Source organism: Psychrobacter sp. TB67 (assembly GCF_000511065.1).
Lineage (GTDB): Bacteria > Pseudomonadota > Gammaproteobacteria > Pseudomonadales > Moraxellaceae > Psychrobacter > Psychrobacter okhotskensis.
This window is the reverse complement of record NZ_AYYA01000057.1, coordinates 57,672-98,976: the sequence shown is the minus strand read 5'-3', so window position 1 is coordinate 98,976 and position 41,305 is coordinate 57,672. Positions and strand designations below refer to the sequence as shown.

Genomic DNA, 41,305 nt, shown 5'->3' with positions numbered 1-41,305 from the left:
AGAGATACCATCTTAAAAAAGCCAAATCAAGTGCTAATTAGCTCAACTCTTGCTTGGTAAGGTTGCTGATGTTTAACCACGCCGAAACAAATATGCACAAGCTTACGCATCGCCGCACAGACAGCCTGCATTTTGCACTTACCGTTAGCAAGCAGTCGCTCATACTGCGCCTTAATGTCGGGATTATGCTTAATGGCGACTAGCGCCGGCATATACAATTTAGCTCTTACGGCACTTGAGCCATTCTTTGCTAAGCGAGACTTGCCCTTAAATAGCCCTGATTCACTATGCTTGGGAACTAGACCTAAAAAGGCTGCCATTTGCGACGCTTGACTAAACTGCTTATTATGCATCAGCGACATCATCTGCTTTGAGACAACAGGGCCGACGCCTTTAATAGTTTGTAGCAGATATTGGTCTTGCTTTAAATTGGGATGACCATCGATATGGTCATCAATATCACCATTGAGCTTAACAATGGCGGCTTGCAAAGAGACTATCATCTGCTCAATAGACGCTTTAACGATAGGAGCGGTGTCTGTGGCCTCCGTTTTTTCCAATCGATTCAGCTCACGTTGTAAGTCTTCTTGTAGCGCGTCTAAGCGCGACAGTAAAGACTTGAGGTGACGCGCCTCTGCTGGCGGCGGTGTCCACAATTTAGGCTTAGCACTATAGGTGTAGCGGGCTAATAACATACTATCTTTCTTATCCGTCTTGTTGCGACTTCCTAAACTAGCAGCATAGCTTTTGACGTAAGCAGGATTGATGATGCTAACGTTAAGCTTTTTATCAAATAGGTAGTAGGCGATGTTCTCGTGATAGACGCCTGTAGCTTCAAGGGTTATGTGGATGTTGTTTAAGTCATCAGTAATGTTAGCAATTAGCCAGTTGATAAGAGCAGCATAGTCACTGTGATCATTTTTAAAGACTTTAGTTTTGAATTTTAGTTTGTCAGTGTCTTTGAGCCATGCAATATCTAGCTTATTTTTACTAACGTCTATGCCTATATAATGTGTCATCTTATTGTCTTCCCTTGTTTATGCAGTGTCACTCATGGCATCTGATAAGATGTCGAGGCACTTGGATACCATTCAGAATATTAAGATGATAGGATGAGCATTGGGCATAATCTCTTACACAGTGTCTAGGCACTAAGGTTATACTCATACTCTCAATGCTCATGAATAACTGCTTTATTTTATCAACTTTCATCGATAGTATTAAGCGATTATTCAAGATACAAGGTTATACACCACGTTTGCTCATGATCATCTCATAGATGAAGAGCAAGATAATGGCACCGATTACTGAGAATATTAGACCAGTAAAGCCACCATCAGCATTTATGCCGATAACGCTAGCAATGACACCGCCCAATAAAGCACCAACGATACCCAAGACAATGGTCATAATCCAACCCATAGGGTCGCTACCTGGCTTAATTGCTCGTGCTAATAGACCAGCGACCAAACCTACGATAATCATCCAAATAAAGCCCATTTCATTCTCCTAATTTATTGTAATTTAAATGTATTATTAATTATTAATGGTTTTGATAAATACATTGTAAGGACTCTATAGGAATAAGAGTAAGCACAAAATGTTACCAGTGTACGGGCTATGTGAGAAAAAACCTCAAATTGCTATCGCACAGGTGCAATAGGTAAACGAAAGGTTAAAAAGGTAGCAATGTCGCTAATATTTGAATATTCAACAGACCCTAGTCTGAGTTGATTATAATTTATAAAAGATGAGCATAAAAATAGCGCCGTTTATGATTAATAAGCGACGCTATCATTCTGACAGTAGTTTTGATTGGTCGGTTGAACTATTGCTCGCGCAAGGCCGTTAATAGGCGCTGATGAATATTCTCAAAGCCGCCATTAGACATAATGACAATCGCATCACCAGCTTTTGCATGGCTAGTGATATGTTCAATAATAGCATCGACGCTAGAGAGTACCTGTTGGTTGTCGATATTAGGATTGGCAGTATTGGCATTGTCGATGACGTCTTTTAGACCCCATTCGAGACCAGTAGGCTCATACCAAAGTGTATAGTCGGCAAGGGCGGCAGACTCAGCCAAACTGTCTTGATGAATGCCCATTTTCATGGTGTTACTACGTGGCTCAATGATTGCCCAAATGCGTCTATCAGCCAGTTTCTTTTTGGCACCATCCAACGTGGTGGTGATGGCAGTCGGATGGTGGGCAAAGTCATCAAACACTAAAATATTATTTACATCACCGATGAGTTCCATACGACGCTTGATACCAGCAAATGCTGATAACGCTGCGCAAGCGGTTTTGACATCGACGCCAACATTATAGGCAGCGGCGACAGCAACCAGTGCATTATTGACGTTGTGAATACCGCTCATCGACCAATCGATGAGCGCTGTGGCTTCTTTATCAGCTACGAAACTAACCTTGAATTGACCGCCGTCTTTGCTAATAAGTTCGGCTTGCCAGTCGCTACTGTTTTTTAGAGTCGTATTATTGTCGCCGTCATTAGCATTAGCATTAGCCTCTGTTGAGTCAATCACTGCCGTGCGCCAAATAGGCGTCCAAACGCCTTTTGCCAAGGTATCTTCTAAGCTAATAGTTGCTGCCGGCATGATAATTTTACCCGTGCTCGGAATCATGCGTACCATGTGATGGAACTGGGTCTGGATAGCATCGAGATCTGCAAAAATATCAGCATGATCAAATTCAAGGTTGTTTAAAATAGCGGTACGCGGGCGATAATGAACGAATTTTGAACGCTTATCAAAAAATGCCGAATCATACTCATCAGCTTCAATCACGAAATAGCCAGTTTTTTCTGCTGCATCATTGGTTTTTTCAGCACCCAAATAGCTGCTATGTGCAAAAACTTGCTGCAAATGCTCGTCAGTGGTATCGACTAGCGGCACACCACCAATCAAAAACCCCGCATCAATACCTGCATAATGCAGTATCCAGGCAAGCATGGTCGTCGTCGTGGTTTTACCATGAGTACCGGCAACGGCGATGACGTGACGCGACTGCAACACTTTTTCAGACAAAAATTGTGGCCCTGAAGTATAGCGTAGACCTGTGTCTAGCATATATTCGATGACATCCATCCCGCGCTTCATGGCGTTACCAACGACGACTAAATCTGGCGCTGGCTGCAAGTGCTCTATCAGATAGCCTTGCTCAATCGTCACGCCCGCATCTTCAAGTTGGGTAGACATCGGTGGATAGACATTGGCATCTGAGCCCGTGACCGTATGTCCAAGCTCGCGTGCCAATAAGGCCAATGAGCCCATAAAAGTACCACAAATACCAAGAATATGAATATGCATAGACGTTCCGTACGAGCTTGAATAAGAAAATGAAATTGTAGAGTTATCCGAAAAGGTAGCAACATCAAAGCGCTGCGTATTTTAGGACGTACCCAACCTATTGGTCACGAGTGCTGGCTATATCAGAGCATTGATAAATGGTTACGGCGCAAACCTCGCTTGCTATACTAAACGACCTATTTGCGCTCGGTTGTTCTATAGCCAGCAGGCACTTATTGTAAAGTAAACACTGTTGGATGACCAATAAAAAACGCCCAATAGATAGGCGTTATGCGACTGCTTATTTGGCATCATTAGATTGAGTGTATTCAATCTTTTATACTGCTGCACTTTTATCTGCGTGACAAGGTATAGTCGCCGTTGGGATTTTTGTACTCATCCATCATCACCAGATGGTTGTCTTGGATATGATAGGTTTCGATATGCTTACTTTCATAAACAATCGTAATTGTATCATTGTCTTGACGATAAATACCCGACTCGAGCAATGGCTGGCGCGGCGGCTCAGCACTATTATAGAGGCTGGTTTTTAACACTGAACCATCGGCGAATAAGTTCAGAGTAATATCGATATTGTCGCAAGATGCGCAAGGAACCATACCACCATAATCGCCCATTAACGTAGCCTGTAATGCACTATTATCATGTGGCTCTGAGATCATGGGTGAGTGACGTGTATGCGTGTCATCATCGGGTTGGGCGGCGTTAATGAGCGATTGACCTGTATCTGCATTGGCCGATATATCAGTATCCGTTTGCTGATTGTCTTGCGCAGCATCTTGCAGAGCAGCGTTTTCCGTATTATCGACGGGGGCAACTTTAGTGCTTATGCCTTTATTGGTCGTCGACGAAGAGCTGTCGCAACCAATAAGCAGTAAGCAGATAGGCACGGCTAATAAGGGTCGACGAGCGCGTCTTATGATATTAGAACTGGTAGAAAAAATAGACGTAAGATATATCATGGCATACCAAAAACAGTTTTTAAATAGATTCTAGAAACGTTACGAGTATTGTCAATTATGACCGAGCCAGCGCGATCGCCGAAGCTCAATGGCTGTTATCAGAGATAAAAGCGGACGAGCTTACTGAGTCCGTATTAGGCGTCTGACGGCATTGTTTTATCGGTTGGTATCGATTAATAATAAGGCTGAGCTATAGATATTGAACATTGTGCTTGTTCATTAATGGCTAGTAGCTAATGGCTGGTAGCTAATGGTTGATAGTTAACGAATGTATAATTAAAACACATCATTATACCAGTTAAGTATACAAGCTGTCTCACCATATCAAAGCTCAAAGATATCTATGTGGACTTTTTGTTATAATCAACTCGATGGGAGAACAGATAGGGTAGCACTTATAACGACACTTATAATAAATAATAGCGATTCAATAACAGCAATAAATACAGCGCATAAAAAAGAAAGCGCATAAAAAAATGGCAAATCCCTTTGTGTTAGAGATTTGCCATTGTATAAAAGTATAAAGCGTTATCTTGCTTGGTAGTTAGCCGCGCCGATTGCTGTTAAGCACGACGAATAGGGGTAGCAGGGCGTACGATGCGCCATAATATTATTACATGCACTATCAATAGAATGCTAAAAAGAATCAGTGATTGCTCAGGAATACTCAAGCCCATAAATCGCCAAGCAATCTCAGCACACTCACCAGAACCAGCAAACACTTCATTCAAGACTTGCTTCATTGGTAAGGTGTCGAGCCAATAGTCTAATCCCGGACCACAAGAAGGGACTTGGTCAGCGGGCAAGTGTTGTAACCAGACATGACGCGCAGCAACCGCAGTAGCCCAGCCGATACCTGCTAAGCTACCAAGCCATAATATAAGTCTTACCACTTTAGATTTCGGATTAAACAGTGCTGCTATTAAGGCAAAGCCACCCATAACCATCAGGCCGATACGCTGAAAAACACAAAGTGGGCAAGGTGATAGACCCAGATGGCGCTGTAAATAAAACAGCGCAAAGCTCATTCCTATCACTGCCATTAATACCAAAAAGACTTGCAAGTTACGGTAGGTGGTTAGCTTTAGCATTGGTCAAATACTCTTATAAAATAATCAATAAAACACTAGGGCGTGTTGAACATTCACAAATAGGCACTGCTGATTGCTAAAATGGTTTCATACAAGGCGCAAGTCGACGATAATGTTAATACCTTAGCTAGACTTGCAACGCAGTATGGGGCGATTTTAGCATCAGCCCGTAGGGACAGGACTGTTTTTTGCCGCTTCTGTGTTAAAAATAGACGTTTAGAAAGACTAAACTTAAGATTTTTAACGTTGAATCGCCTAAAAAATAGTCTCTGTCAGTGCCATGGTCGAATGTTCAACACGCCCTATAAACAATAAAATACCATGAACAATAGAAAACGTTAATTAGCGATACTGTTGTAAGAAGTCCATAAAGTCTTCGGTCTCGGCGGCTTCAATTTCTGCTTGCTGAAGTATTGATTTTTCAGCCAATACTTCATATTTGGCTTGGTTATTGGGGCTAAGAGTTTGTTGCAAGAGAGAATCGCGATGCTGCTGCGCTAAGGTAAAGCCCAGCTGCCATAAACTGCCTAGACGTTTGCTATCAGAGTTTACTTGCGCCGATATGGTCGATTCAGAATGTCCCGCTTTGCCTTGCATCAATGCTACCGCCGCACGGTAGTCATTACCACCATAGTGCGCATCGAGTAGGGCGGCTAGAGGTTGCATACGATCTAGGTGTATCAACATCCAGCTTTCTAGTGATTGCTCCGCACCATTATTAATGATGTGCAAATTGTCACGGCGACCTTCATTGACCACGCGCTCAAGATTGATGGCCAGCGCTTCTTCTTCCTCAGGCATCAATTCAGGCGAATCATTTAGCAAGCAATAAAGCGCCATCACTTCTAAAAAACAAGCGCTCGATAGACGGATACCGATATCGCTATAAGGATCGAGATCAATAGCGCGGAACTCAACGTAAGCGATGCCGCGACGCTCCAGCGCTTCGGTAGGCGTCTCGCCACTCATCGCAATTTGTTTGGGGCGGATAGGGCTATAGTATTCATTTTCTATTTGTAGAATATGGTTATTGATCTGGATAGGATGACCCTCAGCATCATCCAAACCAAGCTTTTCAAAGCTCTCGTGCGGCGTTTGAATCGCGCGGCGTAGGCCAGCGACATACTCTGGTAGATAGTTATAGCGAATATCCAGCTGCTCTTGCACACTATTGGTATAGCCAAGCTTGCCCATACGTAGGCTGGTCGCTGCAGGCTTGTAATAAGTTGAATCGTTGAGCAGCTCTAAATCGTGCTCACGTCCTGCTATAAAACAAGGACAGACACTGGGACTGGCGCCTAGCAAATACAGTACCAGACTGGTCAGACGCTTAAAGTTGCGAATCAGACCTAGGTACTTCTCATTCTTAAATTCTGTCAACGTTTGGCTTTGCGCAGCTGGTACTTTTGCTTGCCACGCTTCGAATAGGTTGTCACCGAAAGATAAGTTGTAATGCAAACCAGCAATCGTCTGCATGCGGCGACCATAACGAATACCCAGACCACTACGATATAACGTTTTTAGCTTACCCGTGTTAGAGCTACCATAATCCGCCAAAGGGATGTCTTCGTCTTTGGATGACAGCATGCATGGCATCGATAGTGGCCACATGAGCTCACCTTCAGGCATACCTTGGTACACTAAAAGATGGAGCTGACGCAGCATATTTAGCGTCTCTTTGGGGCTGGTTTTTGGGTCAGTGATGAGCTCAAGCAAGCTCTCAGAATAATCAGTTGTAATAAAGGGATGCGTGAGCTTGGAGCCAAGTTTGATTGGGTGCGGCGTTTGCGCCAAATAGCCATCGGGCTTGACGCGCAGACCTTCTTTTTCGATACCGCGCAGCATACCCGCTAAGTGCTGGGTATCAAACCAATTAGGGATTTCAAAACTAACAAAGCTAGGCGCAAAATTACTCATAATAGTCATCTATTGTTATTTGTTATGGCGGCTCAAAACACGACAGGTGTATGACCATAAAAGAGGTAGGTATTTAGATTAATAATGACGTCAGTTTAGCTCAAAGCCACCCTGAAAACCACGGACAATTACAAATACAATAAGCTTTGCTTAAAGTCGGTCGATGACTATTTGGCTAATAAACTTGGCGTATTTACGTCGGTATTACACGTTTTATAGTTACTCATGAATACTTTAGGTCAGTAAGTGATTGTTGTCTATATCATTGATAATAAAAAATTTATTGCCAAAAACAAGGGATTGGCTAAACTAAAAAAAGCACCTACCAAGTGGGTAGATGCTTTAGAACGCTACGAGTAATCAAGCTCAGTGCGGGTATTGTCACGAGCAAATGATTGAGTTATAACGGGCTCATTACTGACTTAAGTAAAATCTAATTCAGTTTCAAAGCTTTTTAGGTTATGACGTGCCATCGCTAGGTTTGACTTTTGACGATCAAGCACAAGATATAAGAACAAGTTGTCGTTGCGTACTAATGGACGTAGCAAGTGATACTGCTTGCTTAGGGTAATCAGGATATCTTCGATGCTCTCATTCAGACCTAGTGCTGCGGCAACCTTACGTTTAGAGCGCAATACTTCCGTGTTACCAGCAGCGGCAAGCTCAAGATCGATGCCAGAACCAAGCGTGGCCATTGCAAGACCAGATTCGCTGTCTACTAGCGCGGCTGCAATAAAGCCGTCGATGTCATTTAGTGCGTCAAGTGTTAACTTAGCCATTGTCATGTACCTTAATTGTTTGGGATATAAAGAGAGTTTCTCAAAAATGTCATCAATTAATAGCTTCGATTAATCAGCTTACATTCGAATTGATTAATATAGCTACTCAAACTGTGGTGATATTTAAGCATATCCTTATAATAAAACAATAAAAAACCGACCAAATAGGCTTTTAGTCGGATTATCGGCGCGCAATATAATATTAAGTATACAACCGTACACTTAATTTATCACAATAGTTTCCTATTTATTTGGCATTGATTAATAATAGTTATCAATCAAAAGCCTAAATCCACTATTTAACTTAGATGGAAAATGACGAGCCGCAACCACAAGTAGTCGTAGCGTTCGGGTTGGTGACGATAAAGCGCGCGCCTTCTAGTCCTTCGGTATAATCAACGGTAGAGCCTTGCAGATACTGATAGCTTAAAGAGTCTACCACTAGAGTGACGTCGCCATTGTCAAAGTTGGCATCGTCCTCATTTAGGTCATTGGCAAAGTTAAAGCCGTAAGAAAAACCTGAGCAGCCGCCGCCAGTCACATAGACGCGCAGCATAAGATCGCTGTCACCTTCTTCTTCGCGCAAGCGCCGCACTTTTTGTGCTGCACTGTCGGTTAGGCTTAATACGGTAGGATCTACCGGCTGGCTTGAGCTTGGGTTAAATTGGTTGGCTGATTCGTTCATATCTACCTCAGTTGCTAGGATCAAATGCTGTCGTCGTCCTGTTTGGGTTTGCAACTTATATGGTTGCAAATAAAGATACGCGCGGCGTTTGATTCAATTGGGTGCTGTCGTTATAGCAATGTCGTTTGGTTATTATAAGGTTGGTAGTTGCGCCATCACAACCCTTTAGTTGTCTGCGGGCATTACGCTTTTGGCAGTATATCATAATGGGGGTCACGATTAGTTTGTCAAGAGGGATCATCGTCCATACGGGTTTTAAGACTGGCTTTTTTAGCACAATAACTGCTTGGTTTTGAAATAGTTATTTAATCGTTTGCCTATGGGGCAAGCGTTTGAAATAATAGCCGCCAGTTAACATGCAAGATGTGTGTTTTTTATTGCCTTATATTTTATATTACTGTTGAGATGAAGAAATTATATGATCGAATTTAAAGACGTTGGTGTTCGCCGTGATGGTCGTGAGTTGTTTGCAGGGGCAAGCTTCCAGCTACATCCGGGCCACAAAGTTGGCTTAACGGGCAATAACGGCACTGGTAAATCGACCTTGTTTGCCTTATTACTGACGCGAATGGGCACAGGCGATACCGAGGTTACCCTTGATAGGGGCGAAGTGAGCATTCCTGATAGCTGGCATGTGGCGCATATGGCGCAGGAAGTGGGTGCGAGTGCGCAAACGGCGATTGATTATGTATTAAGTGGTGACGAGCAGTGGTATGAGATTAACGCGGCTTTAAATGATTTGAGCAGTGTCAGTGATGAGCAGATTGGGGTGTTGCATCAGCAGTTTGATGAGATCGATGGCTATCGTACACCGACTAAAGCCGCGCAAATCATGGCGGGTCTTGGTTTTAATACCAATCAGCATGAGCTGCCCGTAGAAGGGTTTTCGGGTGGTTGGCGTATGCGTTTAAACCTCGCCAAAACCTTGATGAGCCGTGCTGACTTAATGCTACTCGATGAGCCAACCAACCATTTGGACTTGGATGCCATTCTGTGGCTTGAGACTTGGATTAATGCCTTTACCGGTCTGGTCATCGTGATCTCACATGACCAAACCTTCTTAGACAATACTGTCGGTCATATCTTGCACGTTGAGCAGCAAAAAATCACCCTTTATACGGGTAACTATCAGCAGTTTATCCGTACCCGTCATGAGCGTATGGCGCAGCAGCAGCAAGCGTTTGAAAAGCAAGAAGCGACTAAGGCACATTTGGATGACTTTATTCGTCGCTTCCGTGCCAAGGCCAGTAAGGCCAAACAAGCACAGAGCCGTATCAAGCAGCTTGAGCGCATGGCAGAGCTATCACCAATGATGGCAGACAACCCGTTTTCGTTCCGCTTTTATGAGCCAGCGAATATGAGCTCGCCATTGATTGAGCTAACCGATGCCGATATTGGTTATAGCGATACGCCCCTACTTTATAATGCCAATGTGCAAGTAACCCCTGATACTCGTATCGGGCTGCTTGGGATGAATGGCGCGGGTAAATCGACGTTGGTTAAAGCCTTGGTCGGTGAGCTTAGTGTATTAAAAGGCAGTTACAAGGTTTCAGATACGCTCAAACTTGGCTACTTTAATCAGCATCAAATGGATATCCTTGATCCTAAGGCAACCCCAATCGAGATGTTACGTCGCCTAGCAGGTAAAACGTCTGATGCGATGCTGCGCTCGTTTTTAGGTAGCTTTGATTTCCGTGGCGACCGTATCGATACCATCAGTGAGCTATTCTCTGGTGGCGAGCGTGCGCGCTTAACGCTAGCTTTGATCGTTTGGCAACGTCCGAATGTCCTTGTACTCGATGAGCCAACCAACCATTTAGACTTACAAATGCGCCAAGCATTGACCATCGCCTTGCAAGGGTTTGAAGGGGCAGTGGTACTGGTCTCGCATGATCGCGAGTTGATTGCCAACGTCTGTGATGAGCTGTTTTTGGTTCATGACGGTATAATCGAAGAATTCGACGGCGACATCAGCGACTATGGTAAGTGGCTGGCAGAAAAGCGCAAGCAAGAGAACTCGACAGACAAAAGTAGCAGTAAGAAAAAGAATAAAAAAGCGAATAAGAAGTTTGTTTCACGTGAAACAGTAGAGGGAGCATCTAATAATTCTTCCTCTACTAACAAAGCACCAGCAAAAAGCGAAGCCACTCAGCCAACGCTTAGTAAAGATGCGCTGCGCAAAATGGCCGCTGAACAACGTAAATTGACCGCGCCGATTCGTCGTGATATTGAAAATATCGAAAAGGCATTGGCTAACATTGATGAGCAGCTAGTGGCTCTAGAAGAAAAGCTGGCCAATACAGATCTGTATGAAGACAGTCGTAAGTCGGATTTACTGATTTTGCTCAATGAGCAAACGGCGTTACAGCAGCAGCACAGCGACAATGAAGAGAAACTATTGCTGTCTATGACGACGCTAGAGGAAATGGAAGCTGGTTTTGAATAAATAGGTTTCATGATGGGTGAAGTGGTTATTCACTGATAATAACAAGCATAAAAAAAGGGAGAGCGTTAGCTCTCCCTTTTTATTACATTATTGCAGACGGTATTTACCATCACCATAAGAGAGTATTTTCATTGTGGTCGTACAAAGCTCGCAGTTTATTTGACTAGCAGCAGCTTTAGATAAATCAAGAATGCGTCCTCGAATGAAAGGCCCTCTATCCGTAATTTTTACGATCACGCTCTGCTTGGTCTTTTTATTGGTCACTTGTACCTTCGTACCGAATGGCAAGGTTTTATGCGCAGCGGTCAAAGAGTTCATGTTAAAGATACTGCCACTGGCTGTACGCTTACCGTGAAACTTACTACCGTAATAGCTGGTATTACCAGCGAACACTGTGGTACTTAACAGTAGTGATAAAGTGATAACTAAAGACTTGATGAAATAAGACATTTAATACCTTTAAGCGATTTATAAAATAGACAGGTAGGCTTGCCTATATCGTCCATACTCCCTATGAGCATGAACACTATATCCATTTTAACGTACATAGCTTGTCATATCCTTACTGCTCTGTAAAAGAACGCTAGAGGTCAAATATTTCCATAGTAATAATCAACTAATGACCAGTAAAAATGTAGAATAAAGCATTGATTTAAAAGAAAAATTAATTGCCCTCAGACGAGGTTAGGAGCAGTTTAAACAAGGTTCTTGTAAGGCTCAGCCCTTATAATAAGACGCTTGCAGTATTATTTTTAATCAGTATGTTAGAGTAACTCAACGCTATCATATTTGAGATAAGAAACTAGGTACAAACTAATGTAAAAAAAACTTGCTATATTATTACTGTTTTGTAAGGTGTAAGAAGTCGGGTATCATCAAAAGCATCTAGCAATAATATTTTCATCGTTTTGATTAAACGGTTTTTGAATTTTGTAATACCAAGTGTTTACCAGTGCAATGCTTTGAAAAAACATATTCTGCCGTCTAAAAGTAAGTAGACAGATAAAGCCTCACTGGTAGTGAGCCATAAAAGCATGTAAACCAAATTGACATTACGCCAACAGTTGTCAAAGAAAAATGATGCCAGAATCATAGTGATAAACGCTAATACAGTGACACACATCAATATAGTGACACATGCGAATAATGAGGGATTAGGTCATTCAGATAACCCAACGTCGAGCCTCGCTTGTCATCATTACTGTATTACTAATACTCCCTTATTAATGGCAGCAGCAAGCGAAAAAATGAAATATTGACTCATTATCCCCATATTATGTATTAACTGAATAATTAGAAATATATACGATAAGGAAAAACAATATGGCAGAAAAAAACTATTACGACATTTTAGGGGTCAAAAAAGACGCCTCAGACGCTGATATCAAGAAAAAATACCGTAAGCTCGTTCGTCAATTTCATCCAGATGTCAGTGACGATCCGGACGCGGATAACAAGATTGCTGAAATCAATAACGCTTACGAAACCATTCGAGATAAAGACAAGCGTGCTGAATATGACGCGATGCTAAACAACCCGTTTGCTGGTCAAGCTGGCACTGGCGGTTTTGGTGGCTTCGGCGGTCAATCAGCAGGCGCTGGGCAGGGTGGCTTTCGCTGGGAAGATATCAAAGACCAGTTTGGTGATGGCGCAGCCTACGGCGATGGTGGCTTTCGCTTCGATGATATATTCTCGGCATTTGGTCGTGGCGCACGTGGCTCAACCAATGGGCAGGCAGGTAGCCGCTCTCAAAGTGCTGGCTTCGATCAATTTGGTGGTGGTTTTGGCGCACAAGATAGCAAGGGTCAAGACCAACATGCAGAGATTACCGTTGATTTGTCTTCGGTATATAGCGGTGATGACTATAGTATTAAGCTAAACGTCCCTGTGCGTCAGCCCAACGGCAGCGTCGATTATGACAATAAAACCCTAAAAATTAAAATCCCCAAAGGTATCACTGATGGCAAGCAAATTCGCTTAACAGGACAAGGTGCTGCTGGCGGTGGTAGTGGTAAAAATGGCGATTTATTCTTAAAAGTTAAGATTCGCCATGCAGCCAATATCCGTATCGAAGGCGCGAATGTTTATCAGACGGTAAATATAGCCCCGTGGGAAGCGGCATTGGGAGAGAAGATAAACGTCAGCACGCCAGCAGGTACGCTTGGTGTGACGATTCCTAAAAACAGTAAATCTGGTAGCAACTTACGCTTAAAAGGTAAGGGTATCCCTGCTAAGCAAGCGGGTGATTTATACTTAACCTTAAACATCGTCAACCCTGAGATTAGCAGCGAGGCTGCAACCCAAGCTTACGAGCAGTTAAAGCAAGCCTTTGCTGATACCGCTATTGAGCGTTAAATAGAATGTTAAATAGAGTGTTAATAACAATGGCTCATTACTGCAATAAGCAACAACGAACAGAGATGAATACGATAACGATGAAATAAAGAGCATACGAGGATAATAATTATGAAAAACTCGCCTGAATTTACCGACATTATCATGAGCTTAGATGAGCTGGTATCCGCCTGTGGTCAAGAGCGCCAATGGGTCATCGAACTGATTGAAGAAAACATCATTGAATATGATGTGCCAGAGCATCAGCAATTTACCGGTTATCAGCTGACGACTGTGCGCCGTGCTTCGCGTCTAAGTCGCGACTTTGAAGCCAGCGTACCAGCGATTGGCTTGATACTGGAGCTATTAGACGAGGTGGAACAACTACGTCAACTAAAACGTCAGATAGATCTACAGACGCCAGTCATTGAAGTGGATATTGAACACTTGAAGCAGTAGTAAACAGCAGACAATAAAAAGGGCCTCACTGATTAAATGAGGCCCTTTTCTGTTTGTGGTTCTTAATTTATCAATCTGAATATCTATCAATTAACGCGAATATTTAGGATCAGCTGCTGCGGTAAATAGTACGTCAGTCGATGAGTTCAGTGCTGTTTCTGCAGAGTCTTGAATAACACCGATGATAAAGCCAATTGCCACCACTTGCATGGCGATTTCGTTTGGAATACTAAACAAGCTCGCCGCCAATGGAATCAGTAACAATGAACCACCAGCGACACCAGACGCACCGCAAGCACTAATGGTTGCCACCAGACTGAGTAGCAGCGCTGAAGCGAACGTCACTTCGATACCCAAGGTATGAGCTGCAGCCAGCGTTAAGACGTTAATCGTAATCGCCGCGCCTGCCATATTAATGGTCGCGCCCAGTGGAATCGTTACTGAATAAGTGTCTTCATGCAGACCCAGTTTATGTGCAAGGTTCATATTGACGGGAATATTGGCCGCCGAACTACGGGTAAAGAAGGCGGTAATACCAGATTCGCGCAGGCAAGTGAATACCAGTGGGTAAGGGTTTTTGCCCGTCTTAATCAGCACGATAATGGGGTTGGCGACCAAGGCGATAAATAGCATACAACCGACCAGTACCATTAAGATACGCGCATAACCCGCTAATGCACCAAAGCCTGTCTCCGCGACGGTATTGGCAACTAGACCTAAGATACCAAAGGGCGCTAGAGCAATGACCCATTTCACAACTTGCGAGATAGCATCCGCAAAATCACCGACGACAGTACGAGCCGTATCACTGGCTTGACGCAGCGCAAAGCCAATGATGATTGCCCACGCTAATATACCGATATAGTTGGCTTCAGCGATGGCGTTGATAGGGTTGGCAACCAAATTCATCAGCAAATTGGTCAACACCTCTTTGAGGTTCGCCGGTGGTACTTGCTCGATAGTAGCATTTACTAACGTCAGCTCGGTCGGGAATAAGAAGCTTGCGCCCACCGCAGTGAGGGCGGCCAAAAAAGTGCCGAACATATACATAATGAGCACGGGCTTGACGAAGACTTCATTGCCACTACGATGCTGACTAATCGCTGCGATGACCAAAATAAATACCAGTATCGGCGCCACCGCTTTTAGTGCACCCACAAATAGCGTACCCAATAAGCCTAGTGCTATACCGGTATCTGGTGCCAACCAACCAATTAATACCCCTAATATTAAACCAATAATAATGAGCGGCACCAGCCCTATACGCTGGTACATCGCAATCAATGAACGCATCTATACAACCTCGAGTTAGTCGATATGGTCGAAGCATTTGTAAATGGTTACGGCGTTACCCTCGCTTCCTGTACCTAAGTGTACGATTTGCGCTCGGTTGCCTTGTAGCCACTTAAAACAGTTTCGACGATAAATAAGACATTTATAATGAAAACGGAAAACTAATCGAAGGATGGTAGCATTTTTTAAGATAAGCGCCTACCTTTAACCCATACCTGTCTAAGCAGATAGGAGGGTATATAGAGCTAAGAGCATAGCGTTGTATGAGGAAGATGGAAGCATTTTTATCATGAAAAAATAGAAGAGATATTAAAGGTTAGACTTTAAAATGAGTCAGCTCATAGCCTAATTGTTGATAGTGCTTATATTTGTCACGACCTTGTTGCACACTCGTCGCGTCAGGTTTAATCAGCTCAAGAATACGGGTCGGTTGAGCATTACTGGTCGCTTGCATAAAGGTATTCACAGGCTGTGCCGTTGTATTAATGACGATACCATTGAAATCTGCTGGCATATAGCTGCCAAGCAGAACAGGCGCTAACTGTTCATTGGTAGCAACCTCAGTGTTATCGCTTTTAGCATTAGCACTTTCATCACTTTTAGCGAACAGGCGTTGATGCGGTATAAAACTCGTCGCCTCTTGTGCCCATAGTGCTTCATCAAGCGAGGATGATAATTCATCGTCTTTTTCAATAAGAATTAGCAACGACTGATTGCTTTTATTGAGCGCCGTTTGGGTCAACTGACAAATAAAGCCCAAGAAATCTTGGGCTTTACTGTCGCTTAATACATAAAAGCTAACTTTCATAAACTGATTTTCATAAAGTAGTTTTCATAAGTTGGTTTTCGTCAACGGATTAGACCATATTCGCGCTGTTTTTTAAGTATTGCATAAATAGCGGTACAGGGCGACCAGTGGCTGCTTTATCTTTACCCGAGTTCCATGCCGTGCCAGCGATGTCTAGATGCGCCCATGCTTGACCTTCTTCGACGAAGCGCGACAAGAAGCATGCAGCAGTCACTGCACCTGCACCTTTACCACCGATGTTTTGCATATCAGCGATAGGCGAGTCGATTAATGACTGATATTCATCATCCAACGGCATATGCCAAATGAGATCACCAGATAGGTTACTGGCATTTTCTAAATCAAACAAGACATCTTCATCATTACTGAATACAGCTGAGCGTACATGACCTAAAGCAACGACACAAGCACCCGTCAATGTGGCCACATCGATAATGGCTTTTGGCTGATAGCGTTGCACATAGCATAAAGTATCTGCCAGTACTAATCGACCTTCCGCATCGGTATTTAAAATTTCAACCGATTTGCCGTTCATGGCTTTTACGATATCACCTGGGCGCGTTGCATCACCTGATGGCATGTTTTCCGCACAGGCGAGCGCACCCACAACGTTAATCGGTAGACGCGCTTCACATAGCGCCTTAATCGTACCGAGTACCGACGCTGAACCACCCATATCAAATTTCATCTCATCCATCGCCGCACCGGGCTTGATTGAGATACCACCTGAGTCAAAGGTTACGCCTTTACCGACCAATACGATAGGTGCGTCATCATTGGCAGCTTGCATGTCATCGTTGTTTTTAGCGGCTTTTTTGTTAGCCGCTTTGGTTGGTAGTTTATCCGCCAAAGCTTTGAGACCGCCCGTTACTTTTGCGCTGCTAAGGGTAGATTTACCAGTGTTGGCACTGAATTTTGACTTGCCATAGTATTCCATGATGACCAGCTTACCTTCTTTAGCAGAGCCTTGTGCCACAGCTAAGAAGCAACCCATGCCTAGCGCTGACATTTCTTCTTCACCCAATACCGTAACTTTTAATAAGTCAGGATAGGTTTTTGCCAACGCTTCTGCTTGCTCTGCCATATAGGCAGGGAAGCAGATATTGCCGGGTTCGTTAGCCACGTCGCGAGTCAAACTTTGACCGGCAAAAACTGACTGAGCAAAGTCCAATGCTGGCTGTAGTGATTCATCAGCCACTAAATAGATATCGGTTAATTCTGGTATGTTTTTCTCAGATTTATATTTATCAAAACGATAAGTCGCTGCCAACAAGTTAAGCGCGAATTGACCAAACTGGTTTTCTTCCAGCGCGTCACCTAAGGCAACAGTAATAGAGGCTACCCGTTTTTGTGTGCTGCTATAGATGGTTTTGGTGATTTTTTGCAGGATGGTATTGTTGAGTTTATCAACGTTACCGACACCGACCAACAATAGCTGGACAGGGTTTTGCTTGGTGGTTTTTTTATCACCCGCTAAGGCATAGTCGATAACCGTTTCACCAACTTTACCGTTGAAGTGAGAGACTTCAATCAATTGCTCAATACGAGCGCTATAGTCTGCCAACACTGATTCAGCAAGGATGTTCTTTTTATCATCCACTAAGACTACCAAACAGGCTTCGTCTTTGCTTTTGGCTTCTTTTTTTAGAATTTTTTGAGTATGAGTTTTTGGTAGGTGCTGAGATAATTTAATATTCATATAGTTATCCTTATTAGAGTTATAAATTTAGAAGTATAGTCAATCCTCTATAAATCAGCTACGGCGTTAGGCTCGCTCAGTCTACTATTTGTAGTACTTTCACTCGCCTTCCTTGTATCTAAATTATAGTGAACCGACTATACAAATAAGTGATGAAGATAATATCGGCATTTTGCTACTTTCATAGCACATCGCTATTTTTAAAATAAAATTGTCAATGATGACTTTTCGTCATTGATCTTATATTGACCTTATGCAAAAAACTGGTCAATCAAAATAACGAACGTCAGTTAGGGTGTTGTTGTCCGCGATGAAACGGATTAGCCCATTGATTATTATTGTAGTGTAGCATATCAGCTAATTGCTGCGCAGTTGGCAAGGGTTAGGTAATGTTTTCTTATTTTTTTGCTGCACTATCTTACTAGGGCATATAGAATATTCGACTACGCCGTCATCAATAATTGACACTGAATCGGATGTAGGCAATCGTCATGCTATTGCTAGTATGACGATTAGACAGGGTAAAAAAGCAATGTAAATAGTGCTCTCACTATACTGTAACTTAGCGGTTTGCTACTTATCTGATCTATTGGTCAGTCATTAATAGAATTAATGGTTAACCAAATCGTCAGTCGTTACCAAGGCTGCAAATCTATCTTGCAGCGCTGCCATAGCCGTATCATGCATCACTTCCGCGCTAATTGTCTCTCTTTTATAATCAGGCAGCGCGCGCGTGGCACAAGCATCATGACAAACAAAATTATCAAAGCCTAGATCAAATGCCGCTCTGACGCTAGAGCTGACACACATATGGCTCATAAAGCCCGCAAAAATCACCTGCTGCTTACCGCTAGCAGAGATAAGCGCCTGTAGCTGAGTATCATAAAAGGCATTAGGATGCTTTTTGGTAATAATTTTTTCACCGTCTAGCGGTTTTAGACCGTCAACGATCTCGACGTTGGTGGATAACGGGTCAAAGACCTTGCCATTGTCTTCGCCGTGGTGAGCGATATGAAAAATAGGGATGTCTTGCTTACGAGCTTTATCAAGCAAGCGCTGCGCATTTGCCAGCGCCCTGCTGCCCGCCTGACCTAACGGCATAGCGCCATCAATATATTCGTTCTGATAATCAATAAAGACAACTGCGCAATTTGACCAATCAAGGGTATCAAATTGACCGCCAGCCAGCTCAAGTAGGGTAGAGGGAGTAGACATTATATTTATGCTCCAATGGGTGTGATACATGTATGAGTTTTGACAATCAATCAGTCTAGCAATTAATCTTGCTCATATTGGCGACTTGATACGAATGACAAACAAACCTTTCCAAAAATAAAAATACCGTTTAATTAAACTGACGTAAGCCCGCGTCCAGAGAAGTCTTGGTCTTTTGTGTTTATTGACTGCTGGATACGGCTCATTGGCTATTGGCAACGTCTACCAATGTTTATCAATATCTATTAGTGATGAACCACGTGTCGCCAGTAAGGGTTGGGTGATTTTTTAGCACACATTTCACAGCCATTTTTTATCAAAATATGCTAGCATTAGCGGTTATCTTTATCGCTTATATTGATAGGTTCTGACTTATAAGTGGTACCGTTACGTTTATATTTATTTAAGTGTTGGTTTGCTTATATATTGGGGTAGCCTTACGTTGGTAGCGCCTCCTATTACGCTTGCCTCTGTTACCCAGCACGCGATACATCGTCCGCATATTCATTATTAAAGAGTACCTATTGTGATATTACGCCGCTACATGACCCAACAAGTTGCCTCAACCACCGCTTTGGTATTGGGGTTTTTGGTGGTGATGATGCTTGGCGGTCGCCTGATACGTTACTTTGGTATTGCGGCTGAAGGTAATCTGGACGTCAGCTTATTATTTACCATTATTGGTTATAACTTACCGTACTTTTTAGAGCTGATCTTACCGTTGGCATTTTTTATCGCCTTAATGCTAGTGTTTGGGCGTTTATATGTCGATCAAGAAATGGCAGTTATCAATGCCAGTGGTGTCTCGCGTGGTAAGCTGGCTCGGCTGATGACGCCATTAATATTGGCCTTATTCGTTGGTGAGGCAGCATTGTCAGTGGTCGGTAAGCCGTGGGGTGTGCGCTCATCTGAGGCGGTGTGGCAGCAGCAGGCCTTTACCAGCGCCTTTGATTTGATTCGCCCCAATGAGTTTATCAGTAGTGGCAATTATCATCTGTATGTCGGCAGTCTTAGCGACGATAAAAAACAGCTGCAAGATGTGATACTCATTCAGTCTGAGCCAGAAGCAAAAGGCAGCAGCAAAAAAGCCGCCGCGATGGATGTTGATAATAAGATTGATCCTGCCACCGCAGAACAACTAGACATTCCAGATGTGCCGCAAGCGCTGATAAGCAAAAGCAATAAAAATATCACTAAAGACACCATTACTTTGGCCAAAAGAGCCGAACAAGTGCAGACGGGCGACAAGGGTGTGACCCAATTGGATTTATTCCAAGGTCGGCGTTACGAAGTCGGCGCGGGCAGTCTCAAGTATAACCAAGTCGGCTTTGATCGCTACCGCATTACCTTGACGGAATCGGCACAAGAAGTCATCACCGAAGACAATATCGAAACCCAAGCAATTGGCCCCTTATGGCAAGCGGCAAGCGGCAGTGCTCAACTCGGTGGTGAGAGTGCGCTGCGTGCAGCACAAAGTGAGCTTGGCTACCGTTTTGCTCTGCCGTGGCTGATGATTATCGCTCCAATGCTCGCCGTCCCACTGGCGCAAGTACGTCCGCGTCAAGGACGTTGGCTGCGTTTGTTTCCTGCCATCTTGTTATTCGTCAGCTGTGCTTTAGGTATTATCTCGCTAAAGAGTGCAGTGAGCAAAGGCACGGTTAGCGTCTGGGCTTATACTTGGCTCATCCTAGGATTTATGGCACTGGCGCTCTATATGAACTGGGGCAGTCGGGTGCAGCATCGTCTGCGCTTTCGCCTAAAAAACCATGCACCAGTCGCGCTGATTGACTCTCAAAGTAATGGCTCACAAGGAGGGCAGTCCTAATGAGCGCTTTATTCTCTAAATTATCATCGTCTAATTCATCAAAGCCGAATTCGCCAAATACTAAACTGAAACTTGCGTCAAAACCGACTAACTTAAAAGTACTCAGCCGTTACGTAAAATTGAATGCCTTGTTGGCCATTATCGGCGCAGTCATCGGTTTGTGGGCGCTACAAATTATTTTTTCTTACTTGTCAGAGCTGGATTCGTTAGACGAGAGCTATACGATGGGCGAGGCGATTAAGTATATCTTTTATCGCTCGCCTTACTTTTTAGAAGAGTTTATACCGACTGGCGCTCTACTCGGTGCGGTCGTTGGACTAGGGTTGCTGGCGAATAAAAGTGAGCTGGTCGTCATGCGTGCCGCTGGGGTCAGCGTCTATCGTATCGTTGGCTGGGTATTGCAGCCCGCTTTGATTTTTGTGTTACTCGCTTTGCTCATCAACCAGTTTGTCTTGCCGCATTCCAACCAATTGGCGCAAGAAATTAACGATGAAGACAACAGCTCATTGATTACCTCGGTACGTGGTTATTGGACGGTGCAGCCACGCTTTGAGAGTTCGGGGACTGGTAATACAAAGCCAGATGGCAGTGATATTCTGTATATTGATTATGCTGATGTAGAAGGGAATATTGGCACCGTTAAGCGTTGGCATTTGGACAATAATGGCAACTTACAAACGGCTGTCCATGCTGAGGGCGGACAATATACGGGCCGAGAGCCGATAAGTACGAATACCGCCAGCGACAAGCCCAGCGAGCAATATCGCTATGAGTGGCAGCTCAACAACATGACCAAGCTCAGTATCAATCAAGGCTTTGAGAGTAGCCAAGCCACCTCGCCGTCGGATACCTTAAGCCTGCCTTTCGCTCCCGAATCGGTCTATTTGTTGACCCGTGATGCCGAAGATTTATCGCTGACTCAGCTTTACGATCACCGCCAGTTTATGCGCCAACAAGGCCAACGTTCTTTGAATCATGAGCTGGCATTTTGGCAAAAGCTGCTGTCACCGCTGTCGATATTGTCGCTGGTGATTGTCGCTTGTTCATTCGTCTTTGGCTCGCTACGCACCCATAGCTTGGGCTTGCGTATCGTCGTGGCATTATTATTTGGTTTGCTGTTTAGTTACCTTCAGGATTTGGTTGGCTTTATCTCACTAGCCACTGGGTTTTCGCCATTAGTGATGGTGATATTACCAATTATCGCCAGTGCGGCATTAGGTGGGTATTTACTTAAGCGGCAAATGTAATCCTACAAATGTAATTTTAAAAATATAACGTCAAAAATACAGTTCTAAGAATTTAGCCATAAAAAATCCCGCTAACACATCATCATGCTAGCGGGATTTTTGTTTGTTTTACTCTGGCAGTTAATCTTTGGTCGCCATGGTAATCGTATAGGTCTTACCTTGCTTGACCTTGTCGCTATTGCCAAATACTTCGGTAAACGAACGCTTCACGAATTGACGCAAACCATTGATTGTCACCACATAAAAACGTCCACCTTGACGCATGCGTGCATAGGCATCGAGGAAATATAGATAATGCTGCTCTTTACCTACCTTCGCTGGTAAGTTCGACATCACCAAGCTAAAGTCTTTGTCCTTTGCCACATGGTTAAAGCCGTTCGATAAATGCACATCGACATTTTTTAGACCATTCTTCTCACAATTAAGGCGGGCATATTCTACTGCCATAAAGTCTTTATCAATCAAGGTATGCAGACCATTCGGGCATTCACGCGCCGCCGTCATACCAAGCACGCCATAGCCACAGCCCAAATCGATCGAATCATCATCCGCTTGAAAATCCACATAATCAAGCAGCATCAAGCTGCCATCATCGAGCTTTTGCGGTGAAAAAATACCCCACGTCGTCGCAAAATCAAACGGCTTGCCCAGCACATCTTGGCGAAAGTTAATATCTTCGCGCCAGTGTCGAGCATTTTTCAATAATTCAGCAGAGGGTTTATGACTCATAGGATTCTCGGATATTGGATAAATAAAATGGAGGTGCGCTGCTCAATCAGACAACTTGCCAATCATGACGCGCTTTATTGAGGCTATTGTAACGACAAAAGGGCAGGTTTGCAGCTATCGATTGATAGAATTATATCGTGGGAAGTCGTTATTGCAAAAGTTGTGATGGGAGCTGATCGCGCCTTCTGCTTGTATCTGTACCTCCGAGCGGGGCGGTCACTATTGGCTGATGGTATTCCTGCTCAGCGATACTACCCTCAGCCAAGTGACGCAGCCCGCTCAGATGCACAGGATACCGCGACAGTCACGGCTAAAAAACCTAGTTTGATTCAGGTTTAGATTGTTGTTGAGATAACAAGTTATTATAGGTAGGCTGTGCCATGCGCACCTTAATCAAGATAATATCAAACATCGGTGCGCGAGGCGCACCCTACGGCTCATTGAGCATCAATCCCAATGATTTGTGATAAATGTCCAGTTTTTAGATACACCGTGGCGCCATTTGCTCCTGCTGTTATTTGCGATGTCGCATCGACGGGCAGACGTATCCAACCACCGCTCTGATAGGTTTGTCCAGCGTCTATCAGCGTACCCTCTAGCACCAATATCTCAGCACCTCCTGCGATGGCATCTGCAAACAATACCTCACCTACATTGATACGTTGCAAGCTCACTTCTTCTCTTATATCTGAGTATAAATGACAAATCTCACGACCGCCTTGTGCTTGCCAGTTAGCTGCATCGTTGGTATTGATAGCGACATGCTCAGTCTCGTCGACTGTCATCTGCCAAAGTTTAACAAAAATAATAGCACCTTCATGACTATAAGGCTGGTGCCCTGAGGTCGGTGGGTTGCGTAAATACCAACCAGCAGGATAATGGTTGTTATCAGCTGAAAAAGTGCCTGATAGTACCAAAATCTCCTCGCCACCTGGGTGCAGGTGATGCGGAAAATTTGACTCAGGGGCATAGCGTACGATACTGGTCGCACGCGCTTTTTCAGCACCAACGCGGTCAAGCATCACGCGCTCGACGCCGTTTTGTGGTGACTGAACCCATTGATAGTGTTCAGCTGCTAAGGCAGCACGGCAGGAGAAATCTGCATTGATGAGCATAATGTAACTTCTCATTAATTATGATATTGCTTGGAATTATCCTCTGATTTTTCAAAATAGACAAACCAGATAAACCTATTATCAACGTAAGTATTTATCATTAAAAAGCTTATTGTGTCTAGCGCTGTTGCTCTTGCGTCGGGATACCGCTACCGAATTTGCGAAAATGCGAATTCCCTTGAGCTCGGACGAAGCAGTACTTCGTTATTTCCTCGCTCAGGTTAAACCGCACCGCAAGTCAAAGCGTTGTATGATTACGAAATTTGAAGAGGATTAGGGTGTGCCTATCGAGCCACAGATAAGATAATACTTAATTAAAACTTTTATTACTAATATGGCAAATATAGCAACGTATGCCATCTGACATCATTTCTAGACTATAATTCACAGTTCTGAACATTGGAGGTTGTAGTTCAACAGGCACGATAATAAAGGTAGAATCGTAATCAGCTATAGCCTCCATATTAACGTTGAGAGGTAGAAGGATGTTTAAAACATGTAAAGCTGCAAATGCTTCAAGTAAATTTCCTAAATTAGCTTGGTTAAATTTTTCGTATCTTTGATGCTTTACACCGTTATATTCGCGCCACCAACTGCTCAATCTTTCACGATTTTTCATAGATTGAACATCTTCATCCATTTTTACTTCCCCTGTTTTCTTACTTTTTTCTTCTATTTCTATTTCATGATTATAAAACATATTTTCAAAAGGCTTAAACAGCAGACTTTCACCAGTGATATTTAAAGTAACAGCAGTATTTCTCACCTCGGGAAAGTGGTCAAATAACATATCCATATTTCTACTAATACTAGAGCTTTTAGACTTACCTTTATTAATAAATTTATATATTTGCTCAAAGACGCTCTCTGTTTCAACACAGATAGCGAAATACAACTGCATGTTTTTAAGTGAGTAAGTATGAAAATTCGATTGAGTTATAGCAACGTAATCACTTATTTCTATGAGAGACTTTTCTAAGGATAAATAGTGTAGCCAAAATGGATTCAAATGATTGAGTTTCGTACTACCGCTTACTTTTTCCTTCATGTTTTATTCCATATAAAATTAATAACTATTAAAAATAATTTTTTATTTGAAACTTTAACCTCTCGGATGATGCTCCGCATGCAGCTTCTGCAATCTCGCCGTCGCCACATGGGTATAAATCTGCGTGGTAGATAAGTCACTATGCCCAAGCAACAACTGTACGCTACGCAAGTCCGCACCATGATTTAGCAAATGCGTGGCGAAAGCGTGGCGTAGGGTATGCGGCGATAGCTCTTTATCTATACTGGCAATTTTGGCGTACTTCTTTAATAAATACCAAAAGTTCTGCCGCGTCATATAGCCGCCTTGTGCGGTCAAAAACACCGCTTGGCAATTCCCCGATTTCAGGTGAGCAATCAAATCACCACGAGCATGCGTTAGATAATCTTCCAGCGCATCCGCTGCATATTCACCTAATGGAACCAATCGGGTTTTATTACCTTTACCGGTGATTTGTAGCCAGCCTGAATTTAGATTCACTTGTTCCAGTGACAGATTAATCAACTCACTGACCCGTAGACCGCAGGCATAGAGCACTTCTAGCATGGCTTTATCACGCAGTCCGAGCGCCGTGCTGGTATCAGGAGATGCTAGGAGATTATCAACATCGCCCTCGCTCAAATCCTTTGGTAATGGACGCCCAAGCTTTGGACTTTTAATACGCTCACAAGGGTTGTCTTCACGCAGGTTGCTAGCAATCATCCATAGATAAAACTGACGCAAGCTTGAGAGCATACGCGCTTGAGTACGTGGCGTTTTGCCGTCTTGGGTAAGCGTTGATAAGCAGTGCAGCACATCGTCGGGTTGCCAGCGTGTTAGAGCGATAGGATTGGTCAGCTCGCAAGAGCGCAGGTCGCGCACATAGGCATTACGCGTCCGCGTGGCTAGACCACGAGCCAGCATCGCTTGACGAAACTCGGTGATATAAGTAGGTTCATCATCAACGGCTAGCGCTTTAGGTTGGCGCTGTTGTACAGCACGGTCGCGGCTCATAATTTGATACTCAATGATTAATTATCAATTATTAAAGATTAGGCAGGTACTAAACACCATAATGAGGTAATTTCCGCACTACGCGCCGCATAGAGAGGATCAGTATCATCTTGGCTGCGACCATGCTTAGGTTTTGTATCGAGGCGGTATTTTACTTTTAAATCGCTATCTGCAAACCAACCTAATAATTCCTCACGAGTACGCAGCTGCAAATGCTCAGCCAAATCTGACAGAATTAACCAGACTTCTCCTTGCTCAGCTAAATGAGTTTTCGCGCTCTGCAAAAACCCACGCAGCATGGTGCTATTGGCATCATAAACAGCGTACTCTAAAGGCGAGCTAGGCTTGGCAGGTAACCAAGGCGGATTACAGACAATTAAATTAGCGAGTGGCGCATCAGTCGGATACAAATCAGCTTGCTGCAACTGTACGTTAGTGAGTTTTAATCGCGTAAAATTTTCGCTAGCGCAGGCTAAAGCCCGTGGATTTAAATCGGTGGCAATCACCTGATTTACACCGCGCTGCGCTAAGATAATGGCAAGCAAGCCTGTGCCTGTGCCGATGTCATAAGCGATCTCATGAATGGTCGGCAGCGTCGCATCGAGCAGTAGCTGCACATACTCATGGCGGGTTGGTGCAAAAACGCCATAATGCGGGTAAATCGATAGACCTAAGCTTTCAACTGGCACGCCTTTTTCGCGCCACTGCGCTGCACCTAACGCCCCTTGCAAGTCACGAAATGAAAGTACACATGATTCATCAGCCGCGTTGTCTAACTGGCCAAAAGCTGCTGTACAGGCCGCGCTGACATCAGGGGCGCGACGCAGATGGCTGACATAATTGGCATCAAGCTCTAGTAGCAAACGACTTAATATACGCGCACGCTGTGCTTGCATTTGCCGTTGTTGATGAAACAAGTTAGGTAGTTCTTTAGAGTTGACCGAATCAGACTCTGCGTTAGACTTAGCAGATTTATTAGCCGCTTTCTTTATTTTGCGCTGCTCAGAGCGCTCATTGGTACGCTCGATACGTCGGTTGAGCGCTTGTAGCAATTGCTTGGCATTATGAAAGTCACCGCGCCACAGCAGTGACGTGCCTTCGCAAGCCAAGCGGTACGCCTCATCAGCGGTTGTTTTGTCATCGACCAATACAATACGCGCAGGCGCTGCATGATTGCTCTCCGATAACCAGCGGGCACGACGTAAGGTTTCATTGCCATTTTCGTGCCACTGTACGTACTGCTGTTGGGTTGCTAACACGTTATCTACCTTTAATTTGTGAATGATATGTTTTGTACAAAGCAAAGATATCTTTGTGTTTTTGATGCTCTTAAATTATTAGTGCAAGGTCAACCGCATGCGTTCAAGCTTTCAAGCGCTCTTTTTCTTCACCAAATAACGATAAAGCGTGGCGCTGATAGGCGCGTTGTCATCGCTCACAATAGTGATTTCATCGGGATCGACATTTAAAGGTACATTTTCAGCAAGGGTTTCTTGCTGGACAAGCTCATGCCCTAAATGACGGCAAAAATTAGGAATATCGCGAGTGGTGGCTGGATCAGTGGCGAGGATCTCAATCACCTCGCCCGCATCAGCCTTACGGATGGTTCGATGCAGCATCATCACTGGCTCAGGGCAAATAAGCCCTTGGGTATCTAGATAATGTTGAATCGTGCTATCAGATATTGAAGTAGTCATAGTCGTCGTTTTAAATTAATAAAGTATGGTTAAAAAAGTTCTTTGCTAGCTATTGCTTAGCGTTATTTTCTGTTCAGCTGTTTTACACTTCTTCGGCGATTTCGGCTTCCTCAGCGTCTAAAAAGTTAAAAAAACGCTTAAAGCTCACCTTAAACAAAAATGCCACGCCAAGCCAGCAGGACAGCCCTAACCAAGCGGTATCGGCAAATAATAGCCCGCCAAGTAATATCACCGTGGATACGCCAATACTCATGGCAATCATCGACGGTTGGTTTAAGCGATAACGATAAATAACCAACGCATCGTAAATGGTAATGGGAATGGTCAACGCCACTAAAACGTAGGGCAAGTTATAGAAGAGTTGATAAAGCAGCTGATTGTCATGAAAGGCTTTGATACTGGCAATGGTACCAAAGACCATAAAGGCGAAGATAGCGGCATAAATAAGATAAATCGCTATTTGATTCGCTCGCTGAGCGCCTTTGATACGAGCAATCGCAAGCGGCGCAAAGCCATGTTGCGATTTGTTTTGCAGAGACTGGTCTGAGACAGTGGTCATAATAATCAGGCATTTATCCGTGTAGAGTGACGATATGTCAAAAATTAGCGCTATTGTAACAGCAAGCTAGTCGCTAATTTAGTCTGCTTTGATGGCATCGATGGCGATACTGCTACTGGGATCAGCAAAATAAGTCGACATCAGGATACAAGCAGAGATGTCATCGATGGGGTCGCGCTCATGCTTAATCCAGCCATTATCCCACGCGATCTCACGCGCCGCCACTGAAGTTAGGCGTTCATCGCAGAGGCTTACTACAACTGGCAGGTGCTGTTCCATGACTCGATGCGCTAGGCGACGGGCAAATTTGTGCGCGCGCTTCGACAGCATTGAGCTGCTACCATCCATATTAAGCGGCAACCCCACCACCACTTTTGTCACGCCCCATACCTTGATAATACCCAGTAGATTATCCCAATCAGGCTGGCCATTATTCATCGCTAAGATATCAAAAGCACGCGCGGTTTCGGTGATAGTGTTACCTAGCGCCATGCCCATTTTTTTGACGCCATAATCAAGCGCCAAAATAAGATGCGGCTTAATAACTGGTTCCACCATAGTCGTATCGGCAGTTTCGATTTCAGTGCTAGTTTCAGACTCTACCATCATTATGCATACTTCCTATTTTCATACTTATTGAGCTTCTGACTCAAGCGTGACCAATATCGCTACTTAAATAGTCAAAATTAACCCCAATCTTATCGGCAGCGATTTGCCAGCGTTCTTCAAATGGCGTATTAAACAATAAATTCAGATCAGCAGGACAGACGAGCCAGTCGCCACTAGCAAGCTCTTGATCGAGCTGTTTTTTGCCCCAGCTGGCATGACCTAAGCACAGCTGATAATGACCAACGCCTTGACCGGCGGCGATACGCTTCAGGATATCTTGACTGGTAGTGATACAGACGTTTTCTGAGATGGCAAAAGACGATGCCCATTCTGGTTGACCTGTATGCAGGACAAAGCCGACCTCGGGATACATTGGACCACCTTCTAATGCCACATCTTCCATCACTTGCGGATCGGTTACCTCAATGTCTAAATCCTCTAGCAGTTTGCCCACGCGCGACTGCTCTAATGGACGATTGACCATCAGACCGAGGGCGCCATGTTTGTCATGACGACAGATATAAATCAGCGCCTGCTCAAACCGTGGGTCTGAAAGCTCGGGTGCCGCGATTAAGAAATGATGGGTCAAATTGGCTTTAGACATAGCAACAAACGCAACCTAATAATAAAGGTGAAATAATAGAGAAGACACACCACTATATGGTGATAATGAGGGGGAAATCAACCGAGGCCAACAATCGCCATACGTTAGCCAGCAGTTATCTTTTTATAAATGATGGATACTTATAATCAAAATATCCTAAAAACGCTATGGTATTGCTGATATCAATTTTTTGCAGCCTCTGTCTGCGTAGGCACAGCAAGCAAGCAAGCAAGAAAAATTGATATCAGCAGTGCGCGATGTATCGATATGACTTTTCACTGACTATATTTTACATCAGACAATAGACTACGGGCATGATCACGGGTGACGTCAGTGATGGTCACACCGCCCGACATACGAGCCAACTCATCGACTTGCGCGCTGTCAGTCAATATTAACAGCTCACTTTCAGTCTGTTCGTCATGGTGTTTTTGTACCAAGATATGCTGATGCGCTTGCGCTGCGACTTGCGCCTGATGGGTAATGGCAAGTAGTTGCTGCGTCTGCCCAAGCTCGCGTAAGAGCTCACCGACCACTTGTGCGGTGCCGCCACTGATACCGACATCGACTTCATCAAATACTAGCATTGGCTTGGCGGCATTATTATCGGCATTGGTCGCTTGCAATACTTGCATGACCAGCGCCATCCGCGACAGCTCACCGCCTGAGGCAATCTTATGTAGCGGCTGCATCGGCATACCAACGTTGGCGCTAAATAATAAATCAATATCATAGCAACCTTGCGCACTATATTGGCTTGGATCTGCTTTCTTAGTAAAGACAAACTCGCAGCGGGCGTTGGGCAGGGCAAGCGGTTTTAATTGCTTAATCAGCTGCTTACTGACAGTTGGCGCCGCTTTTGTTCTTTCTTTATTTAGTTGGGTTGCTAGCGTCAGATACTCTTGCCATGCCTGTTCAATTTGCGCTGCCATGGCATCACTGCTTGGCTCGTTTTCAAGCTGCTCTAATTGCGCTTCCCAGCCTTTGGCCTCGTTAATCAAGTCGCTTGCTGGCAAGCTATGCTTACGTGACAAGCGGTGACCTAAGCTGATTAAATTGTCTAATGCTTGCAAGCGCTCTGGGTCAGGCAGTTGCTGCTCGGCATAATCTGAGAGTAGAGCGGTCACCTCAGTGATTTGCTGCTGTGCTAAATGTAGCTGCTCGGAAGCTTGCTCAAAGGTTTGACTAACCCCCAGCTGATGATCACAGAGCTTGATGGCCTGTCCTAATAAGGTCATGACGTCAGGCTCATCGGTATCATTGTCGAGTAGATGAAGACCGTGACTGGCCTCTTGCATTAACGCTTCGATATTAGACAGCTCTTCGTGCTCCGCTTCGACTTCCGCATAATCAACCGCCAGTAATGGGGCAATATCAGCCAGCTGACTTTGCAATAGTTGGATTCTATCTTGACGCTGAGCTTCGCGGCTGGCAATGTCATCCGCACGGCGTTTAAGCTGCTGATAAGCTTGATAGCTGCTAGCCGTTTGTGCCGCTAGTGGCGTGATTTGTGCCATCTCATCGAGCCATTGCACCACAAACTGCGGCTTAAGCAACGCTTGCTGAGCATGTTGGCTATGGATATTAACCAGTAATGCACCCAAACTTTTAAGCTCTGCCAAGCTCACTGGCGTGCCATTGAGCCATGCTTTGGAGCGCCCTGTGTTGCTCAATTGACGACGAATCAATACTTCCGGCTCTTCTAGCGCTCGCTCATTTTTGGCAAACCATTCAGCAACAACATTGTTATTTTCCACATCGAACTGCGCATAAATATCCGCATTTGCAGCGCCATGTCTGACCATCGCACTGTCTGCACGCTCGCCTGCACATAAGGATAGCGCATCTAGTAATAGCGACTTACCAGCCCCTGTCTCACCAGTAATGACATTAAAGCCTTCAGCCACACTCAGCTCATGCTGAGCAATCAATGCAAACTGATGTAAAGTTAATGATACAAGCATCAACGCCTCTCATGACAGACAATCAACCTCACATAAAAGCATGGGAGGTCATATCTAAAATAGGGTAAATAAAGAAGTAAAATGGTAGGGGTAATAGTACTAAATAGACAATAGCCATTGGTAAATAGTATGGTGTCAAACGCTATTAAATACAAATTTTAAAGTCGTCAAATACTGCGAACTAACTAGGAAAGACTATCATAAAAATTCAATAAGCCTATGATAAAAAAGCAGTTAACCGTCTTAATAATCGCCTTAATAGCTATCATAAGCGTGATAATGAGCGACTGTCATAATAAGTTGTTATCATTAAACAGCAATCGTCATAATGGGGCGCAACGTATATACACTATAGGCATCAGTCGATGGCTGCAAAGCGAATGGTTAAGAATTATTCAGCCTAAAAACGCAACAAAATTTTCATTGGTCCTGTAACAAACTTTATAGATATAATGTGGTAGCATAATCTCACATAATGATAAACTCTTACCACTAGATTTTTAGCCATTGTGCGACATAGCGTGTTTTTACTATAGTGCAAAATGCGTAGTACAACCTAGGTAGAGTAAGCAGTTCAATACGTTACTTATTTTTTAGTTTGGCAATAATTATTTGATAAGGAAGCCACTATGACAGCGGCGCAATTTACCAGTGTGACAGTCAATGCCCAAGCCACGATATCTTATGATGGTCGTTGCTCAAGCCATACCATTATGTTCGAGGATGGTCGGCACAAAACATTAGGTGTGATTTTACCTTGCGACAATTTGGTCGAGCATTATCACTTCAGTACCAATACCTCCGAGCGTATCGAAATTATCAGCGGCGAGTGTGAAGTCAAAATAAATGGTGATGAAGAGTTCAGCTACTATCGCGCGGGACAATCATTCGTCGTTGAAGGCAACAGTGGCTTTAACTTACGCACAGAGGAAATCGTGCAGTATATCTGTCATTTAGAAGGTTGATACTATTACCAGTTAAAGGTTCCAAAAGACAGTTTATAGCGGCTTAGCCCTCAAAAAGAAATAAATCTTGCGATAAGGTTTATTTCTTTTTTTTGGTGACATTATTTTGTTTAAGCCCTTGATTAATTGCTACAATTATTGTCATATCTCCCTTTTCTATCGCAGTGTGCGATAGCCACCTTATAACCGGCAGTCCTATTATGGCAAAACCCATTTATTTCTATGGCATTCATGCTATTGATGCGTTACTCGAACATCGTCCTCTTGATGGCCTTAGCTTGTTTGTACAGCAAGGGCGCGAGAGCGACAGTCATGTCAAAGCGATTATGGCGCAGGCAGCAGATAATGGCATCAGCATTCAACCGACGCAAAAAGACAAGCTCACGCAACTGTGTGGTAGCCCGCAGCATCAAGGTGTGGTGCTGAATGCACGACCGTTAGGTTTCGCTGATGAAGGCTTGCTTGATATTATCATCGGCCGTGAACAGTGTCTGCTATTGGTTTTGGATCAAATCACCGATGCGCATAACTTTGGTGCGTGCTTGCGTACCGCCGTTGCCATGGGTGTTGATGCGGTGGTTTGTCCAAAACATCATGCGGCGAGCCTCACGCCTACGGTTGCGAAAGTGTCGGTAGGGGCGGCAGAGATGATGCCTATTGTTAGCGTTACCAATTTGGCACGCACGCTGACGCAAATCAAAAATGCCGGCGTCTTTGTATTCGGTACAGCACTCAATGCAGAGGCGAAGCCGATACATGAGGCAGACTTGACAGGTAAAACAGCTATTATTATGGGGTCAGAAGGAGAGGGCATGCGCCGCCTGACGACGGAGAGCTGTGATGAGCTGGTTTATATTCCGATGTCAGGCAATGAGCATGGCAACTTACAAAGCTTAAATGTAAGCGTTGCCACGGGCATGGCGCTATATGAAGTTAATCGGCAGCGTACTTTAGCTGCTGGGCAAGCGTAAGATAGCTCTGATGTAGTGGCTCTAATTTTAGGTAGAGATCAGCCAAATTACCATCATTAAGTACGACATCATCAGCGTGCTGATTCCGCTCTTCGCGGCTTAGCTGATTGACCATGATGGCTTTAATCTTTTGTACGCTTTGTTCATCTCGCTGGCTGGCACGGGTCAGCTGGGTGTCCACCGCCGCATCCATGACCAAAATACGCTGGCATAAATTGGCCAGCCCTGCTTCCGCCGCTTCGATGAGTAGTGGCGCTGACAACACCACATAAGGTGAGGTGCTTTCGGCCAGCTGTAGTTTTGCCGCCTCACGTATCGCTGGATGGGTAATCGCTTCTAGCTCAATCAGTGCTTCTGGATAAGTAAAAACATGCGTTCTTACCGCTGCCCGATCCATATCTCCTTTTTCATTCACTACCCAATCACCAAACTTCTTCTGGATTTTGCGTAGCGTTGCGCTGCCTTTGGCAACGACTTGATGGGCAATGACATCGGCATCAATAATATCAATGCCTTGCTCAGCGAACCAATCACTGGCGGCAGATTTACCACTACCGATGCCCCCGGTTAGACCTACTACTAGCGTCTTGCTTTTCTTTTGCAGGCTTTGTGGTTGATGAGAATAAGGCGAAGCTGTTGTGGCATATTTTGACATAATAATGACTTATCTAACGGATAGAATGGCAGTAATAAACTGAGAAAATAGTTTGTGACCCTAAGTATACATGCCCAAGTACCAACTGACGATATCTGAGCCATATAATAAAGCAACAATACCAGCCACTGCGATATAAGGACCAAAGGCAAAAGGCTTACTCTCACCTTGTTTTTTCATCAAAATCAGGCCAACGATTGAGCCGAGTAGGGAAGACAATAAAATAATTAATGGTAACATCATGGGCCCAAGCCAAGCACCCAGTACTGCTAGGAGCTTAAAGTCACCTTGTCCCATGCCATGTTTTTTGGTGATAAGGAAGAATACTTTGACCACTATCCATAATGATAAAAACCCAAACAACAAGCCCCAAATAGACTGAGTTGGTGAGACGAACCAGCTTTGTGAATTGACGGCCAATCCTAAACCCGCTAACGGAAAGGTTAGGCGATCTGGCAGTAGCTGGGTATCAAAATCGATACCCGTTAATGCCACTAGCGTCCATACTAAAACTAAGGCGGACAACCCAGCGGCACTGACCCCAAACTGATAGATGACCAGTATGGATAACAAGGCAGTGACGAGCTCAACCAAAGGATAACGCAGACCGATAGCAGCATTACAGTTTGAGCAGCGCCCACGTAACAGCAGCCAGCTTATTAAGGGTACGTTCTCATACCACTTTATTTTGTGCGCGCAGTGAGGGCAGCGCGACGCTGGTCGACTCAACGTAATAGGGGTATCCGCTGCGACGATATCGGTCAGTGGTATGGTATGCTCTTGCGGCATGTCTGCTTGCTGCGCCATAAATTGACTACATTCTTGACGCCAGCTATAGACCATCATCAGCGGCATACGGTGAATCACCACATTTAAAAAACTGCCCACACAAAGGCCCAACAGACCAAATACGACTAACGCTACCGTCATATTACTTTGTAATAATTCTATAAATTGCATTAAATCGCTGTCCTTTCCGTCATCTTTAACCTACCACTGAGCCCATTTGGAAGATTGGCAAATACATCGCAATCACCAAGCCACCGACCAAAACCCCCAACACAGCCATAATCATAGGCTCCATCAGACTGGTCAAGCCGTCGACCGCATTGTCGACTTCGTTTTCGTAATAGACCGCTACTTTATCTAGCATTTCTTCTAAGCTACCAGACTCTTCACCGATACCAACCATTTGAATGGCCATACTTGGAAATAGATTGGTAGAGCGTATCGAAAACTGCAATTGTTGACCAGTAGATACGTCATTTTTGATTTGCTGCGTCGCATTATAAAACACGACGTTATTAGTGGCGCCAGCAGTCGAATCTAGGGCGTCGATAAGGGGTACACCAGCGGCAAAGGTGGTAGATAAGGTACGAGCGAAACGCGCGATAATGGCTTGATAAGCAATATTGCCAAATATTGGTATTTTTAATACGGCACGGTCTAAAAAGTCTCGGAATTTCTTAGAGCGTTTTTTGGCTTCTGAAAAACCAATAATCGCCCCACCAATGAGAATAATCAAAATAAACCACCACGCCTGCATCCATTCAGACATGCCAACGACCATTTGGGTAAAGGCAGGGAGCTCTGCGCCAAAAGATTCAAATAAGTCTGAGAATACAGGGACTACTTTGATAAGCAGAATCATGGTAACGATAACAGCGACGACAATAACCGCGATAGGATATTTTACCGCTTTTTTAATTTTGGCTTTTAATAATTCGCTTTTTTCTTTATAAGTGGCAACCCGCTCCAGCATGGTCTCAAGCGCACCTGATTGCTCGCCAGAGTCGACGAGCGAGCAAAACAGATCATCAAAATAGCGTGGGTGTTTACGCAAGGCTGAGGCAAAAGTCCCACCGGCTTCGATATCGGCTTTTATTTGCAAAACCAGTTCTTTCATACTGGGATTATCCAATGAGTCCGCGACAATCTCAAAGGACTGGGTCAATGGCACGCCCGCTTTCATCATGGTTGCCAATTGACGGGCAAAGATGGCAATATCAATAGGTTTGATGGGTTTTTTGAAGGTGTAGAGGGGCTTGGGCTTTTTCTTGATACCTTTGACGGTGATGCCTTGTTTGCGCAGAGTAGCTTTTGCCAGCTCTAGGCTACGACTGGTGGTTTCGCCCTTTACTTTTTGTCCGCGTCGATTTACCCCGTCATAGACAAAGTCTAACAGCATGTCGGTCTTCGCTTTTGCCATGTTACTACCCTCAAGATTTGTCTAATATAGATATTGCAAAGAAATACAACGATGCCTAACTTATTACACAAAGATGGCATACTTTATTTTAACGTAAAAAACCAGTATAACTCTGTTTTATTTTTAAGTACATCTGAGTAAGTATTATTGCTGGTTTATAAAAATAACGCCATTCGAAGTCAAGACTATTTAAAAGCAATGCTATCAATGCCTAGAGAGTAGAAATAATAAGGCGATTTAGCGTTCATCATTATTCAGAGGTAACGCGCATCATTTCTTGAATACTGGTCACGCCTTGTAAAACTTTTAACACCCCAGAGCGGCGCAAGTCTCGAAAGCCATTTTTGAGAGCCGCATCTTTGATATCAATTGCGTTGCCATCTTCCATGATAATCCGAGAAATATCAGGGCTGACTTTCATCACCTCGTAGATACCTACACGGCCTTTATAACCTTCGCGGCATTCGTTACAGCCTACGGGTTCATAGATGACATTGTCTGGGTTGTCTAAATCGGTGTCAGTAAAGCCAAGCTCAAGCAAGCTTTGCCGTGGCACGTTGATGGGTTTTTTACAGTTTTTACATAAGCGCCGTGCTAGGCGCTGGGCGATAACCAAGTTCACTGACGTGGCAATGTTAAAGGAAGCCACACCCATGTTGCGTAGGCGGGTCAAGGTCTCTGGTGCTGAGTTGGTATGCAGGGTCGAAAGCACCATATGGCCGGTTTGCGCAGCCTTAATGGCAATCTCTGCCGTTTCAAGGTCACGAATCTCACCCACCATTACGATGTCAGGATCTTGACGTAAGAATGACTTTAGCGCATTGGCGAAAGTCAGCCCCACTTTAGCATTCACGTTGACCTGATTAATGCCTTCGAGGTTAATCTCGACCGGATCTTCGGCAGTGGAGATGTTCGTTGCGCCTGTGTTCAAAATGTTAATGCCGGTATAGAGTGACACCGTTTTACCAGAACCAGTCGGACCAGTAATCAGTAGCATACCTTGCGGTTTATGCAACGCTTCCAAAAACATGTCTTGTTGGTCAGGCTCATAACCAAGAGCCTCGATACCGAGCATGGCGGATGACGGGTCCAAAATACGCAATACAAGCTTTTCACCAAACAAGGTCGGTAATGAGTTGACCCGGAAATCGATGGCTTTATTTTTAGATATTTTGAGCTTAATGCGCCCATCTTGTGGTATGCGGCGTTCTGAGATGTCCATCTGTGACATCACCTTTAGCCGCGCTGCAATTTTGCTAGCGAGCTGTACTGGCGGGTTGGCCATTTTTTGCATGACACCGTCGACACGGAAGCGAACACGAAAGCTTTTTTCATACGGTTCAAAATGCAAATCTGAGGCGCCCATACGAATGGCGTCGACCAGCATTTTATTGACAAACTTTACGACAGGCGCTTCATCGATATTATCGCTAAGCTTGGTTTCACCTTCCTCTTCTTCACCGTCTTCAAAGCCAATATTTAAGTCACTGTCAGAAAAACTATCAAAACTTTGCATGGTATCGGCATACAGACTCTCGATACGTCTTTTTAGCTTATCTTCTTCGACGACGACGGTTTCAATAGAGAGGCGAGAGTTAAAGGCAATCGCATCAATGGCGTCTATACGTGTTGGATCGCTTAAAGCAACAAATAAGCGCTGCCCACGCTTAAAGAGGGGAAGGGCGTGAAACTTGCGTACAATTTTTTCATCGACCAAATCTTTTGGAATGACATCTGCACTGATTGCGTCAAGATCAAAGAGCGGATCGCCAAAAGCCTGTGACAGCATTTGTGCCAGTTGATAAGCATTGGCTAATTTATTGTCTACCAAATAAGGTACGAGCCCGATTTGCTGTTGCTGCGATTCTGTCTGCGCAGTTTTCATATGCGCTTCGCTTACGATACCTTCGCTAATCAGCTGCTGGGCTAAACCACCGTATTTATTGGCTGTGATAGACATAATGACCTCTCTTTGATATCGAATGTTTTGCTAAAACCCGCTTGCTAAGTATTTGAGTATTTGAGTATTTAAGTATTTAAGTATTGATGGTTTTCATGAGTAGCTCTTAATCATTAATTATCATCAATGTTGGTTAAAGTCGTTTGAGATAAGTAGTTTTAAGCGGCTGTTATTTTTTAGTATTCATAGTAGTGACTGTATTTTTTTAAGCTTTATATAAGGTATGCCACTATATATAAGCCATTTTGCTTCAGCTCGCACTATACTATAGCACTTGTGAAATATTTGTTATACTGGCGCGCATATGAGCCGAATTGGCAGGAATACATGAGACAAGGTAGATGAGTATGCAAGCTTGGGTAATTGGCAATTGGAAGCAAAATCCAGCAACGAGCCACGACGTCAATGCGCTACTAGATGACTTATTAACTGCCGTTGATACCGAAGAACAAGTAATCAAAAATAGCTGTAGGTTAATGGTGGCACCCAGTTGCATTCACTTAGCTGCTGTCAGCGCCCGTTTAAAAGATACCTCAGTGCTGTGTGCAGCGCAAGATATTAGTGCGCATAGTGCGAACACTGGTGCGTATACGGGGGATTGTTCCGCGCAGCAAGTGGTTGATGCTGGCGCAACTTGGACGATACTTGGTCACTCTGAACGCCGTCAATACCATCAAGAGTCTCATGAGTGCTTGCTGCAAAAGCTGACTCATGCGCTGACGCAAAATTTGGGCGTGGTATTTTGTATTGGTGAGACCCAAGCACAATATGATGATAAGCAGACGCTGCCAGTCATTGATACGCAGTTGTCAGTTATCAAAGACTTGCTAGCGCAACAGCCCGAGCTTACTGCCTCATTGTCTGAGCGCTTAATCATTGCCTACGAGCCAGTATGGGCGATTGGGACGGGTAAAGTGCCAACCGTGGCAGAGGTGAGCGCCACGCATCAACATATTAAGCAGACGGTTGCAGGCTTCGCTGATTCATTGGACACGATGACCGTACTATATGGTGGTAGTGTTAATGTCGATAACGCCGATAGTTTTGCGGCAGACCCTATGATAGATGGCGCATTAGTCGGCGGCGCGTCATTAAAAGCAGAAAGTTTTTTAGCGATTGCCGAGGCCTTTAGCCGTGCTATGGCTTAATAAAATTAAATAAAACATCCATTTAACAAATATTGAATGGCCACCTTATTCAAAAAATGTCTTTATCAGTTGGCAAAAGTGGGTTTAACAGTGCCCTTGCAATCGTGTACAATGCGCCTTATTTATATAATCGATTTGGCGTCATTACACGCTAAGCGCTATTATTAACCCCTACGATTTATTTTTCGTTATCAGTCGTCATTACGCGGCAAAAGAGGCCACCATGTTTACGTTTATATTAGCCCTGCACATTATCGTGGCAATTGCCATGATTGGCTTGATTTTGATACAGCATGGCAAAGGGGCAGACGCTGGGGCTTCTTTTGGCGCTGGTTCCTCAGGTACCGTATTTGGCGCTGCTGGGACCGCAAACTTTTTGACGCGTGCGACGGCAGTGTTAACCGTGATATTTTTTATCACCAGTATGACGCTGGCTGTACATGCGCGTAAGCAGGCAGAAGATCAGTTTCGTTTAGATGCGCCCGTGTCAGCACCACAAACGCCGCGCCCGTTAACGCAAAATCCTCAGTAGTTATTTTTTTAAAACGCTATCTCTAGAAACGGTATCTTTAATAACTGTTTTTTAGTATTCATTTTTAATCATTGTCTTTTAATGAAGGCAGTGCTTGCTATTTTAAGGCGTTAGATTTACAATGCTTTTTCTGTTTTTACAGTCTGATTCTATCGATGCCTACCTTAAGCATCTATTACGATAGATTAGACAGCAAAAGTAAAGCAGTGAAAAATGCGATTGTGGTGGAATTGGTAGACACGCCATCTTGAGGGGGTGGTGGCGCAAGCTGTGGGGGTTCAAGTCCCCCCAATCGCACCAAGTTTTATGGACGCTGCATAGCGTCAGGTTGGATTTTTTGGTAGCAAACGTTTGATTTAGACTTTATTTAAAATAAACGTTGACACTTCTACAAAACCTCCCTATAATATGCGTTCTAGATTGATGCGGGGTGGAGCAGTCTGGTAGCTCGTCGGGCTCATAACCCGAAGGTCGTTGGTTCAAATCCAGCCCCCGCTACCACTTTTTATACTGATGTTTTGTACACTAAATTTGTCAGTAACGATTAGCCCACCATTATGCTTGTGGGTTTTTTTGTATCTACTGCTCGGTGTTATCGCGGTATCTATCCTACTTATGCTAAGCTCTAAGCCTATAGAATACGATACTATTCGTTACTGGGCGTCACTTGCTGCTACCAGCGCGATGATTCGTAAGCACACTATCTTTTATTCCTCACTCTTTTATCGATAGTACTGCTTTATGAATAATAAAAGCATTGTTTGGCTGAGCTTGATGTTTTCTATGCTCATCCTTATATAAACGCACAACGCATCTTAATAGATGTTTGTGGTTTAACATAATGACCGTGACTTATATTCATTAATAATAAATCAATATTCGTTAATAATAAATCAAAGTTGATACAGTTACGGTTTACTCAATAAGATAGATAAGTGAATAGGAAAATATAAATAGATTATGAAGCTTTCGACCAAAGTTACAGAACTGACCAAGATTATTGCCCCCGCCGTTGCTGCTTGTGATGTGGCATTATGGGGCATTGAATTTGCACCGCAAGGCAATCGCTCTTTATTACGTATTTATATTGAAGCTTTGCCAGAAGAGCAAGCCCAAGATAAGCAAGTAACCATTGAGAACTGTGCGGCAGTGAATCACCAAGTAAGCGGTATTCTTGAAGTGCATGACCCTATTGCTGGTGAGTACATTTTAGAAGTGTCATCACCTGGCTTTGACCGTGCGTTCTTCTCAGATGAGCAGATGCATGGCTATGTGGGTCAAACAGTGAGCTTGCGTTTGATACAAGCCATTGGTGAAGGCGATCAAAAACGCCGCAAAGCAACAGGTACTTTAGACAGTATCGATGAGACGTCTCTAAAGCTGACATCTGCTGATGGTGAGCAGTTCGAAATTGCTCTGAGTAATATTGATAAAGCCCACTTGATTTATGAAGATGTCT

Annotated in this window: 37 protein-coding genes and 2 tRNA genes (1 of these 39 running past the window's edge); 12 read left to right on the top strand and 27 right to left on the bottom strand. The window is 44.1% G+C overall.

Annotated features, from left to right (window positions below):
- Window positions 1–26 precede the first annotated feature (26 nt).
- From W293_RS0111690 to erpA, 8 genes are all read right to left on the bottom strand, one after another.
- Entirely contained in the window at window positions 27–1,019 is a 993-nt protein-coding gene (locus W293_RS0111690; RefSeq protein ID WP_025651576.1) for an IS110 family transposase, read from the bottom strand.
- A 226-nt stretch (window positions 1,020–1,245) separates the two neighbouring features.
- Window positions 1,246–1,500 carry a GlsB/YeaQ/YmgE family stress response membrane protein gene (locus W293_RS0111685; RefSeq protein ID WP_025652624.1) on the bottom strand — a complete coding sequence of 85 codons (255 nt, stop codon included), beginning with the start codon at window positions 1,498–1,500 and terminating at the stop codon, window positions 1,246–1,248.
- A 328-nt stretch (window positions 1,501–1,828) separates the two neighbouring features.
- Window positions 1,829–3,328: a UDP-N-acetylmuramate:L-alanyl-gamma-D-glutamyl-meso-diaminopimelate ligase gene (mpl, locus tag W293_RS0111680; protein WP_025652623.1), complete on the bottom strand. Its 1,500-nt coding sequence runs from the start codon at window positions 3,326–3,328 to the stop codon at window positions 1,829–1,831.
- A 332-nt stretch (window positions 3,329–3,660) separates the two neighbouring features.
- Window positions 3,661–4,290, bottom strand: coding sequence for a copper resistance protein NlpE N-terminal domain-containing protein (locus W293_RS0111675; protein WP_025652622.1), 630 nt, complete (start codon window positions 4,288–4,290; stop codon window positions 3,661–3,663).
- A 563-nt stretch (window positions 4,291–4,853) separates the two neighbouring features.
- On the bottom strand, window positions 4,854–5,381 hold the full coding sequence (locus tag W293_RS0111670) for a disulfide bond formation protein B (RefSeq protein WP_025652621.1): 528 nt from the start codon (window positions 5,379–5,381) through the stop codon (window positions 4,854–4,856).
- 342 nt (window positions 5,382–5,723) lie between these two features.
- Window positions 5,724–7,307: a glutamate--cysteine ligase gene (gene gshA / locus W293_RS0111665; protein ID WP_037025887.1), complete on the bottom strand. Its 1,584-nt coding sequence runs from the start codon at window positions 7,305–7,307 to the stop codon at window positions 5,724–5,726.
- Between the two features lie 413 nt (window positions 7,308–7,720).
- Window positions 7,721–8,077, bottom strand: coding sequence for a hypothetical protein (locus W293_RS0111655; RefSeq protein ID WP_025652619.1), 357 nt, complete (start codon window positions 8,075–8,077; stop codon window positions 7,721–7,723).
- A 304-nt stretch (window positions 8,078–8,381) separates the two neighbouring features.
- Window positions 8,382–8,762 carry an iron-sulfur cluster insertion protein ErpA gene (gene erpA / locus W293_RS0111650; protein WP_025652618.1) on the bottom strand — a complete coding sequence of 127 codons (381 nt, stop codon included), beginning with the start codon at window positions 8,760–8,762 and terminating at the stop codon, window positions 8,382–8,384.
- A gap of 418 nt (window positions 8,763–9,180) precedes the next feature.
- Here erpA and W293_RS0111645 point away from each other — a divergent pair, with 418 nt between their 5' ends.
- Window positions 9,181–11,208: an ABC-F family ATP-binding cassette domain-containing protein gene (locus W293_RS0111645; RefSeq protein WP_025652617.1), complete on the top strand. Its 2,028-nt coding sequence runs from the start codon at window positions 9,181–9,183 to the stop codon at window positions 11,206–11,208.
- 87 nt (window positions 11,209–11,295) lie between these two features.
- Here the strand turns inward: W293_RS0111645 and W293_RS0111640 are convergent, their stop codons facing one another.
- Window positions 11,296–11,658 carry a septal ring lytic transglycosylase RlpA family protein gene (locus tag W293_RS0111640; protein WP_025652616.1) on the bottom strand — a complete coding sequence of 121 codons (363 nt, stop codon included), beginning with the start codon at window positions 11,656–11,658 and terminating at the stop codon, window positions 11,296–11,298.
- An 873-nt stretch (window positions 11,659–12,531) separates the two neighbouring features.
- Between W293_RS0111640 and W293_RS0111635 the strand changes: the two genes are divergently transcribed.
- Both W293_RS0111635 and W293_RS0111630 read left to right on the top strand, forming a co-directional pair.
- Window positions 12,532–13,563, top strand: coding sequence for a DnaJ C-terminal domain-containing protein (locus tag W293_RS0111635; RefSeq protein ID WP_025652615.1), 1,032 nt, complete (start codon window positions 12,532–12,534; stop codon window positions 13,561–13,563).
- Window positions 13,564–13,674: 111 nt separating this feature from the next.
- Entirely contained in the window at window positions 13,675–14,001 is a 327-nt protein-coding gene (locus W293_RS0111630; RefSeq protein WP_025652614.1) for a chaperone modulator CbpM, read from the top strand.
- Window positions 14,002–14,091: 90 nt separating this feature from the next.
- On the opposite strand, the gene sstT is transcribed toward W293_RS0111630, so the two are convergent.
- The 4 genes from sstT to W293_RS0111610 form a co-directional block, all read right to left on the bottom strand.
- Window positions 14,092–15,294, bottom strand: a complete 1,203-nt coding sequence (sstT, locus tag W293_RS0111625; RefSeq protein WP_025652613.1) for a serine/threonine transporter SstT — start codon at window positions 15,292–15,294, stop codon at window positions 14,092–14,094.
- Window positions 15,295–15,610: 316 nt separating this feature from the next.
- Window positions 15,611–16,102 (bottom strand): DNA polymerase III subunit chi, encoded by a 492-nt coding sequence (locus tag W293_RS0111620; protein WP_025652612.1) that lies wholly within the window; start codon window positions 16,100–16,102, stop codon window positions 15,611–15,613.
- Between the two features lie 49 nt (window positions 16,103–16,151).
- Complete coding sequence (locus tag W293_RS0111615; protein ID WP_025652611.1) at window positions 16,152–17,801, bottom strand: leucyl aminopeptidase; 1,650 nt, start codon at window positions 17,799–17,801, stop codon at window positions 16,152–16,154.
- Between the two features lie 609 nt (window positions 17,802–18,410).
- Window positions 18,411–19,016, bottom strand: coding sequence for a cysteine hydrolase family protein (locus tag W293_RS0111610; RefSeq protein ID WP_025652609.1), 606 nt, complete (start codon window positions 19,014–19,016; stop codon window positions 18,411–18,413).
- 544 nt (window positions 19,017–19,560) lie between these two features.
- Between W293_RS0111610 and W293_RS0111605 the strand changes: the two genes are divergently transcribed.
- Both W293_RS0111605 and lptG read left to right on the top strand, forming a co-directional pair.
- Window positions 19,561–20,841 carry an LPS export ABC transporter permease LptF gene (locus W293_RS0111605; RefSeq protein WP_025652608.1) on the top strand — a complete coding sequence of 427 codons (1,281 nt, stop codon included), beginning with the start codon at window positions 19,561–19,563 and terminating at the stop codon, window positions 20,839–20,841.
- Window positions 20,841–22,088 (top strand): LPS export ABC transporter permease LptG, encoded by a 1,248-nt coding sequence (gene lptG, locus W293_RS0111600; RefSeq protein ID WP_025652607.1) that lies wholly within the window; start codon window positions 20,841–20,843, stop codon window positions 22,086–22,088. Before W293_RS0111605 ends, lptG begins: the two co-directional genes overlap by 1 nt.
- Window positions 22,089–22,208: 120 nt before the next feature.
- Here lptG and W293_RS0111595 read toward each other — a convergent pair whose 3' ends face one another.
- The 10 genes from W293_RS0111595 to recN all read right to left on the bottom strand — a co-directional run bounded on the left by W293_RS0111595 (window position 22,209) and on the right by recN (window position 31,406).
- On the bottom strand, window positions 22,209–22,817 hold the full coding sequence (locus W293_RS0111595; protein WP_025652606.1) for a class I SAM-dependent methyltransferase: 609 nt from the start codon (window positions 22,815–22,817) through the stop codon (window positions 22,209–22,211).
- A 437-nt stretch (window positions 22,818–23,254) separates the two neighbouring features.
- Window positions 23,255–23,932 (bottom strand): cupin domain-containing protein, encoded by a 678-nt coding sequence (locus W293_RS0111590; protein ID WP_025652604.1) that lies wholly within the window; start codon window positions 23,930–23,932, stop codon window positions 23,255–23,257.
- Between the two features lie 310 nt (window positions 23,933–24,242).
- Window positions 24,243–24,980 carry a hypothetical protein gene (locus W293_RS0111585; protein ID WP_025652603.1) on the bottom strand — a complete coding sequence of 246 codons (738 nt, stop codon included), beginning with the start codon at window positions 24,978–24,980 and terminating at the stop codon, window positions 24,243–24,245.
- Between the two features lie 54 nt (window positions 24,981–25,034).
- Window positions 25,035–25,973, bottom strand: a complete 939-nt coding sequence (gene xerD, locus W293_RS0111580; RefSeq protein WP_037025884.1) for a site-specific tyrosine recombinase XerD — start codon at window positions 25,971–25,973, stop codon at window positions 25,035–25,037.
- A 38-nt stretch (window positions 25,974–26,011) separates the two neighbouring features.
- Window positions 26,012–27,232 carry a methyltransferase gene (locus W293_RS0111575; protein WP_025652601.1) on the bottom strand — a complete coding sequence of 407 codons (1,221 nt, stop codon included), beginning with the start codon at window positions 27,230–27,232 and terminating at the stop codon, window positions 26,012–26,014.
- 111 nt (window positions 27,233–27,343) lie between these two features.
- Window positions 27,344–27,670: a sulfurtransferase TusA gene (gene tusA, locus W293_RS0111570; protein WP_025652600.1), complete on the bottom strand. Its 327-nt coding sequence runs from the start codon at window positions 27,668–27,670 to the stop codon at window positions 27,344–27,346.
- Between the two features lie 82 nt (window positions 27,671–27,752).
- The gene (locus tag W293_RS0111565) at window positions 27,753–28,229 is read right to left on the bottom strand and encodes a hypothetical protein (protein WP_025652599.1); all 477 of its coding nucleotides are present in this window, start codon (window positions 28,227–28,229) and stop codon (window positions 27,753–27,755) included.
- 78 nt (window positions 28,230–28,307) lie between these two features.
- Window positions 28,308–28,838 (bottom strand): Holliday junction resolvase RuvX, encoded by a 531-nt coding sequence (gene ruvX, locus W293_RS0111560; RefSeq protein WP_374189988.1) that lies wholly within the window; start codon window positions 28,836–28,838, stop codon window positions 28,308–28,310.
- Between the two features lie 40 nt (window positions 28,839–28,878).
- Complete coding sequence (locus W293_RS0111555) at window positions 28,879–29,442, bottom strand: YqgE/AlgH family protein (RefSeq protein ID WP_025652597.1); 564 nt, start codon at window positions 29,440–29,442, stop codon at window positions 28,879–28,881.
- A gap of 275 nt (window positions 29,443–29,717) precedes the next feature.
- Window positions 29,718–31,406, bottom strand: coding sequence for a DNA repair protein RecN (gene recN, locus W293_RS0111550; RefSeq protein ID WP_025652596.1), 1,689 nt, complete (start codon window positions 31,404–31,406; stop codon window positions 29,718–29,720).
- Window positions 31,407–32,035: 629 nt separating this feature from the next.
- Between recN and W293_RS0111545 the strand changes: the two genes are divergently transcribed.
- Entirely contained in the window at window positions 32,036–32,371 is a 336-nt protein-coding gene (locus W293_RS0111545) for a pyrimidine/purine nucleoside phosphorylase (RefSeq protein WP_010197725.1), read from the top strand.
- Between the two features lie 200 nt (window positions 32,372–32,571).
- Window positions 32,572–33,342 carry a 23S rRNA (guanosine(2251)-2'-O)-methyltransferase RlmB gene (gene rlmB, locus W293_RS0111540; protein ID WP_025652595.1) on the top strand — a complete coding sequence of 257 codons (771 nt, stop codon included), beginning with the start codon at window positions 32,572–32,574 and terminating at the stop codon, window positions 33,340–33,342.
- Here rlmB and coaE read toward each other — a convergent pair.
- The 4 genes from coaE to pilB form a co-directional block, all read right to left on the bottom strand.
- Window positions 33,305–33,997, bottom strand: a complete 693-nt coding sequence (gene coaE / locus W293_RS0111535; RefSeq protein ID WP_025652594.1) for a dephospho-CoA kinase — start codon at window positions 33,995–33,997, stop codon at window positions 33,305–33,307. The genes rlmB and coaE overlap by 38 nt on opposite strands.
- Window positions 33,998–34,057: 60 nt before the next feature.
- Window positions 34,058–34,957, bottom strand: a complete 900-nt coding sequence (locus W293_RS0111530; RefSeq protein WP_025652593.1) for a prepilin peptidase — start codon at window positions 34,955–34,957, stop codon at window positions 34,058–34,060.
- 25 nt (window positions 34,958–34,982) lie between these two features.
- Window positions 34,983–36,206 (bottom strand): type II secretion system F family protein, encoded by a 1,224-nt coding sequence (locus tag W293_RS0111525; RefSeq protein WP_025652592.1) that lies wholly within the window; start codon window positions 36,204–36,206, stop codon window positions 34,983–34,985.
- A 250-nt stretch (window positions 36,207–36,456) separates the two neighbouring features.
- Entirely contained in the window at window positions 36,457–38,166 is a 1,710-nt protein-coding gene (pilB, locus tag W293_RS0111520; protein ID WP_025652591.1) for a type IV-A pilus assembly ATPase PilB, read from the bottom strand.
- A gap of 347 nt (window positions 38,167–38,513) precedes the next feature.
- Here pilB and tpiA point away from each other — a divergent pair, with 347 nt between their 5' ends.
- From tpiA to rimP, 5 genes are all read left to right on the top strand, one after another.
- The gene (gene tpiA / locus W293_RS0111515) at window positions 38,514–39,314 is read left to right on the top strand and encodes a triose-phosphate isomerase (RefSeq protein ID WP_025652590.1); all 801 of its coding nucleotides are present in this window, start codon (window positions 38,514–38,516) and stop codon (window positions 39,312–39,314) included.
- 223 nt (window positions 39,315–39,537) lie between these two features.
- Complete coding sequence (gene secG, locus W293_RS0111510; RefSeq protein WP_025652589.1) at window positions 39,538–39,846, top strand: preprotein translocase subunit SecG; 309 nt, start codon at window positions 39,538–39,540, stop codon at window positions 39,844–39,846.
- 215 nt (window positions 39,847–40,061) lie between these two features.
- Window positions 40,062–40,146 (top strand) — tRNA-Leu (locus W293_RS0111505).
- Window positions 40,147–40,270: 124 nt separating this feature from the next.
- Window positions 40,271–40,347, top strand: a tRNA-Met gene (locus W293_RS0111500).
- Between the two features lie 459 nt (window positions 40,348–40,806).
- Window positions 40,807–41,305: the 5' portion of a ribosome maturation factor RimP gene (gene rimP / locus W293_RS0111495; RefSeq protein ID WP_025652588.1), read on the top strand. Its footprint extends 2 nt past the window's final position; 499 of the gene's 501 nt are visible here — the first part of the coding sequence; the start codon lies at window positions 40,807–40,809; the stop codon is cut by the window's right edge — 1 of its three bases falls inside, at window position 41,305.

Coding starts and splice junctions, on each gene's coding strand:
- tpiA (WP_025652590.1), top strand. CDS start 38,514: ATGCAAGCTTGGGTAATTGGCAATTGGAAGCAAAATCCAGCAACGAGC.
- W293_RS0111595 (WP_025652606.1), bottom strand. CDS start 22,817: ATGAGTCATAAACCCTCTGCTGAATTATTGAAAAATGCTCGACACTGG.
- lptG (WP_025652607.1), top strand. CDS start 20,841: ATGAGCGCTTTATTCTCTAAATTATCATCGTCTAATTCATCAAAGCCG.
- W293_RS0111635 (WP_025652615.1), top strand. CDS start 12,532: ATGGCAGAAAAAAACTATTACGACATTTTAGGGGTCAAAAAAGACGCC.
- gshA (WP_037025887.1), bottom strand. CDS start 7,307: ATGACTATTATGAGTAATTTTGCGCCTAGCTTTGTTAGTTTTGAAATC.
- W293_RS0111690 (WP_025651576.1), bottom strand. CDS start 1,019: ATGACACATTATATAGGCATAGACGTTAGTAAAAATAAGCTAGATATT.
- W293_RS0111655 (WP_025652619.1), bottom strand. CDS start 8,077: ATGGCTAAGTTAACACTTGACGCACTAAATGACATCGACGGCTTTATT.
- W293_RS0111630 (WP_025652614.1), top strand. CDS start 13,675: ATGAAAAACTCGCCTGAATTTACCGACATTATCATGAGCTTAGATGAG.
- W293_RS0111530 (WP_025652593.1), bottom strand. CDS start 34,957: ATGCAATTTATAGAATTATTACAAAGTAATATGACGGTAGCGTTAGTC.
- ruvX (WP_374189988.1), bottom strand. CDS start 28,838: ATGATGGTAGAGTCTGAAACTAGCACTGAAATCGAAACTGCCGATACG.
- W293_RS0111645 (WP_025652617.1), top strand. CDS start 9,181: ATGATCGAATTTAAAGACGTTGGTGTTCGCCGTGATGGTCGTGAGTTG.
- W293_RS0111670 (WP_025652621.1), bottom strand. CDS start 5,381: ATGCTAAAGCTAACCACCTACCGTAACTTGCAAGTCTTTTTGGTATTA.
- W293_RS0111555 (WP_025652597.1), bottom strand. CDS start 29,442: ATGTCTAAAGCCAATTTGACCCATCATTTCTTAATCGCGGCACCCGAG.
- coaE (WP_025652594.1), bottom strand. CDS start 33,997: ATGTCAAAATATGCCACAACAGCTTCGCCTTATTCTCATCAACCACAA.
- mpl (WP_025652623.1), bottom strand. CDS start 3,328: ATGCATATTCATATTCTTGGTATTTGTGGTACTTTTATGGGCTCATTG.
- W293_RS0111640 (WP_025652616.1), bottom strand. CDS start 11,658: ATGTCTTATTTCATCAAGTCTTTAGTTATCACTTTATCACTACTGTTA.
- erpA (WP_025652618.1), bottom strand. CDS start 8,762: ATGAACGAATCAGCCAACCAATTTAACCCAAGCTCAAGCCAGCCGGTA.
- W293_RS0111685 (WP_025652624.1), bottom strand. CDS start 1,500: ATGGGCTTTATTTGGATGATTATCGTAGGTTTGGTCGCTGGTCTATTA.
- pilB (WP_025652591.1), bottom strand. CDS start 38,166: ATGTCTATCACAGCCAATAAATACGGTGGTTTAGCCCAGCAGCTGATT.
- rlmB (WP_025652595.1), top strand. CDS start 32,572: ATGGCAAAACCCATTTATTTCTATGGCATTCATGCTATTGATGCGTTA.
- recN (WP_025652596.1), bottom strand. CDS start 31,406: ATGCTTGTATCATTAACTTTACATCAGTTTGCATTGATTGCTCAGCAT.
- W293_RS0111620 (WP_025652612.1), bottom strand. CDS start 16,102: ATGAAAGTTAGCTTTTATGTATTAAGCGACAGTAAAGCCCAAGATTTC.
- sstT (WP_025652613.1), bottom strand. CDS start 15,294: ATGCGTTCATTGATTGCGATGTACCAGCGTATAGGGCTGGTGCCGCTC.
- W293_RS0111615 (WP_025652611.1), bottom strand. CDS start 17,801: ATGAATATTAAATTATCTCAGCACCTACCAAAAACTCATACTCAAAAA.
- W293_RS0111675 (WP_025652622.1), bottom strand. CDS start 4,290: ATGATATATCTTACGTCTATTTTTTCTACCAGTTCTAATATCATAAGA.
- W293_RS0111610 (WP_025652609.1), bottom strand. CDS start 19,016: ATGTCTACTCCCTCTACCCTACTTGAGCTGGCTGGCGGTCAATTTGAT.
- xerD (WP_037025884.1), bottom strand. CDS start 25,973: ATGAGCCGCGACCGTGCTGTACAACAGCGCCAACCTAAAGCGCTAGCC.
- W293_RS0111605 (WP_025652608.1), top strand. CDS start 19,561: ATGACCCAACAAGTTGCCTCAACCACCGCTTTGGTATTGGGGTTTTTG.
- W293_RS0111545 (WP_010197725.1), top strand. CDS start 32,036: ATGACAGCGGCGCAATTTACCAGTGTGACAGTCAATGCCCAAGCCACG.
- W293_RS0111590 (WP_025652604.1), bottom strand. CDS start 23,932: ATGCTCATCAATGCAGATTTCTCCTGCCGTGCTGCCTTAGCAGCTGAA.
- W293_RS0111525 (WP_025652592.1), bottom strand. CDS start 36,206: ATGGCAAAAGCGAAGACCGACATGCTGTTAGACTTTGTCTATGACGGG.
- W293_RS0111585 (WP_025652603.1), bottom strand. CDS start 24,980: ATGAAGGAAAAAGTAAGCGGTAGTACGAAACTCAATCATTTGAATCCA.
- secG (WP_025652589.1), top strand. CDS start 39,538: ATGTTTACGTTTATATTAGCCCTGCACATTATCGTGGCAATTGCCATG.
- tusA (WP_025652600.1), bottom strand. CDS start 27,670: ATGACTACTTCAATATCTGATAGCACGATTCAACATTATCTAGATACC.
- W293_RS0111565 (WP_025652599.1), bottom strand. CDS start 28,229: ATGACCACTGTCTCAGACCAGTCTCTGCAAAACAAATCGCAACATGGC.